Source organism: Aggregatilinea sp., assembly GCF_036822615.1.
In the GTDB taxonomy this organism is placed as follows: Bacteria; Chloroflexota; Anaerolineae; order Aggregatilineales; family Aggregatilineaceae; genus Aggregatilinea.
On record NZ_DAISHJ010000032.1, the window covers coordinates 1 to 43,787 of the forward strand.

Genomic DNA, 43,787 nt, shown 5'->3' on the forward strand with positions numbered 1-43,787 from the left:
ACCGGCCCGCGCATACGCCACTGCGCCGCGCGCCGCGCCGCCGCGATCAGCCACAGCGCGATCAGCGGCAGGCCGGAAAACAGCGCCCATTCCCAACTGTGCAGCCATAACCACGGCCAGTAGGGGCGCTCCAAATCGAGGTGATTGTCCATCGCCGCGCGCACGATGGTGAGCGGATTCGCGCCGCTGGCCGCGCCGTACAGCAGCCACGGCAGCACGAGTCCCAGCCCGACCCACAGCCCGGCGATCACCGGGCGCGTCCAGGGCGGGGCGTTCGGTTCGCGGTGCTCGTTGAGCAGATAATGCAGCAGCGTGTAGAAGCCCATCAGCCCTAACAGCGGCACGGTCGAGAGGTTGGCGAAGGTCAGCAGCCCGGCCAGCGCGCCCGATGTCACCAGCGCCACGGCAGGCACAGGCGGCGTGATGCTGCGATCCAGCCCGATCAGCAGCAGCCAGAACGCGCCCAGGCTCAGCAGGGGATAAACCGTGTTCCACGTTGGCGCGAACATCAGCAGCGCCGGGACCAGCGGCCACCACAGCGCCGCCCACCGCGCCGGGATCGCGTCCGTCAGCCGCCACGCGACGCCGTACAGCGGCAGCACGGCCAGCGCCGCCCACAGCGGCATCAGCATGCCGAACCACGCCGAGGCCCACTCGCCGGGGCTGTAGGCCAGCAGCGCGTAATTGTGGCACTGGTAGGGCATCAGGTCGTCGCGCAGCGGATCGGCCAGGGCGGGCACGTCGTCCAGCGCCGCGTCGAGGCCCGCGTACACCAGGGGCAGTCCCGGCGGGCTGAGCGCGACGTGATGGTTGCCCACTTCATCGAGCTGCTTCATCACGTCCGGCCAGTCGCGCAGCGCGTCCGTGTCCCACTCGACCACCGCGCCCGCCTGATGCTGCCCGGTGGTGAAGGGCGCTGCCGTCCGCGCGAACAGCTCGTACAGCACGTCGTCGTGCCGGACGTGGATCACCAGCAGCGGCAGCGCCGCCGCGCCGAGGATCGCCCAGCCCAGCACGGGCCATGCGCGCCGCGTGCGCCGCAGCAGCAGTCCCGCCCCCGCGACGTAGATCGCCGCCCCTGCGACCAGCGGCAGACTGTGCGCCACGTCTTCCGGCTCGTAGGGCCACTGCCAGCCGTAGCCGCCGCGCAGAAATGGAATCAGGTCGAGCGCCAGGATCAGCCCCAGCAGGAGCGCCCCTGTGGTGATGATCAGCGCGAGACGGGAGATCGGTCGGTGCATGGTGTGAATGCGCGTCCTCTTCTGCGTGCGAGAATCGCCCCAGTATACCGTGAATGGGCGGGCAGGGTTGCGGATTAGGGATTGGGGATAAGGAAAAAAGGATGGAAGCAGATAGGGGAAATCCCGCCGATCCTATGCACTCAGCCAGTGCTGATTTATCGCACCAACTATCTCTTCTACCGATGTGTCTGAAAAGAGTTCGATCGGGTACTGCCATGTGGGGCCTGAATAGAGAAACAGTTTGCATTCTTGTGGGACTAAGCTGCGATACCAGATGGCAAACTCCGCTACCACTGTCACGCCGCCCGTATCCAGGGAGATAGTTTGGCTATCGCCTAGAAGATTGCCGTTTATGAGCGAATTTTCTACCGATATTCTCCATTCTAAGAGAGAAGATCCAATGTTCGTTGTCCTTATTTCGATCTCTCCCCAGTTTTGAAGCAGGCTACGAGCGATCATATCCGGACTGATTTTTAAGTCTCTAGATTTACCCATCGAACCGATTAGGTAACCGTAACTCATTTGCTCCTGCCTATGTAGCCTGGGGATACCTGTCACTACCGCTTGGGCGAGGCTTGTCCCATTTTAGCCCATCTTATCGAAGGAGGGTTCTAACTGAAGCACGTGTAATCGGAGTTTGCTATGACAGCACGATCACGGGCGTACCGATCTCCGCCCAGTTGTAGAACCATTCCGCTTCCGGCGTGGGCAGGTTGACGCAGCCGTGACTCATCGGCTGGCCGAAGTCGTCGTGCCAGTACGTGCCGTGCAGCCCGTAGCTTTCGTAGAAGTACATCACGTACGGTACGCCGGGCAAATAGTAGCCGGGGCCGCGCATGGTCTGCGAGGCGACCTTCTGGTAGATCGCGTATTCCCCGGTGACGGTCGGCGTATCCGGCAGCCCGGTCGAGACGATCACGTCCCGCACGAGCTTGCCATCCTCATACGCATACACGTGCTGCTCGCTCAGCTTGACCACGATTTCTTTCCCGGCAGTCATCGGCTCTTGCAGATCCTCGTCGTAGGGCTGCGGCCCGCCGATGGGATACACGACGCGCTGCACCGGCACGATCAGGCTCTGGCCGACGCGCAGCCGATCGGGGTCGGCCAGCGCGTTGAGCGCGGCCAGTTCGGTCCAGGTGGTGCCGTACCGTCCGCCGATTTTGATCAGGTTCTCGCCGGGCTGCACGACGTGCCGCGCGCCGCCTGTCGTCAGCAGGTCCGGCGCGAGCACATAGGCGTCATCCAGCGCGGGGACTTTATCGCGATTGCTGCCCTCGATGTTGCGCCCCACCGCGCCATCCTCGGTCGTGATTTCGTCCGTGCCCACCGGCTCCGGCGTGCTGGCAGGCGGCAGTGTCGCGTCGCCCGTCAGGACGGCGGGATCGACGGCACAGGGCCGCGCCCCCGCGTTGAAGCCTTCGATGCCGGTCAGCGGCTCGATGTCGCCGGTGGTGATGTCCAGCATCACGATCGGCGTGCCGCCGTTTACGCTTCCGGTGGCCAGCAGATGCGTGCTGTCTACCCAGGACCACGCGATGTCCACGCCGTCGCCGACGCGCAGCGGCTGCGGCTCCGGCAGCTCGAAGTCGAGCAGATACAGGTCGGATGTGGCCGGATCGTTCAAATCGCTCCACGTGCTGTAGGCGATGCGCACGCCCAGCGGATCGAACACGGGCCAGATTTCGTTGCCGTCGCTGAAGTCGGCTGGCAGCACCGGGAATTCGCCCTCGGCCTCGCCGCTGACGATGGTCAGAAACACGTCCCAGGTGCCTTCCTGGTCGGTGGCAAACAGAAGCTGCTGCCCGTCCGGCCCCCACGCGGGCGACGTGTCGCGCCCCAGACCGGACGTAAGCTGGCGCGGATTGGTCCCGTCGGCGTTGACCAGCCAGATCGTCGGGATGCCCTCGTTGCGCGTCGAGACGAACGCGATCGTGCTGCCGTCGGGGCTGAAGGACGGCGCGAAGTTGATCCCCTCGGAGGCGGTGAGCTGCATCGGCGTATCGCTTCCGGCGCGCAGCGCGTAAAGCTGGTAATTGCCCGTCGCGTCGGACGCGTACACGATCGTGCTGCCGTCCGGCGAGCAGGTGGGTTCGCGCTCGCTCGCGCCGGTCACGGCCAGCGGATACTCGCCGCCGTCCGCCGCGTGCAAAATCACGTCATCCGTGCCGTCCCGGTTGGTGTAGTACACGAACGTCACCGGCGCGCCTGCGCCCACTTCCTCGGTGGCGATCTCCGCGATCACTTCCGGCACGGCGTCAGTCGCTTCCACGGTGGCGATCTCGACGGCTTCCGTGCTCGCCATTGCCACCTCGACCGGCTCCGTTTCGACCGGGGCCAGCGTGGGAACGTCGGTCGGCGCGATCGTCGGCGGATCGGTCGGCAGGCTCGTCGCGGTCGGCGGCGGATCGGTGGGCAGAGGCGTCAGCGTGGGCGCGAGGGTCGGCGCTTCCACGCTGGGGATCGCCGTCGCCTCGAACGTGACGGCGGGATCGTACGTGGGCACGAACGTCACGGGCGGCGCGCTGGCGGCCAGCATGGCGATATCAGCGACGGTGGGCGGCGGCGCGTCGTCACCCCCGCCGCAGGCCGTGAGGCTGGCCGTAACGAGCGCGGCCACGGCCAGCACCTTGAACACTTCGCGGGGTCGGACGTTCGCATGGACGGTCACGAGCACGCCTCCGTTGCGCCTGGGGAATGGGTAGGACTGTATTATGCCATTGTAGGGGCGGCGGCGCACTTTAACCACGGGCCACCTGTACTATCTTCAGGCGCGCCGCGCCTGCGCCCGGCGGAATTTTGCATATATTTCTAATTTGTAATTGATTTTTAAGGTAAATTACATCTAAATCCCCCTGCTTTCCAGTAAAGTCTTAGCATGTTGATCGCTTACCCGCCCTGAACACGGTTCGGACCGGCGGCGCGGGCGCAACGAACGAGTTGTAACAACCGACGATGGCACAAGGAGATGACGATGGAACTGCACGATGACGATAAGCCCATTGGCCGCGTACTCACGCGCCGGGAAACCTTGAAACTGCTGGGCGGAGCCGGGGCCGTGATGGTGACCGGGGCCGGATTGTTCCGGTTCGGCTTCGCGCAGGCCCAGTCCACCACGCCGACCGTCACGCCCGGCCCGACGCTCGATCCGGTGCTGGCGTGTGTCGCCAAGCCGGAGCTGACCGAAGGCCCGTACTTCGTGGACGAAATGCTCAACCGCTCCGATATCCGTGTCGATTCCATCAGCGGGCTCGTCAAAGAGGGTCTGCCGCTGCTGCTGACCTTCAGCATCTCGGACGTGACGGACGACATGTGCAAGCCGCTGGCCGGGGCGCAGGTGGACATCTGGCACTGTGACGCGGAGGGCGTGTACTCGGACGTGCAGAACGCCGTCGGCCAGAACTGGCTGCGCGGCTACCAGATCACCGACGAAAACGGGTACGCCACCTTCCAGACGATCTATCCCGGCTGGTATCCGGGCCGTGCGGTGCACATCCACTTCAAGATCCGCACCGATCCCGAGTCGGATCAGGGCTACGAGTTCACGTCGCAGTTGTTCTTCGACGATGACGTGTCCGCCGAGGTGTATACCCAGGCGCCCTACCAGGGCACGCAAAACGTGCTGAACGCGCAGGATGGCATCTACCAGCAGAGCGAAGGGCTGACCGTGCTCGATCTGGTGCAAACGGACGAGGGCTACTCGGCGGTGTTCGGCATCGGGCTGGACCTCAGCGCGCCCACGCAGTCGGAAACAGGCGGAGCAGGCGGCTCCGGCGGCGGTCGTGGATGAAGTCGGCGCGGGGAATGCGTTCTGCGGCGCACTGCTCGCCCGGCTGGACGACGGGATCGCAGAGGCGGCCTGCCACGCCAGCGCGGCGGCGTCCTACCTCGTCGAGCAGGTGGGCGTTCCGGCGGCGCTGCCCGATCCGGCGGATTATGCGCGGCGCATTGCGGAAATCCGCGCGGGAATGGAAATTTTGCGCCTGGAGTGAGGCGCGCAGATGGAGCGGTAAGCAGTGAGTGAGCACGCATTCGTCCCGCCCGACTTCGTCGGCGTGGGCGGGATCTTCGTGGACGACATCGTTTACGCGGACGGCACAACGCGTATGGCCGTGCTGGGCGGCGGCGTCAGCCACGCGGCGGCGGGCATGCGGATCTGGGGACAGCGCGCGGGCATCGTCGCGTGCGCCGGGCGCGATTTGCCGGACGCGGCCCGGCAGCGATTGGAACGCGACTTCGACACGCGCGGGCTGATCTGGCTGGACATCCCGCAGGCGCGGGCGTGGCAGTTGTTCGAGTGGGACGGGCAGCGGCGCGAGATCTACCGCGTGGACGAGCTGGCTCCGTTTGTGTACCGTCCCGCGCCGGGCGAGGTTCCGCCGGTTTTTCACGCCGCCCGCGCGGTCTACCTGCTGCGCGACATCGACTCGCTGGCGGACTGGCGCGCGCTGTATCCCCACGCCACGCTGCTGTGGGAGCCGCTGCAGCAGGTCATGCTGGCGGAGAACACCGCCGCATTCCGCGCCGCGCTGCCCCATACGGACATCGTTTCGCCCAACTGGATCGAGGCGGAAGCGATCTACGGCACGGACGACCCGGCGGCGCTGGTGTATGCGATGCTGGCGGACGGCGCGCGGATCGCGGCGCTGCGCATGGGCGAAGCGGGATCGCTGGTGGGGATGCAGGGCGATCCGGCGCTGCTGCGCGTGCCCGCTGTGCCCGTGCCGGACTTGATCGACCAAACGGGCGCGGGCAACACCTACTGCGGCGCGTTCCTGTCCGGGTGGCAGATCGCCCACGATCTGCGGCAGGCGGCGGCCTATGGCGCGGTCGCGGCGTCGTTGTGCCTGGAAGGCGTCGGGGTTGCCAATCCGCCGCCGGGCTTCGAGGCTGAACGCGACCGGCGGCTGGCCTGGGCGCTGGCGCGCATGGAGCCGATCCCCGTCACGGATCAGTGAACGATCTGGTACCAGAGATCGGTTCGCTCGCCCGCCTCGAAGATCCTGATTTTTTCGAGCGTAATGTGATCCGGCATTTGAAGATGCTCGAACAGGCGCAGCCCGCTGCCGAACAGCACAGGCATGATGCCGATGTGCAGCTCGTCGCACAGCCCGGCGTTGAGGCACTGCTGGTTGATACTCGCGCCGATCAGGATCACGTTGCGATTCCCGGCGGCGGCTTTGGCCTGCGCGATCGCGCGCTCGATGCCGTCCGTCACGAAGGTCACGGTCAGCGCGTCGTTTTCCTTCGGCTTCTTCGCCGGGACGTGGTGCGTGAGCACGAAGATCGGGGCCTGATATTCGTAGCTGTCCGCGAACGAGTCGGGATCGCCCATGTCGTACGAGCGGCGGCCCATCACGACCGCCCCGGTCGTGCGGATTTCTTCCTGAAGCATCTCGGTGTGAGCCAGGCTTTCCAGGTCGGGATATAAGCGACCGACATTTCCGTCGGGATCGCTCGCAAAGCCGTCCAGGGATAGGGTCATGCCGCCGATGACTTTCGCCATGTTGGTGCCTCCGCTGCTCGACGATGCCCAGAGTTTAGCACATGCGTTCGGCATAAAACAATGCAAAAGGGGCGATTCACGAATCGCCCCTACAGAATTCCCCGAACGTACGGAGACGTGTTACACGTCGCGCGTGACGGTGTGGATGCCGGTCGCCCCGGCGGGCATGGTCGAGTGGCGCTCCTCGACCTGCGGGGTGCCGTCGCCCTCGTAGCAGCGCACGGCGAAGGTATGCTCGCCCGCCTGGAACGGCCAGTCGTAGCGCCAGATGACCCACGTTGTTTCGCTGAGCGGCTGCCGCAGCCGCGCCTCGACCCACTCGCCGTCGTCCACGCTCACTTCGACCTTCGAGATGCCGCGCGCTCCGGCGTGCGCGATGCCGCCCACTGGCACGAATGTCTGGCCGTCCTGCTCATAGCTCATGTCCGCCGCCACCACGTCGATGACCGAGGTCGCGCGCATCCGGGCTTCCTTGTCCCAGCCGCGCGTCACCCAATAACCGTCCTCGTCGTGATCCATCACCTCGATCTCGGTGATCCACTTGGGCTGCTTCATGCCGTAGTGATCGGGGATGTAGACGCGCAGCGGGAAGCCGTGCTGGGTCAGCAGCGGGATGTGATCCCAGTCGTAGGCCAGCATCACGCGCTCGTCGTTGTTGACCACATCCAGCGCCACCGTCTCGTAAAAGCCGTCCTCCGCGCTGATGCGCAGGTGCGTCGCGCCGTCCTGAAGACCCGCGTCGGCCAGCACGTCGCGCAGGCTCGGCCCGGTCCACAGCGTGGTGCTGGTCAGGTCGCCCGCGACGGGATTGGAGATGCAGGCCAGCGTCACGTACTGGTCGCGCGCGCTGTAGGTGCTGCGCAGGTCGTCGATGCCGATCTCCATCGGGTTATCGACCATGCCGCCGATCTTCAGCCGCCACGAATCGCCGTCGATCTCCGGCGGGCGCACGTTGATGTCGATGCGGTAGTGATCTTCGAGCGGCGTATATTCGGGCCGCGTGCCGGGAGCCGGTTCGAGCGTCGCGTCGGCGTTGGGCAGATCGTCGGGCATGGCGGCGGCGCGGTTGCGCTCGATGCGCTGCTGGTATTCGCGGCTGTCCTGCCACTGGAGCGCATACGCAACGCCCGCGCCCAGCACGGTCAGCGTGGCGGTCGCCGTGCCCATGCGGACCAGGAACTGACGCCGGTTGAGCGAAATGGCCTCAAGCGCGGAGGGTTCGGCGACGGTTTCTTCCGCCGCGGCGGGCATCCGCGTCAGGCGCAGATAGGCCCACGTGATCGCGCCGCCCCAGACCAGGAACGCTGCCGTCAGCCACAACACGCGGACCTGATCCGGCGCGTCGGCGGTGGTGTTGACGTGCAGGCTGATCAGGATCATCGGCAGGCCCAGGATCGCGCCGCCGATCAGGCCGACCACGTACAGCACGTCCGTACGGCGGGCCCGATCCAGCCAGCGCAGCACGGCGAACAGGATCGTTCCGGCGACCACGCCGCCTACGAAGAACTGCACCAGGGCGATCAGCGTCTCGATGGTCTTGGCCGTGCTCGACGTTTCGCCCAGGTTGAGCGCCGTGATCACGTCCACGATGGTGTGAATAGCCCGGATGACGATGTCGCCGGGCAGCACGCGCCCGATCCAGTCGAAAAAGTCGTACGGCACGAAAGCGAGGCCCGCGAGCTGGTCCGCGAGGTAGAGCACGGCCATCAGTGGGGCGGTGATACAGACGGCGACGAGTGCGCTGGTGGTCAAGCCGGGCTTGCGCTGCATAGGGGTCCATCCTTTCCGGCGATAGGTGCGCGGTGAATATCTCTTATAGATATAACTACTATCGCGCAAAATTCTTAAGAAATCCTTTCGGCGGCCTGAACCACAGGTTAGAATTGGAGCGCTGAGGGAGGATCGATGAGCGACGATTGGGATCTGGATGCGGCGCTTGAGGGCGACGCGCCGTGGGAAGATGTCTATATGCAGATGATCGTCACCGTGCGTGACGACGCGTCGCTGTTGGCCGATCCCCGGCTGGCGCGGCGGCTGGCGGTGCTGATCGAGGACTGCAAGCCGGACGCGCCCGGTGGGGTCTGGGGCTTTTTGATCCTGCCGGATATGGTGCGGCTGATCGTCGGGCCGACGGATCTCGACCGGCTCGATACGTTCGTGGAGGCGTTCAAGGACGCGAGCGAGCGCGCCTTGCTCGACGTGATCCTGCGCACCGAGGGCGACGCGCTCGACGCGGTGCTGTTTTACAATCCCGTGTGGGGCGGCGCGATCTACCACGTCTGGCAGGCGGGCTATCATCGCCAGATTTTGCGCACCGAGTATCGCCTGAGCAACGCGTTGTTCGAGCTGGGCCAGGTCCCCGTGCAGCGCGGGCTGGCCGAGTCGCCCGATCGCTGGCCGTACCTGCGGATCGGCGGGTGAGGGCGCTCAGTCCCGGTCTTCTGTTGGATCGCCCTCGCGCAGCGCGTCGGCGGACAGGTTGTCGATGATCTTCTGCGCCTCGGTGATCAACGCCTCGTCGGGCGCGAGGGCCGCGCGCACGTAATCGGCAAACGCGAACCTGCCGTCCATGTCGATCAGCACGGTCCACAGCCGCTTGGCTTCGTCGGTGTTCCCCCGCGCGGAATGTGTCACGGCCAGCCCCATCAGCGCGTATTCGAACCCCGGCTTGCGCGCGTTCGCCGCCTGGAAGTCTTCCAACGCCCCGGCATAATCCTGCTGCACGAACCGGATCTCGCCGCGATTGTAGTAGTAATCCCCATCCTCAGGGCTGAGGCGGATCGCTTCGCTGTAATCGGCCAGCGCGCCGTCCATGTCGCCCGCCGCGCCGCGATTCACGCCCCGGTTGTTGTAGGCGTGCGCCAGCGCCGGATTCAGTTCGATGGCGCGGGAGTAATATTCGTTGGCAAGAGTGGGGTTGTTGTCGAGATCGGCGGCATAACCCTGGCTGAAATAGTCTTCGGCGGCCAGGTCCTCGCCCGAGGGGGCCGCCTGCTGCGCGACCACGTCGATCTTACGCTGCACGTGCGGCTCGTCCTGGGCGGGCGCGGGCACGAGCGCCCCGGTGAGCGGCTGCTTGAGGAAACGCGTGCGCAGCTTTTCCATCGCCGCGTCGAAGTAGTCGTGCGGCATATTCAGCGCGTTGTAGCGCGGCAGAGCGGCCAGCTTGCCGGTGAGATAGGCTTGCGTGCCGTTGTCGAACCGGAAATCGTTGACCAGCACGGGCACGATGTTGCGTCCCAGCCCCATCGCCGTCTCGATCTCGCGCCGCAGCCAGTCGCCCGGCTCCGCGCAGCGCTCGACCGTGCCGGGCGTGAGGATCAGCACGAAGTGCGCCCGCGCCGCGATCTGGTTGAGGATGATCGTGTCGAACGCGCCGCTGTCGATGCTTTCCACGTCCATGAACACGTCATAGCCGTGATCGCGCAGATCCATGAAGACCGCGCGGGCGATGAAGGACGCAACGGCGCGGCGGTAGCTGATGAATACGGTATTTTCGGCGTCTGGCATGAGGTCGTTTCTCCGTCCGGGAGCGGGCACGCGCTTATTATTGGTCCAAGCGCCGCCGCGCGCCACCGTACGGGGGTAACAGAAACGGGGCGGCGTGGGGTGGGTTGGCGAACCTGACGGGTTGTTGTGGGGGCAGTGATCGACTGTAATTCGGATGCAAAAAAGCAGGGCGGGTTACAAACCCGCCCCTACAAAACCCCGTTGGAAGCTGCCTGTCTCCCCTCTCCAACTTGATTGGAGAGGGGCCGGGGGTGAGGTTTCTACGGCAGCCGCACCCTACGCTCCATTGATTCGACGTTCGCGCCGATGCGGATCGCGCGGGATGCCGTTACTGCGCGTTGAGGATCGCGTCCTCGGCGGCTTGCAGCACCTCGTCTTCCGGCGAGAGCAGCCCCTCGCGCGTGAGCGGCACGCGGACATCCGGCACGACGCCCGTCCCTTCGATCAGCGTATCGCCGGTGCCGGGATTGACCGGACGCCCGGTCGGGATCTGCATCTGGAGGCCGCCGGGCAGCGTGTACTGGCCGTCGCTGACCTCGCCCGTGAAGCCGCCGCTGGGCGTGTGGCCGACGATGATCGCGCGGTCACTCTGGGACATGGCGTAGGCGAACATGTCGCCCGCGCTGCCGGTCATCTCGTTGACCAGCACGGCGACCGGGCCGTCATAGCCGGGGGTTTCGACCAGGGTTTCCACGAAGCCCCGGTAGGCGAAACCGCCTTCACCGTCCGCGTAATAAAAGTCCATGATGAGCTCGTAGTCGGGGAAGAAGTGACCCGCTTCGGCCATCGCCAGATTGACCAGCCCGCCGCCGTTATCGCGCACGTCGAGGATGATGCCCTTTGCGCCCTCATCTACCAGCGCCTGAAGCTGATCGGTGAACTGCGCGTTGGCCGTGCTGACTTCCTCCGCGAAGCCCTTCACGCTGATATAGCCGATGCCCGAGGGCAGCATCTCCGAATCGATGACCGGGCCGCTGAGACTGCCGCCAAACGCAGTCAGCAGCGACGACGCGTCGGGCACGCGGGTCAGCGTGGCGCTCTCGACCGTGCCGTCCTCGTTCTGCCACGAAAGCTGCACGGTGGAGCCGATCGCGCCCTGAAGCATGGTCGCCGCCTGGATGAAGCGCCGCCCGTGCAGGGTCGAGGCGCTGGTGATCAGCATCGGCGTCTCGTCCATGGCTTGCAGCGCGGGCACGCCATCGACTTTGACCAGCACGTCACCCGCTACGATCCCGGCGGTCGCCGCGGGCATATTTTTCAGCACATCCAGCACCACGACCTCGCCGTCATCGGTGACGGCCAGATGGTCGATCCCGACGCCGCCCAGCAGGAAGTTCTGCATAACCGGCAGAGACGCATAGCCGATGTGCGTGTCGGGGATCAGCTCGCCAAAGCGCGCGATTGCCAGATGGAAGTCCAGGTTATTGACCGCCACCTCGACCAGCGGCGTGATTTCCGCTTCGATGGCGTCGAAGTCGATGTTCTTTTCGTCGGTGAAGGGGTAGGTGATGCGCGTGCGCTCAAGCAGGCGCTGCCATGCTTCCATATAGCTGAGGGCGCTGTAATCGTTCAGCGCGCCGAGCGTTTCGAGCAGCGGCACGTCTACCGTTTCGTCCCGCAGCAGGGTGAACGGGTCCGTGTCAAGGTCGATCACGCTCCATCCGGCGGGCAGATCCATCAGCGGATCGTCGGCGGTGAACGCCGCGCCGTCCGCGCCCAGCCCGGCGGGGAACTGCTCGCCGTCCTGCGCGGCCCAGGCCAGCACGTGCCCGCCGACGACGTGATACGTCATGGGCTGGATGTTGGCCGAGGGGTTGAGCAGCGATTCGCCCCGGTTGACGTATTCGTCGCCCAGGAAGTCGATGTACATGCCCGTGACGAAGACCTGCACGCCCGGCGGCGTGCTGGCGTCGCCGTCGAAGTCCAGCAGCGTGCCCTGCGGATCGTCCGGCAGGGTGAGCGTATAACTGCCGGACGCGATGTCGCCCTCCACCGCGCCTAACGTCTGTGCGTCCGGCGGGGGGACGAAGTTGTAATCGTCCTGAATCTGCCCGGCGAAGTCGTACAGCACGACGCCGATCACCGCGCCGATGGTGGGGTAGATCGGATTGGTCGTCGTAAACGTGCCGGTGATCGTCTCCGGTCCGGCAGCGCCAAACGGCTGCAAGCCCTGCGCGGAGGAACTGGCTCCGGCGGGCAGCGCCATCGCTATCAGGATTACGAACGCAAGCAGGAGCGGAAGCGAGCGGCGGATCAAAGCGGTCATGGTATCCCTCACTTGGTGGCCGTGGCCTCGGCCAGCGAATGCACTGGCTAGCCCCAAAGATACACTAAACCGCCTCCGGTTCACAACGCGTGGAGGGATTATCTCGGCTTTCGGCGTGGAAGGAAGCGTGGAGAGGGGGGTATGCGCTTACATGGCGAGCGTCAGCATCAGCACGTCGTCGCTTGCGCCCAGGTCGTCGCCCACGCCAAGCCGCGCCCGCGTCTGCACGATCTTCAGCCCCGCGCTCAGCGCTGCCCGGAGCAGGGCGGGCTGGCGCATGTTGACCGGCAGCACCACCCCCGACTTGCGCAGGCTGCGCGCGTACCACTGGATTTCGCTGAGGTAGCGCGGCCAGTGGACGGCGGCGCGCGGCGTGCAGGCGGCGGCTTCGACCACGAGATAGAGGTGATAGCTCCCCTCGCGGCGCGATCCTGTGCGGAGTGACGCGAAGGCCGCCGGATGCCCGTCGTCCCACCAGATCAGGGTCTGGCCCGCGTCTTCATCCAGCAGCCATTGGGCCGCGGGCGCGGGATTGAGGCCCGGCACAATCTGCCCGGCGATGGCTTCCAGCGTGCTGCTGCCGCCCTGCCACAGATCGAACCGCACCGAGGTCGCCAGATCCGGGATGCCCTGGCACAACACGGTCAGGTCGCGGCCTTCGAGGCCCAGGCGGGTATATAGTCCCAGATTCTTGCCGCTGTCGGGCATTGTTTCCAGCGCGATCGTCGTGCATCCCGCTTCGCGCAGCAGGGCAATCCCGGCGGCGGTGACGGCATAGCCCAGGCCGAAACCCTGATTCTTGGGCGCGACGCCCAGCGTGCCCAGCCAGCCCAACGATCCCCATACGTGCGTGAAGCAGTACCCGGCGACTTTGCCCGGCGGCCATTCGATCACCACGCCGGAATAGGGCCGGTGCAGCGCCGCGTCCATGTTGGCGCTTGTGCGGTGGCGCAGCGGGTGACCCTCTTTGGTGTGGCGCAGGCGGTAGGTTTCGAACGCTTCCCAGTCCAGTTGTTCCAGCACGCCTCCTTCGTCAGGGGCCATCGTGCGGATCGTGTACGGCGGCGCGTCTGAGAATGGGAGGAGCGATTCGACGAGCATTCGACTGTCTCCTAAGCAGTGCGGCCTGCCTTCCCGGCCCAGTTTTCGGGAAGCAGTACCCTGTTTTTACGGTCGAAGGTTAAATTCACTATAAGGGCCGGACTCGCAGCTTGTCAACCGAGTCGGGCGTGCCTGTGCATTCACCCGTTGCGTGCTACAATCGAACGTCAGGGGGATGTGAATCGTGTGGCGCTCAACCTCATCTATACTCAAACGACTTGAAACCAATGTGAACGTGGGGCGGAAGATGGACGCAACAAACCAGGCTCAGACGATGCGCTACGAGCGCCTCGCGCTCTGGGCACAGGCTGAATGGCAGCAGCGATATGGAGACAGCGCCTACAAGCTGTTATGGACTTCGGAAAGCTGCGGCAACCAGCTCGCCCAGACCCGGATCAAACCCCGGCGGCGGCTGAAGGGCAGTGTCTACTACACCGGCGTCGAGCAGATCCCGTGCAGCGAGGTGATCTCGATCAGCGAATACGTCATGCCGGGGCGCAAGGTGGTGCTGGGCGAGACGGTCGGCGCGTTCCGCTTCAGCTTCAGCCACCCGTCGGGCGCGTTCGACGTGCTGTACGCCAGCTCCTATTACCGTGACGACGATCCGAACATCATCTCGATTGCGCTCGTCCCGCCCAACCGCCTGGACGCCTGGGTGAACTTCGAGTCGCTGTGCAATGAAGCCGTGCGCCGCCCGACCCGCCGCCAGGACGTGTATATCGTCGGCGGCACGAACGCCTACTTCAAGCCCACCGTCGATTGGGACGAGGTGATCCTGCCGCACGCGATCAAAGACGATCTGCGCTCGGACATGGAAGCGTTCTTCAAGGACGGCGTGAAGATCTACCAGGAATTGAACCTGGCCCCGTTCCGTAAGCTGCTGCTGGTCGGCCCGCCCGGCACGGGCAAAACGATGCTGTGCTCCGCGATGGCGAAGCTCGCGCTCCAGCGTAAGCGCGTGGTCGTTTACGTCTCCGGCGCGGACGACGACGGCGCGTCGTTCCACAAGATTCACCACGCGCTGAACGTCGTCGCCACGGCGGGCTATCCCGTGCTGCTGATCGTGGAAGAGATCGACGTATACCTGCGCAAAGACGACAAGGCGCGCATTTTGAACGTGCTCGACGGGCTGGAATCGCCCAACAACGAGCGCGGCGCGCTGCTGCTGGCGACGACGAATTATCCCGAAGTGATCGACGAGCGCATCGCCAAGCGCCCCGGACGCATGGACCGCATCATCAGCATTCCGCCCATTCAGGACGAGGCGCTGGCGTTCGAGATGCTGCATCACTATATGGGGCCGCAGTGGCACGACGAGCACGCGGCGGTGGTCCCGTTTTTGGTGGGGCAGACGGGCGCGTTCGTGCGCGAGATCGCGCTGCACGCGCGGATGCTGGCGGCGCACAACCGGCAGCGCACGGTCGATCTGGATACGCTTCAGCAGTCGGTCAACAGCCTGTCCACGCAGATGAATTCCGGGGAGGATCTCATGCCGCGCCGGTTGATCGGGTTCGAGGCGGGCAGCAATGGGTCCGGGCCGGTGGAATATCCCGACGATGTACCGGCCCCGGCACACCCTCCGGTGGGCGATGAGGGTGATTGAAGCGGTCACGCAATTTAGCGTGGGATGATATCGCCCGCGACGTGGGAACGCGCCTGCGGGCGTTTCTTTCTCTGGGGCAGGGCACGCGAGAGCGTCTCGTGGCATCCGTGTGCTGATTGGTAAAAAGCCCTATGACCTTTGGCACTGTGCGCAGAACCGGTCGATGTTTATAGTGTAAGACACTCGCGGGAGTTGAGGGCATGAGCGTAGAAGCGCAGCTAGAAGCCCTGTTGTCCGTAGCAATCGGAACCCTGCTGGCGGGTATCATCGGGTTCGATCGTGAATGGCGACACCGTCAGGCCGGTATTCGGACACATATGCTGGTGGGCCTGGGGTCCTCGCTGATCGTGAGCATGGCACATTTACAATATGGCTATGATTCTGCGGCGCGACTGGCCTCAGGCGTCATTTCGGGTATCGGCTTCCTGGGCGCAGGCGTGATCGTACAGCGCCGGGACCGCGTCCACGAACTGACGACCGCTGCCTCGATTTGGGTCGTGGCGATGATCGGAATCACGGCGGGGGCCAGGCTCTACGTGCTGGCGACCGGCGCAACGGCGATCGGCTGGTTTGTGCTCACCGTACTGCGCAGGCTGACCAAGCACCACGTCCCTCCGATGGAGGAGGACGGCCCGGAACCCGACGAAAGCGGGGCGCGCTAGTTGTCGTCTTCGGCGGGCAGATGCCGCTCGATGTGGTTCTTGACGGCAAAAACGGCGGCCTCGGCCCGGTTGGACACCTGGAGCTTGCTCAGGATATTGCCGACGTAGTTGCGCACCGTGCCTTCGCCCAAAAAGAGCTGGGCGGCAATTTCACGGTTGGTCAGACCTTCGACCATCAGCGCCAGGATGCGCATTTCCTGAGGCGTAAGCTCGGAAAAAGCGGACGCTTCCTTGACCTGGGCTGCCTGCCGGACTTCTTCGAGCAGCGCTTTGGTCATCGTCGGATCGATGAGCGCATCGCCCTTGCCGACTGTGCGAATCGCGTCTACCAGATCCGTACTGCCGACGCGCTTGAGCACATAACCGACTGCGCCCGCCCGTACGGCATCCATCACCAGCTCGTCTTCCGCGTAGGAAGTGAGCATGATGATTTTGATGTGAGGAAACTGATCGACGATTTGTTCGCAGGCTTCTATCCCGGACAGGCCACCGGGCATACGGATGTCCATGACGATGATGTCGGGCCGGTGGGTCGCCGCCTGACGAACGGCATCAATGCCACTTTCGGCTTCGCCGACCACGACAAAGTCGGGCTGCTGCTCAAGAAGCGCTTTCAGCCCGGCACGCACAACCGCATGATCATCGACGATAAGAATACGCAATGGGGTAGCTAGTTTTTCCGACATGGGCGTGATTGCAGCCAAATCCTAGCAGTGGCACGCACTGTGCCACAATCGATAAAACGGCGGCCCGATTATACCCGTTGGTAGCTGAAAAACCATATGATCGGTGATATGGCCGGTAGTTTGTGTGATATTTCGTTTTAAAAATCCCTGGAAATCCTAATCCAGATCGAGCCAGAGGGCAACTTGCTGCTATGAACTCTTCATCCTCTGAACACGCGGGGAAGCCGCAGATCGATATGTTGGATGCACTCAGCCGCGCGGCGGCTGCGGTCACGAGCGAACTCAGCCTGCCCAAGACGCTGCAGGCGATCACCGACATCGCACGGGAGCTGGTCGGCGCGCACTATGCCGCGCTGGGCGTGCCGAGCGACGACGGGATGCTCAAGTCGTTCACGACGTCGGGCATGGAGCCGGGCGCGGTGCGCGGCATCGAACACGAGCCGCGCGGGTTGGGGCTGCTGGGCGCGATCCTCGAATCGGACGTGCCGATCCGGCTGGATGATCTGCGCACCGATTCGCGCTCGGCGGGTTTTTGTGACCACCACCCGATGATGACCGCCTTTCTCGGCGTGCCGATCATCAGCCGGGGCGCGCGCGTGGGCAACCTGTACCTGACTGATCCGCTGGATGGCGAGCCGTTCAGCGAGGATGACGAGCGCCTGATCGTGCTGCTGGCGAAGCACGCGGCGGTGGCGATCGACAACGCGCGGCTTTCGGAGGAGCTTCAGCAGGTGGCGCTGAGCCACGAGCGCGATCGCATCGGCATGGAACTGCACGACGGCGTGATCCAGTCGGTGTATGCGGTCGGCATGAAGCTGGAGATCATGCGCGGCAAGTTCCCCATGACGCACGAGCAGGAAGTCCAATACCAGAGCATTATCGACGATCTGAACCAGATCATCGAGGACATTCGCGGCTACATCCGCAACCTGCGTGAAGCGCGCGAAGAACAGATCACCTTCCGGCAGCGGCTGGAAAACCTGACCCGCCACTTCCGCGATTTCGCCCGCGTGGACGTGATGCTCGACGTGCCGTCGTCACTGCGCACGCTCAACGAGCAGCAGCGCCATTCGCTGACGCAGATCGTGCGCGAGGCGCTCTCGAACGTGGCGCGGCACGCGCACGCCAGCGAGGTGCAGGTCAAGGTGCGCGAGGTGGGCAGCTATCTGGTGCTGACCGTCAAGGACAACGGCATCGGCTTCGACCCGGACACGCTCGAAAGTCCGGAGAGCTTCGGTCTGCGCAACATGGATCAGCGCGCGCGGCGTCTGGGCGGTTATCTGGTGATCGAGAGCCAGAAGGATGAAGGCACGCTGCTCACGGTGCAGATGCCGTTCAGGCCGTAACAGCACGGTAAACACACACGCCCGGCCCCGGTCGTCGTCGGCGCGGGTCGGGCGGAAGATTTCCCCGAATTGTAGGCAGAGCCCGATGACAGTTATTTAACCGTAGGGGAATGAGCTGTTGCAGTCGCAGGGATAGGTCAACCCTCAAAAGGCTGCCAGCGATGGAGAAGTGCAGATGCAGAGGCGGCTCAAGAACCGGTTGACGTACCTCTGGACATTTGAACTGGCTAACGCCCTTCTGATTTTCCCCGGAGCCTACTATTCCATTAGCCTCAATTACCGTCTGGGCTGGTTCAGTCTGGTGTCTCTGGGGGTGGTTTGCGCGATCCTGATCGTTGGGGCTGCGTTTTGGTTTCTCAAACGACGCGCGCTGGGTGGCGCGGACACCCTTTCACGACCGTCGGTGTGGCAGTTTTTCCGTGCCTGTAAGATTGGTTTTGGTGTAGTGCTGGTGGTGCTGCTCGTCCTGTTTGGGATACGGGTCTTCGGGCAGGGAACAGGTTCTCACGCCGATTTAGCGCTGGGTATCGCGCTGATGCTCCTCGCCGCCCTGGAATACATCAACTACTACTTCGTCCAGCTCAGCTATGACAATCGCGCCGATCTGCGCTATCTATTCGAGCATCGACGATTGAAGCGCGCTGTCATGGTTCGTGAACTAAAAATTTAGAGCGCGAGAGGTGCGCGGCTTTCCCGCCTGGGAAAGTCTCGCCTTTCCCGGCGGCGGCCCGCTGCGTTACAGAATGCGCCGGATGCGCAGCGCGAGGTGTACGGCCAGCCGCGTCTCGGGGTTATCCAGGTCCAGCCCGCTGATTTCCTTGATGCGCTCCATGCGGTACAGCAGCGTGTTGCGGTGGACGTGCAGGCGTTTGGCCGTGCGCGTCAGGTTGCCGTGCTCCTCGAAGAACGCTTCCAGCGTGATGATAAATTCCTGGTTGTGCGCGGTATCTTCGGCCAGCTCACCGAGCGTTTCATAGTAGAACTTGCGCAGTTCCGGCGATCCGGCCAGCAGCGACAGCAGCCGGTAGACGCCCATTTCCCAGAAGGCCAGCGGCGCGGTGAGCCGCCACTGCTGCGCGGTGCGATAGGCGGCGACGGCCTGCTGGAAGCTCTCGCGCCACGCGCGCAGCTCGCTCGAAGGCTGGCCCATGCCGACCGCGATATCGGCGTGATAGCGTTCGGAGACGCGGCCCTGCACGGCGAACGCCAGATCCCGCGCGACGCTTTCCTCCCCCTCGACGAACACGATCACTTCACTGCCGTAGGGCTGTACCAGCGCCCCGAAGCCGAGCGCGCTGGCCTGTTCGTTGCACAGCGCTTCGATCTGCCGCGCGGAGGGAATGTTTTCGCGCAGGCCGCCGATGTACAGCGTGGTGTATTCCTGTTCCGGCTGGTAGCCCAGGCGGGTCAGGCGCAGCAGCGCCTCGTTTTCGCTGATGATGCCGCCCAGAAACTGTTCCAGCACGTTGCCCTGCACGCGCTTCTGCGCTTCGCGGATGGCTTTTTCTTTCGCCATTTCCAGCGCGCAGACCGCTGCCCCATGCCGGGCCAGCGTGACGTCGAGCGCGTCGTAATTCTGGCTTTCGTCGAACAGCAGCGACAGGAAGCCGCGCCCCATCTTGCCCGCGACGATCGGCGCAACCAGCCGCCGCAGTCCGGGGACGGGCAGCGGAATGGCGACCGGGTCCGGGCTGGCCTGGGCCACTTCCATACGATCGCGGAACAGGGCGGGCAGCGGGTTGGCGTCGTAGAGCGCGTCTTCGATGGCGGTCCAGGCGGGTGTATGCGCCAGCGGCCCGGCGACCGACAGCGGGTGCAGGCGTTTGTCCTGCACGACGACCGTTTTGCCGACGACATCCGCCAGCGCCGACGTGAGCGCGGCCAGCCCGCGATTTTCGGTCGAAAGCTGCAAGAGCTGTTCGCGGACTTCCTGCCCGCGTTCTTCCGGCGAGGCCGGGCTGCCCATCAGTGTTTGGGCGATCTGGCGCTCGACGTTGCGCAGCAGCGTCGTTTCGGGCAGGTGGAGCAGGGGAATTCCGGCTTCTTCGGCCATCGCATGCGCCTGCGCGCCGATCTCGCCCACGACGCCGATGGCGGACACGTCCATTTCGGACAGGTCGCGCACCAGCGTGGGCAGTGTCAGCTTGTCGCTGAGCAGGTGCATGGCGTCCAGGGAGAGCAGCGCGATCTCGCCGCCGACGAGATCGGGGAAGGCGGGCGGGCGTGTGTTGAGCACGCTGACCCATTCGACAGGCCGGTGGATGCCCCGGTGTCCTGCGACGATGGTCGTGCCAACCGGCAGGGCCAGACGCAGTAGATCGGTGACGGTAATGCTAGAGTGCCCTGGCACCGATAACCTCATCTATGGCTTGCGTGGATCGAGCGTCGTTGTTGCTGCTGCACGGCCCTGCGCCACCGTGCAGGCGAACCACCGCAGCAGGTGAATGGGTGCGTGGTTCAATGCCCGGCATGAAGTGACGAGTGTGTTTAGAAACTTTCATCTCTGATCCCCACTTGTCCGGTGAGACCGGAGAGAGCCGTATGCGCACTGTGGTGGCCCGGACGGTCGGGCGTTGGTTCTAAACATCCTCTATCAATGATCAATAAATAGTCAGGTAGCGCTCAAGTTCCCACGGACTGACGACCAGCAGATAGTCCCGCCATTCGAGGCGCTTGGCTTCCAGGAAACGCTCGAACAGGTGCAGGCCCAACGCCTCCCGCGCCACGTCGCTGCTTTCGAACTCGTCGAGCGCTTCTTGCAGCGAGGTCGGCAGGGTGGTCAGGTGACGGCGGCGGTTCGAGACTTCGTAGAGTTCTTCTTCTGCGGCGGGCGGCAGTGCCAGCGTATCGCGGATGCCGCGCAGGCCCGCGTGCAGCAGCACGGTGAACGCCAGATAGGGGTTGCAGCTTGGGTCGGGGCAGCGGCTTTCGATGCGCGTCCCCAGCCGGTTGCTGTCGGACAGGCGCGGCACGCGCAGCAGCGCGCCCCGGTTGAGCTGCGCCCAGGTGACGTAAATGGGCGCTTCCAGGCCCGACATCAGGCGGCGGTAGCTGTTGACCAGCGGCGTCAGCACCGCGCAGATTTCGCGGGCGTGCGTAAGCTGCCCGGCGAGAAATGCCTGTCCTTCGTTCGACAACCCGTATTCTTCGTGCGGATCGGAGAACCGGTTTTCGTCCCCGTCCAGGCTGCGCATCCACTGGTGAACGTGCATGCCGCTGCCCGGCGCGTCCGAAAGCGGTTTGGGCATAAACGTGGCAAAACGCCCTTCCTGCCGGGCGATGGCCCGCACCGCCATGCGCGCGGTGAGGATCGCGTCCGCCATGCGCAGCGCATCCATCGGCGCGAAGTCCAGCTCGTGCTGGCCGCTGCCGACTTCGTGGTGGCTCGATTCGACCACGATGCCCATTTCACGCAGGGCGTCGGTGATGCGCTTGCGAATCACACGCGCCACGCCGTCGGATGCGTCGAAGTAGCTGGCGTGATCGTCCTGCTCCAGCGGACCCTGCTCGGGCGGGGCGGAGAAGAGGTAAAACTCCAGCTCCGGCGCGACCACATAGTTAAGCCCCATTTCGGCGGCTTGTTCCATGGCGCGGCGCAGCGCCCCGCGCGGATCGCCCGCAAACGGCTGGCCGTTGGGGGTATAGACGTCGCACAACACGCGCGCCGTCCGCCCGATCTCCGGGTGCTGCCCTTCCCACGGGATCACCGCGAAGGTGGACAGATCCGGCATCAGGTACATGTCCGACTCTGCGATTCGCGCGAACCCTTCGACCGCCGATCCGTCAAACCACACCCCGTCCGCCAACGCGTCGGCCAGGTGATCGGCGTCAATCGTCACGGTTTTGACCATGCCCGCGACGTCGGTGAATTGGAGATCAATGGAGCGAATGTTCTGGTTCGAAATCCGCTTAAATACATCGTCGGCGTGGTGCGCCTGTTGGGAAGAAGTATCCGGCATGCTGTCTACTCAGGGAATGATGGACTGCGAAGCTGAACTCAATTATATCAATCCTCCTGATAAGGTAAACGTTATTTGTTTAAAAGGACCACATTGAGGGGCTTTGACGCCGGACAAAATGATCCCAAAAATTTGTGAAGATCTTCAGTTAACCTCAATTCTTGCTTGACTTTAATTTTACGGTGTGCAATAGTGATGATGTGTTGTAAGGACGCGCCCATTGTTGCACATCACGAGGGATGAGGGGGGACCTCAGGGAAAACCACTCCCAATCTGTCCCCCGCTCTCTGGCTTAACCGCCTCAATGGCGACCGAAAAATAATAGGCGGCAGCGCGCTTGAGGTGTTGTAAGTCATTAAGGCTTATGGCACCTGCTGCGGTACATGCCCGCGCTTGCGTGATTGGCTCGACCGGCCACGTGGAGATGAAAGACTGACCATGTTACACAAGCTGAGTATCCGTGCCCAACTTCTTATCATCATCTTCCTCGCTCTGTTTTTTGTAACGGCCAGCATTACCGTGGCTAACATCGTTCAGGTGCGGTCCGCCCTGATCGACGCCCAGCGCACCCGTGGCCAATCCCTGACCGGTAGTGTTTACCTGACGGTCCAACTTGCGGACCGCGACACGCCCAGCTTTGCTGAAATCCCCGACATGCTCGCCCGTCTCCAGACGTTCGTGCGCCAAAACGACGACATGGAATTCGTCGCCGTCGTGTCGCCGCGCGGTCTGGTGCTTGCGCATTCCGATACGCAGTACATCGGGCAAACGGTGGACGAGCTGGCCGACCTTCCGCTGGATGAAACGGTGCGAGGAGATGTTCCCGGCTTCAACACCGCTTACCTTACGACAGTACAGTTCGAAAGCCCCATTGAGCGCCTGCCCGGCGCATTTGACGTTGTCATCGGGTCTTCGGCGGCGCCGGTAGATGATGAGCTTATCGGCACCGTTCTGGTTTCGGCGGGCATCGGTTTGGCCACCCTGGTCCTCATCAGTATTGCGTCCCTGTTCTTCGTGCAGGCAGCAATTACCGTCCCCGTTCGCCGTCTTGAAGTCGGCGCGCGTATGTTCGGTCGTGGTGACTTCGACTACCGCGTGACGCCCGAAGGCAGCCTGGAACTCCGCGAACTGGGCACACGCTTCAACCAGATGGCCGATGACCTGAAGCGCTACCGCCAGGAAGTTCAAGACGCCAGCGAACTGCTGGAAGTCCGCCTGGAAGAGCGTACCCGCGCGCTGAGCACGGTGAACGACGTGTCGGTGCAGATTGCGACCCTGCTGAATGTGTCCGACCTTCTGCAGTCGGTGTCCGACCTTGTGAAAGAGAACTTCGGACTGTACCACGCGCACGTTTATCTGCTCGACACCCACAACGAAAACCTCGTCCTGGCGGCAGGCGCGGGCGAAGTCGGCCAGCAGATGGTGCGACGCGGCCACCGTATCCCGCTCAAGGCTGCTCAGAGTATCGTGGCCCGCGCAGCCCGTACCCGGCAAATCATGCTTCAGAACGACGTGCGTTCTACGCCGGACTTCCTGCCGAACCCGCTGCTGCCCGAAACGCGTGCTGAGGCCGCGGTCGCGCTGGTTGCGCGCGACGAGCTGCTGGGCGTGCTGGACATCCAGAGCGATCGCGCCGGTAACTTCGACCCCGTTGCGACGCCGCCCTTGCTGTCAACGCTCGCGCAGCAGATTTCGATCGCGCTGAGCAACGCCCGTCTGTTCACCGAGGTCGAGCGCGCAGGACGTCACGAGCACGCGCTGGCCGCCATCAGCGACCAGATCCAGGGTGCGCTGAACATGGACGAAGTGCTCGAAATCGCTGCCCGCGAACTGGGTAAAGCCCTTCGCGTGCCCCACACTGCTATCGAACTGCAACTGGCTCCTGAGCCGGATGCAGGTGCGATGAACAATTAAAAATCGATCTCGTACACACGAAATCAAAAAAGCGTTCGTGATTTAGAATGGAGCGTTCCAACATGCCATCACACAAGAACTTTCGTCCTCTGTCGGTAGTCCTGGCGCTGGCTCTTATCGCCGCGCTGGCACTGTCCGCATGTGGCGGTGATGACGACAAAGATAAAACGTCAGCCGAACCGACCGCCGAGAAGTCTGGATACACGATCGGCCTCTCTCTGGCCGAGTACAACACCTTCTTCACCATCCTGCGCGACAGCGCTCAGACTGCTGCCGACCTTCAGGACGTGACGCTGCTCGCGGCCAACGCCGAAAACAGCGCGGATACGCAGGCTGAAACGATCCAGGGCTGGATTGACCAGGGTGTAGACCTGCTGCTGATCAACCCCGTCGAAGCGGACGCAATCGTCAGCTCGATTGAAGCCGCCAACGAGGCGGGCATTCCCGTGTTTACCATCGACCGCACCGCTTCGGGCGGCGAGGTTGCGTCGCACATCGCCTCCGACAACGTGGCAGGCGGCAAGATGGCGGGTGAGTTCCTGGCCGAAGCGATCGGCAAGAGCGGCAACGTCGTGGAGCTGCAAGGCATCCTGACCACGTCTGCGGCGCAGGATCGCGGTAAGGGCTTCAACGAAGCCATGGCGACCTATCCTGACATCACGATCATCGCGCAGGAACCGGCGGGCTTCAATCGTGAAGAAGGTAAGTCGGTCTTCGCGCAGATTCTTGCGGATAACCCTGAAATTGATGCGGTCTTCGCGCACAACGATGAGATGATCCTCGGCGCGCTGGAAGCGGCGCAAGAAGCCGGGCGCGCGTCGGATATCGTGTTCGTCGGGTTTGACGCCGTTGATGACGCGATTGACGCCGTAGAGGCTGGCGATATGGCCGCGACCGTCGCGCAGCAGCCTGCCGAAATGGGCCGTATCGGCATCGAGTCGGCGGTGGACTACCTGGACGGCAAGGAAGTTCCTGCTTCAATCCCGGTGGATCTCTCAATCATCACACAATAGCCAAGTCTGCTCGTTCGCGGTCTGTTGGAGGGCGGCGATGGGATTGCAATTATCTGTTCGGCAGCGTATCACGCTGGGCTTCATCTTCTTGATTATCCTTGTGCTGGTTGGCGGTGGTACGGGTCTGGTTTATACCCGGTCGGTGTCCACCACGGTCAATGCGTCACAAAGCGGCCTTGATCACCTGCAAGCGGTGAACGAACTTCAGGTGAGCTGGCTGACCGTCGTGGCGACGATCGACAACATGCTGTTGACACGCCAAACCAGTCTAATCGACCTGCGTCTATCTCAGGAGATGAGCCAGTTTGAAACACTGCTCGCTGATATCCAGACGGCGCCCCTGGTCGACCAGGATCAGAATCGTTCTGAAAGTAACCGGCTCGTAAGTGACCTGTCCACGTTGGGCGCAAACATGAGCCAAATCGTGGATACCCTGACGGGACAGGTCAGCCAAAGCCAGTGGGCCCGCGCGCAGATTTCGCGCCACACGGACCTGGCTTCGGTGCAGCGCCAGTTTGACGACCGTTTGAACTCCCTTCAGACGCTCATCGACACGGACGTGAAACAAACCGTTGATGACACGCTCGACACGCAGCGCGTGACACAGACCTTGTGGATCGCCATCGCTGCGATGTCGCTGTTGTTGGGTGTGCCGCTCTCATACTTGGTCATCACCAGCGTGACGCGCCCGGTCGCCCACCTGCTCTCCGTCGTGCAGGGCATCCAGGCCGGTGACCTGTCTCACCGCGCTCAGATCGCAGGCCGTACTGAGTTCGCAAGACTGGGAACCACCTTCAACTTCATGGCTGAACAGCTTGAAGGCATCGTCGGTTCGCTGGAAAGTCAGGTGGCCGAGCGTACGCAGGACCTTTTCCGTACGCTGCAGGTCGGTCAGTTTGCGACGCAAACACTACGTGAGGAAGACCTTCTGCGCAGCACCACGGACTACATCCGCGAGCAGTTCGACCTGTACTATACGCAGGTGTACGTCGTAGACGATGCCCAGCGCTTCGCGGTCTTGCGCTCCGGTACGGGTGAGGTGGGTCAGCAGCTTATGTCTCGCCGCCACCGCCTCGACTTGAACGCCCGGTCTATCGTGGCGCGCGCCGTGCGCAGCCAGAAGCCTGTGCTGGTGACCGACACGGCGACCAGTGACATCCACCTGCCCAACCCCTTGCTGCCCGAAACGCGGTCGGAAGTCGCCGTGCCGCTCGTCATCGGTAGTCAGGTGCTGGGCGTGCTCGACATGCAGGCCACCCACGCCGGAACGTTCAACCCCGAAAACCTGCCTGTGTTCGAATCGATGGCAAGCCAACTGGCCGCGGCGCTCCGAAGTGCGCGCGCCTATGAAGTCGCTCAGGAAGCGGTTGAACGCGCAGACGCCGTTAACCGTCGACTGACGCGTGAAAACTGGGAATCGTACCTGGGCCGCGTCGCGGAGCAGGGCGGAACTCAGGTGTACTACAACCTTCAGGGTGTCGCGGACGAGCCTGTCCCGGCGGCTGTGAGCGAGCGCGCGCTGGCCGAGCCGATCGTGGTGCGAGGCGAGTCGGTCGGTAAGATCATGATCGCGGAAAATGGCCCGCGCGAATGGTCGGACGACGACATGGAGCTGGTCCAGGGGGTTGCCGACCGCGTGGCGCAGGCGCTCGAGCAGTTCCGCGCGTTCGACGAAACACAGAACGCACTGATCGAACGTATCGAGCGTGAAAACCTGCTGCGTACCGTTATCAACACGACGCCTGACTGGATTTTTGCGAAGGACCGGAGCTACCGCTATGTGCTCGTGAACGAAGCCTTCGCGCGGTTCTATGGCAACCGGTCGCCTGAAGAAATGATCGGCAAGACGGACTACGACCTCGGCACGCCCGTCGAGCTAATTGAAGGCGATCCTGAGCAGAACATCCGTGGTTTCCGTACCGATGACATCGAAGTGGTCGAGGGCGGCGAGACGATCCACAACCCGCACGACGTGGTGGGTGTCGCGGATGGCTCGACCCACATCTTTGACACGACGAAGCTGCCCCTGCGCGACAACACGGGCGCAATCATCGGTGTGCTTGGTGTTTCCCGAGACGTTACCGAGCGCGAACGTACTTCTCGCCGTCAGGCCGCCGCGTTCGAGCTGGGCCAGCAGCTTGCCCTGCTGCTGCACCCGGACGCTCTGCTGTCCGAAACGGTGAACCGGCTCGCGTCCGCGTTCGAATACTACCATGTTCACATCTATATGTATGACCAGTCCAGAAATACCCTGGTCGTACGTGAAGGTCTGGGCGCAGCCGGTGCGCAGTTGAAGCGTGCTCGCCACCAAATCCCGGTCGCCGCTCCTCGAAGCCTCGTGGCCCGCGCCGCCCGCTCGCTGGAAGCCGTCGTTGTGAACGACGTACGCGCGAACCCGGACCACCTGCCCAACCCGCTGCTCCCGTTCACACGTTCCGAGGTGGCCGTGCCGCTCTTCCTGGGCAAGGAACTCATCGGTGTGTTGGACATCCAGCAGAACAAGTCCGACTACTTCGACGAAAGCGAAGTTCAAACCCTGGGTATCGTCGCCAGCCAGCTTTCGGTGGCGCTGTCCAACGCCCGTCTGTTCGCTGAAACCGAACTTGAGGCTGACCGCCGTGCCAGTCTGTACGAACTGGGCCGCCGTCTCGCCGAATCGCTGGAACCGGCGGACATCGCGCAGGCTGCGGTGGACGGTCTGGCCGAACTGATCGATATGCCCGAAATCAGCCTGTGGCACTATGAACCGGACCAGGATCAGATCCGGATGTTGGGGGTGTACGGGTCCCTCAGCGATCAGCTGCGCGATACGACCGTAGCGCTTGCTACCAGCCCTGAAATCGACGGCGTTATCCGCACGGGCAACACGTACTTCGAGCAGGACGCCACGACGGCGCAGTTGCAGGAGATGGGCGTCAAGTCGTGGATGATCGTGCCAATCCAGGTTGCAGATCAGGTCATCGGTGTGTTCGGCCTCAGCGAAACGCGCGTCTCGCGTACGTTCACCGATGAGGAAACACGGCTCATCCAGAGCGTTACGGCGCAGGTTGCTATCGCGCTGCAAAACGCGTACCTCTACCTCGAACAGGTTGAGGTGGCAGAGCAGCTCCGTGACGTTGACCGCCTCAAGAGTGAATTCCTGGCCAACATGAGCCATGAGCTGCGTACCCCGCTTAACTCGATCATCGGTTACGCGGAAGTGCTGCTCGACGGGATCGACGGCGACCTGACTGAAGATATGCAGGAAGACGTTGAAACCATCCACGGTAGTGGTCGCCACCTGCTGAACCTGATCAACGACGTGCTCGACCTGGCGAAGATCGAAGCCGGTCAGATGGATATCCGCGTCGAGCCGGTCAGCCTGATGAGCGTCACCGAAGAAGTCTTCTCGACCTCCCGCGTGTTGGTGGCGGGCAAGCCGGTCGATCTGGTGGCCGATTTTGCGGACAACCTGCCCGGCGTCTCGGCTGACCCGCTGCGTTTGCGTCAGGTCATCAGCAATCTGGTGACCAACGCAATCAAGTTCACCGAGCAGGGCAGCGTCACGATCAGCGCTGGACCGTTCGAGGACGATCCGTCGATGCTCAAGGTGTCGGTTATCGACACCGGTATCGGCATCAGCGAAGAACACCTGCCGCTGGTCTTCGAGCGCTTCCGCCAGGTGGACCAGTCTGCAACCCGCCGCGTCGGTGGTACGGGCCTCGGTCTGGCGATCACCCGGCAGCTCGTGCAGATGCACGGCGGCGATATCTGGGCCGAAAGCGAAGTGGGTGTTGGATCGCGCTTCAGCTTCACCGTGCCGGTCGCGGTAGTGCCCGAAGTTCAGAGCTAGCGCCGCAGATACGCGCATTGGAAACGAGTGGGGCCGGTTGGCAGGCGCACACTGCCCGGCAGACCGGTCCCAACTTTGCCCGGCTCTTGAAGAGCCGGTGGGAATGCAGGTACGATAAAAGATAAGCGTGGTCGTGCAACTGATGTACGGCCCGGCTGATAAAGGACCGGAATAGTATGTCCTCGCTGCTTAACGCCGTCGTTTGCACGGACTGCGGACATAGAATGTCGTCCGAGCCGATGCCTGAAACCTGCGAAATTTGCGGGTCACGATGGTTGGACGCGGAGTATGATTACGAACGTGCGGCGGCACAATGGCGCGCCGGGATGGGGAACCGCCCCGCCTCGATGTGGCGCTACGACGAGCTGCTGCCGCTGGTCGAACCGGATGCTGTCGTCACGATGGGCGAGGGCTGGTCGCCGCTGCTGCGCGCTAAAAACCTGGGGCGCGAGCTGGACCACGGTGCGATTTTCATCAAAGACGAGCGTCAGTCACCCACGGGCAGTTTCAAAGACCGCCAGGGCGCGCTGACGATCTCGGCGCTGAATCAGGCCGGGGTGCGCGAGTGCGTGCTGGCCTCGACGGGCAACAAGGCGGCGGCGTACGCAGCCTTCTGCGCGCGGGCGGGCATTCGCCTCTGGATTTTCCTGACGAGCACGGTTCCCAACGAGAAACTGCGCGAACTCGCCCTGTACGGGGCCGAGGTGGTCAAGGTCACCGGCACGTACGATCAGGCGAAGAAGATTGCGATGGACTTCGCCGCGCGGCGCTCGCTCTACTACGATCCCGGTGCGGATTCGGTGCTGGGTCGTGAGGCGTTCAAGACCGTCGCATTCGAGATCGCGGAGCAGCTTGCCCAGCAGCTTCCGGTCGAAGATGGCCGCTGGCGCGCGCCGGACTGGTACATCCAGGCGGTGAGCGGCGGCATCGGCCCGCTGGGCGTGTGGAAGGGCTTCCACGAATTGGTCCGTATGGGCCTCATCGACCGCGTGCCCAAGCTGGCGCTGATCCAGTCCGAAGGCTGCTCGCCCATGGCGGCGGCGTGGGCCGCGCACCAGCCGAAGGCTGAGCCGGTCGTGCCGCATACGCGCATCAGCGTGCTGGCGACGGGCGATCCCGGCAAGGCGTATACGCGCCTGTTCGGGGTGTGCTCCGACACCGGCGGCACCATGATCGCGGTGGACGATGGCGCGGCCTTCCGCGCGATGCGCCGTCTGGCGCGCGTCGAGGGCTACAGCATGGAACCTGCCGCGTCGGTGGCGTTCGCAGGGCTGGAGGCGCTGGTCGCTGACGGCACGATCAAGCCGGATGACGTGGTCGTGGTGAACTGCTCCGGCCATACCTTCCCGGCGGAAAAGCACATTCTCGAAGACCAGTACGTGCTGGACCTGGAGTTCGGCGCGGTCGGCGGCGAGCCGTCGCACATTCAGCTTGAAGACGGCCTCGGTGCGGCGCTGGAACGCCTGGACGAACAGGTCACCACCATCGTCGTCATCGACGACAACGCGCAGGACAGCCGCCTGATCCGCCGTTTGCTTCAGGCCCAGAAGAATTACCGCGTATTCGAGGTCAACAGCCCGCGTGACGGCTTCGATCTCGTCCGCCAGCGCAAACCGGACCTGATCGTGCTCGACCTGACCATGCCCGATCTGGACGGTTTTACCCTGCTGGAAGCGTTCAAGGCGGACAAAGAGACATCACACATCCCGGTGGTGGTGGTGTCGGCCAAGACGCTGACCCCCGCCGACCGTAACCGGCTGGAAGGGCGCGCCGAATCGCTGTGGCAGAAGGGCGCGTTCAACACGCGCGAACTGGTGCAGCACGTCGTGTATACGCTTGGCGGCGAAATGGAAGGCGAGACGGATCCGCTCAGCGCGGCGACGCAGGGCCAGATGGCAGCAGCCCCCAAGCCCTCGCCGGAAGTGCTGCCCCAGAACGCAGCGGGCGACACCGAACAGCGAGACATCGTGGTCGTGGACGACGATCCGCGCGATGCGCGCCTGGTGCGCCGCCTGCTCGAAGCAACCGGACGCTACCGCGTGCACGAAGCGCATGACGGTCAGAGCGGCTGGCGCATGATCCGCGAGAAGCTGCCCGATCTGATCGTGCTCGACTTGATGCTGCCGGACATGTCCGGTGAGGATCTTCTGGAGCAGATCAAGCGCGATCCGGCGCTGGCGGATATCCCCGTGGTGGTCATGACCGCCAAGGATCTCCAGGCTGCCGAGCGCGACCGGTTGCTGGGCAAGATTATCTCACTGTTCCAAAAGGCGAATCTCGATCGCGCGGCGCTGATTCAGCGCGTGGATGCGACCCTGCGCGACGAGTCGCGCTGAGCCTGAGGATAGTTGAAGACGGTTCTACACCCGTGGGCGTGTAGGTGCGCCCCAACGCCCACGGATGTTACACATCGGCGTTAGCTTTGTGGGGAGCAAAGCATGGCTTCAAAACGGATCTTGTATGTCGAAGACAATTTTCAGAACAAGCGCCTGGTACGCAAGATTCTGGCGTCACGAGGCTACGAGGTGCTTGAGGCGGACGACGGTCTGACCGGCGTCGAGATGGCATCCCGCGAGCGCCCCGACCTGATTCTGATGGATATCAGCCTGCCGGGTATCGACGGCGTTGAAGCCACGCGTCGGATCAAAACCTATGCCGAGACGTCGGGCATTCCCATCGTCGCGCTGACGGCAAACGCCATGCGCGGCGACCGCGAGCGGTTCCTGGCGGCGGGATGCGACGACTATCTGCCCAAGCCGATCAGCACCGTGGATCTGCTGAGCATGGTCGGGAAATTCCTGGACGTCGTGCCAGGAAATTAACCGCGTGATCTGACGTCACCCGGTTCATTTCAGGCGCCCTCTATGCGTTCGCGCGGCGAAAGATGCTCCTCCGTCCCTTGCCAGAGGGGCGGAGCGAGGGTGAAGGTCTTGGACACGCGCGAACCGGGCCGGTAAGGCACCCCCGCCTGTCACTGTTTTACTGCGTGCACACCCCTGTTGTCACCTCTATGCCCGGCTGGTAGTCATCAGCCGGGCGTCAGGCGTACTCCATAAATTCGTGCTAAGATAAGTCCATCTCAAATAGGATCGCCCGGTTTTATTGATGTTGGCGCTTCTGTCCGGCGGCGTAAGTCGCACGGTGCAATATGAGTACCTGAAAAAGAGGGGCGGAGTCATCATGAATCGTGCATTATCGCGTTGGCTTTTGATTTGTGCACTGGCCGTGATGGTGGTTGGCGGGCTCGGGTATGGCGCGCGCACCAGCCATGCCGCCCCGGCAACGTGGTACGTTCAGATCTACAGCACGCCGGACTGGACTGGGGCCGCTAGCGAAGATCCGGCGGTGGCCGGGGTGATCGATTACACCTGGGCTGACGGGGTGGCTCCGACCATCGGGGCGGCATCCAGTGTTAACACGGACGGTTTCTCGATCCGCTTTACCGGGTCGGATACGTTTGCGACGGCGGGCGTTTACCAGTTCACCCTGGCTGGCGACGAGCGCCCGCAGCTCATCATCGACGGCATTACCTACATCAGCACGTCGGACTGGGCGAGCGATGCGCTGAGCAGCGTATCGAAAAACGTGCCGCTCACCGCGGGCAGCCATACGATCGTCGTGCAGATGAAGGACACTGCCGGTAACGCGACGATCCAATTGACCTATCCTTCGGGGCCGCTGCCGCCGACCAATACGCCCGTTCCGCCGACCAACACGACGATCCCGCCGACCCTGACGCCGACGCCCGGCGCGGTCTACGTGCCGTCCACGAACGCGTGGTACGCCGAGTTCTTCAACAACCTGGATATGTCCGGCACGGCGGCGTACGCGGGGTACTACCCGGCCAGCGGCCTGAACCTGAGCTGGGGACAGGGCAGCCCGAATGCGGCGGTCCAGGTCGATAACTTCTCGGCCCGGTTTACCCGCACGATCAATATCCCCGCCGATATGCCCGCCGGGACGTACAAATTCTACGCCCGCGCGGACGACGCATTCCGGTTTTACATCAATAACAACGCCGGGGCGGACTACCTGCTGTTCGACTTCTGGGGCTATAAGCGCGACCAGATGTTTACGGCGGACTTCCCGCTGTCGAACGGCTCGTACACGTTCCGCTTCGAGTACCAGGAGCTGTCGTCGGACGCCAGCCTGTTCCTGACGTGGTCGCCGCCCAACGCGCAAAGCCCGGTGCTCAACCCGGACGGCAGCGGATCGGGCGCCACCGCGACGAAGGCGCCGGGCGCGGCAACGTCCACAGCGGTCCCCGGCGGGCCCACTTCGACTGTCGTGCCAACCGGCACGAGCGGCACGGTGAACGTCGCCATTCTGAACTTCCGCGCCTCGCCGTCCCTGTCGGCGCAGATCCTGCAAAAGCTCAGCAGCGGCTTCACGTATGGCATCCAGGGCAAAACGCCCGATTCCACGTGGTTGTACATCAACGTGAACGGGACCCTGGGTTGGGTGATGGCCCAATACCTGACCATTACGGGCGATCTCAACGTCGTGCCGACCATCCCGTACGAGTCGGCGGGCATTTCGCCCACGGCGACGCCCTCGCCCATCCCGGCGATCGAGCTCCCGCAAACCGACGTGCAGGGCCTGACGCTGGCGAATCTGTACATCCGCAGCGATCCGCTGCGCCGCGCGCCGACGGTGGGCCTGATCCCGTGGAACACCACGATTCAGGTGTACGGGAAGGACGCGGGGCACTCGTGGTACCTGATCGCGTATAACGGCGTGGTGGGCTGGTCCTACGCGCCGCTGATCCGCCTGACTCAAGGCGCGTTCAACGATCTGCCGTACCTGGACGGGTCGGTCCCGGTGTATGCGCCCGTCCCGACGCAGGGCATCATCGCGCAGGCGTTCGGCAACATGCGCATCCGCAGCGGCCCCGGCCTGACGTACACGACCATCAGCCGCGCCCAGTGGGGCACGCGCGTCGAGGTGCTGGGCATCAGCGCCAACCGCCAGTGGCTGAAGATCCGCCACGGGGACGTGGTAGGCTGGTCGTCCGCGCCGTGGTATCGCATCGTGCAGGGCAGCCTGTCCGACGTGCCGACCGTGGCGCAGTAGGGCGGCTGGAATTTCCATGATTTTTGCCGTCCCCCTCTTCAGCGTGTTGGAGAGGGGGATTTTTTGATTCCGCGCTGCCGCTGCAACGTGCTGCCGCACGGGTGAATACGCTAATATTTGATTAGTTTTGCACTATTAGGACTCTTGTCGTATCGAATTCTGGTGGGGCCACAGGATATACTCTTTACAACGAGGGTCGAATGAGCGCGTAAATATGTCACTTTCCGAGGGGATTTACACCACTCAGCAGCTTGCTAACGCCGCCGAAGCGTTTGTGAGCGCCCTGGACAAGCTGTTCCCCGAAACACTTTTTGAGCAGTTTTTCCACCCCGATACGATCCGGTCCGCGTACTGGCGGGCGCTGGAAGAAGCGCTTGACGGATACGCCACGCCCGAACGTACGGCGCTGGTGAACGAGCTGATGACGGGGCAGGTCCTGGCGACGCCGCGCGTGGTGGGCGAACTGCTGAAGCTGTTCAGGCCGGGCGACGGGCCGGACTACGCGATCGTGACGGACGCGTGGCGCGGTGTGCTACCCGATGGTGCCCGCGCGGGCACGCCCGACGAAGCGCGCGCGCTGTTCGGCGCGATTGCGGGCGCACTGCGCAGATCCCCCGATCTGCATCTGGTGCTTCAACAGTTGGGCCGCGCGACGTATTCCGCGCCCAGCACGATCCTGGTGGCGCTGGACGAAGACCTGAACCGCTTGCTGGATGCGGCGGTGCTGGCCGGGCCGGGCGCGGTGTCGCGCCAGATCCGGCATTTGCTGGCGTTGGGAGCGGAACACCGGGCGCTGCCGCCCGAAGACGTGGCGACGATGCTGCTGGCCCTGGCGAACGTGGCCGCCTACCTGCCGCCCGGCGCGATCCGGTTGATCTGGGAGCGCGTGCTGCGGCTCGACGATCCGGCGCTGCGCATTCAGGTGATCGCGCGGCTGGCGCCTTACGTGCATTCCTCGGCCTATACGCCCGATCTGCTGGCGCTGGTGGAAGATGCCATTGCGCGCAGCGTGCCGCCGATCGCGCCCGTTGACCGGGTAGACGCGCTGCTGACGCTGGCTCCGTATCTGGCCGCCACGCAGGATCAAACGATGGCCGGGCTTCAGCAGCGGGCGCTGGATGGCGCGCGTGCGATCGGCGATCCGGCCTCGCGGGTGCGGGCGCTGGCCGCGCTGATCGAAAAACTGCCCGCCGAGCTTCAGCGCGAGGCGGTCGCGCTGGCGTTCGATACAGCGTCCAACGACATTTCGAACGAGCTGGCGCGGGCCACGGCGCTGAGCGATCTGCCGCCGCATCTGCCGCCGGATTCGCAGGCGCGGCTGCTGAACATGGCCTACCAGATCGAGTCGCCGGAGGCGTGCGCGCTGCTGCTGGGCCGCATGATCCCGTTCCTGCCGGGCGGGCTTCAGCGTCAGGCATTGGCGGGCGCGCTGCGCGCCATCGAGCAGATTTCCGGGGACGATGCGCGCGCCCGGTCGCTGATCGCGCTGGCCCCGTCGATCGACGCCGTCGGACTGCTGCAAGATTTTCCCGACGGCTTACAGCAGGCGATCACAGTTATTTTTTCGATCGACCGCGAGGACGCCCGCGCCCAGGCGTTTGCGGCGCTCGCGCCGTACCTGTCGCCGGAACTGCTGTCCGAGGCGCTGGAAGCGGTCAAGAGCATCGCGGATGATGCCGACCGGGAAGTGACGCTCAGCCGCCTCGCGCCGCATCTGCCCGCCGAGCTGAACATTGCGACGATCGCCGTCGCGCACGAACTGGGTTCTTCGGACGCACGCGCTGCCGCGCTGCTCGCCATCGCGCCCTATCTGTCTGCGGCGGCGCGGGCGCAGGTGTTGGCCGAAGCGCTGGCGGCGGCGCTGGCGATCGAACGCTGGTACGACCGCGTGGTCGCGCTGACCGATCTCGCGCCGCATCTGCCCGACGATCTACAGCGGCGCGCGCTGCAAGAGGCCATGATCGCCGCGCGCTCCCTGCGAGACGAGGACGAACGCCGCCGCGCGCTGATCGTACTCGTGCCGCATCTGCCCGACGATCTGCTGGCCGATGCGCTGGCCGACGCGTATACCCTGCTCGATCCGCTCCAACGCGTGCCGGTGCTGGGGGCGCTGCTGTCTCGCCTGCCCGCCGAGCCGTCGCTGAACGTGGCGCAGGAAGTGCTCGACACGGCGCGGAACATTACCGCCGCCGCGGACAAGGCCACGCTGTTGGCGACGATGGCGCCCGTGCTGCCCGACGAGCTTCTGCCGCTGGCGACTGCCGTGGCGCGCAGCGTCGATACGCCCTATGAGCGTATGCACGTCTTGACGGCGCTGCTCCCGCGCGATCCGGGTGGGCTGCACGACGACGCCCTGACCGCCGCGCGCGCCGTGCCCGACCAGTCGCAGCGGGCGAATGCGCTGCAAGAACTGGTGGCGCATACGTCCTTCCCGGCGCGGCAGCAGATTCTGGAAGAAGCGCTGGCGGCGGCGCTGGATGTGTCCGACGAGTACGACCGGGCGAGCGCGCTCGCCAGTCTGGCCCCGTACATCGACACCTACGCCGATACGCAGGACCGCCAGCGGGACGCGCTGGAACTCGCGCTGAACGCATGCCTGGAAGTGACGTCCCCGCGCGAGCGTGCGCTGCTGTTGGGGCGGCTCGCGCAGCAGTGGTCGCACCTGCTGACGACGACCGGTTCCTATTCGCTCTGGCGGCGGCTGATGACGTTCCTGCGCAAAGAACCTTACGCGGAGCGGGTGACCGATCTGGCCGCCCTCGCGCCGATCGTGGAGCAGATGGGCGCGGCCAGCGCGACGGAAGATATTGCGTACATGCTGCTGCAACTGATGGTCGAAGGATGAGAAGCAGCGGTTAACCGTTAGCCATTGACGCAAAAGCGCGCTCCGGCGGGTTTCCCCACGGAGCGCGCACATTTTCCGCTTTGGCTGAAGCTCGACCACTGTCGGTTGAGCGCTGTTCGCCGCGCTCACTCCAGCGGATACGTCCAGAAGATCGCCACTTCGCCGCGCTCGACGTCGGTGTTGGTGTAATACGTGCTGCGGACCCCGTCCAGGCGGCAGCCCATGCGCGCGTAGAACCGGCACGCGGGCACGTTGTTCGTCTGCGTTTCGAGCACCAGCGCCCGGTAGCCCATGCGCCGCGCCCAGTTCGCGCCGCGCTCGAATAAATCGCGGCCCAGCCCCTTCCCACGCACTTCCTGATCGAGCATCAGGTTCCAGATGAACGCGGTGCTGTTCCACTCCTGCGGCAGCATATCCAGAATGCCCATCAGGCGACGGCCCCGCTCCGCGACGAGATGCAGGCCATCCCCGCGCAAGAGCCGCTCGCGGACGTTGGCGCGTTCGGTCGCGTCGAAGTCGTAGTCGTGCCCCTTGTCGAACGGCACGAGCAGCTTACGCTCCACCAGCCGCCAGCCTGCTTCGATCCCGCTGCCCGACGTTTCGACGTCCAGCACGGTGTCGCTGACGAACCCGGGGCGGATTTCCACCAAACGCGGAATATCATCTTCGGTCATACGGCGGATCTGGCACGCGTGAGCCAATGGACTCCTCCAGGCGAGGCAACAAGTTCACGAGAATTTTACGTTCCCGGCCTCAGATTTCAAGGATCGGTTACATCTCGCGCCTATGCTAACTACACAACGCGCGCTTGCTGGCGCGCCGGTTGTTCCGCGAAGGTGACCGGTGTAAAACAGAGTTGTCTTCCGGTTCGATCGTTCATACGAGAAACAAGAGGGGGACACGATGCGATTTATCTCACTGCTGCTTGTGCTCGTCCTGGCCGGGCTGGCCATCACGGGATTCGCGGCGACGTCGAGCGCCGCGCCGGACGACAGCTTCCTGCCGCAGCGCACGCGCGTACCGGGTGGATTCCCAACGCCCGCGATGTCGAACCAGCGCCCGACCCTCAACACGGCGCAGCTCGAAGCGACCGCCTATGCTGCCGCGACGCAGGCCAGCGCCTACCAGGGGAACGCGGCCAACGCGCAGGCGACCGCCCAGGCCGTCTTGACTCAGATTCCCACGCTGAGCGCCAACTCGGACGCGGCAGCGGCGACCCTCGAAGCCTACGCGACGCAGATGAATGTGAATCCGACCCAGGCCGCCGCGACCCTGGACGCGGTGTTGGCGGCGCTGCCGGACGATCTCAGCGCCGAGGATCTGGCCGCGCTCGAAGCGACGCTGGAAATGTGGCTGTCGATGGGCAGCGTGGATGTATCCGTCAGCGGGAATACGCTGATCGCCGCCATCACCTACAGCGAAACGGGGATCAACGCGCTGCTCGACGCGGCGCTTCAGGCTGACAGCAGTGTGGCGAGTGAGGTGAATGTCGATCTGATCCCCGGTGGCATGATCGCGGATCTCAACGGTTACACGCTCTCGGACGGCATCGCCGGAAATCTGCGCTTTACGGTGATGCTCAGCGCCGTGGATGGGCGCATCCAGGTCGATCTGGTCGCGGCGTCCGTGAACGGTGCACCGGTTCCGCCCGCCCTGCTGGATCAGGTCGAGGGACTGCTCGTGGACAGCGTGTCGGACGCGGTATCCACGCAGATCGGCGTGTCGCTGGGCGTGGGCACGTACAGCGTCGATGCGCTGACCATCACGGACACGACGCTGACCGCCGTCATCAGCATTCCGGTGGAGACACCCTAGCCAGCATCAAGGCGCGGAACAGAGTATAGTAGGGGCGTGCAACGGCACGCCTTTTTTGTTGGCATCCTTCGTCCGATTTGAGGAGCACCTATGGCACAGGCTCTCCGTCTGCGGCTTCCCGGTTGGCGCGCCCGGTTGATCTTCGCCGCGCTGCTGCTGGTGTTTTCCGAGTTGATCGTCTGGCAGACGCCAACCCATTTTTCGGTTCTGGAATGGGCGGGCATCGCGCTGGTCTACGTGGCGCTGGCCGCCGCCGCCTTCGACCTGATCGAACGCGTACACGCCAACGACCTGTTCAGCCTGCTGCTGATCGCGGGCCTCTACGGGCTGGCGAACGCGACGCTCATCAGCCACATCACCACGCGCGACCTGCCGATCAGCCTGCTGGTGCGGCCACTCGCGGCGCAGCCTCTGGCGTTCCTGGGGGCGCTGGCCGCGTTTCACCTGCTGCTGAGCGGTCGACCGACGGGGCCGCTGCACGCCGGATCGGCGCTGGTGGCCGGGCTGTTGTGGGGGATCTGGGTGCGCTGGCTACCGGTCGTCTCCGACGAGCCGGTCCCGGCGGTGAGCGTGGGCACGGCGCTGGCCGTCACCGGGATCGGGCTGGTGCTGGTGGCGGCGATCGCGCTGCTGGTCCGGCCTGCCGCGCCGATCTCGCCGCGCGGGTGGCGGCTGACGCTGCTCGAATGGCTGATCGTGGCGGCGGTGCTGGTGATCGCCATGGTGATCGGCGTGTCGGAAGGGGAGATCGAGCGGCAGGGGATCGGGGTGATCGGCATCCTGGTCACGTTCATGGGCATGATCCTGTACGTGACGCTGCCGGTTCGCCGTCCGTCCTCGTGGCTGGCGACGCTCACGCCGCGCGCGCCGAATATCCCCGCGTGGCTGCTGCTCGTCGTCCCGTTTTTGCTGGCGGGCTGGGCCGGATTCAGCTTGCCGGGCAGCGGCGACTCCTCGGCGCAGAGCGACATTCTATTCGGCGTGCTGACGGGGATCGGGCTGGTGTGGCTGCCCGGCGTGTCGATTGTGGTCGGGGTGCGCTCGTTCGTGCAGATCGCGCGCGAGGGCGGATAACTACAACTCGCCCAGACGCTTGAGTTCCTCGGTGCATTCCGGGCAGTAGCCGGTGAAGCACGCGCACGCGCTGATCACGCTCACGCCGCGCCGCTGGACGAGCTGGCGCGCCATGCGGTTGAGCAGATCGGCGCGGATCAAGACGCGCTTGCCGCAGCGCACACAGGTGAGGTAGTGCTGTTCTTCGCCTTCGGTCATGCGGAAGACTTCGCGGCGGTGTTCCGGCTCGATGTAGCGGTGATCGACCAGCCCGACTTCCGCGAACAGGCTCAGCGTGCGGTAGACGGTCGCCAGACTGACGCTGCTGTCCTGGTCGTGTGCGAGATCGTAGATTTCCTCGGCATCGAGGTACACGGGCTGGCCCGCGAGCACCTGGAGCAGTAGGGTGCGCTGGGGCGTCACTTTAAAGCCGCGTTCGTGCAGCAGGGCTTCGGCTTCGTCGATGAGGTATGGCATGGGACTGCCCCTCGTTGTGATGGACGATAGGGGAATTATACCACGTCGGGATTGGCCGGCGTGCGGAAAACGGACCTCACCCCCGGCCCTTCTCCAATGCGATTGGAGAGGGGAAACAAGCGAAATTCTCGATGATTTTGTAGGGGCGTATTGCAATACGCCCCTACGCAGCGTTTCCGTATCTTGTCGGTTCTCTGGCTTTCTGTGCCGCGCTTTCTTTCCCCGAAAGAAAGCGCCCGCCTTTGCCCTTACGCCGGGATCAGCGCCTTCAGCGCGTCCAGCGACGCAGGGATGGTGTGCATCGTGTTGGCGAAGGTCGAGGTGAGGCCATCGAGCGTGCCGCTGTGATACTTCAGCACCGCGTCCGGGTCTTTGAGCACGTGCCCGGTCAGCACGCCGACGACTTCATCGCCGGGCGCGATCACGCCCTCGTCCACCAGCCGCCGCACGCCCGCCACGGAGGCCGCCGAGGCCGGTTCGCAGCCGATGCCCGCCGCGTCTACCTGCGCCTTCGCGTCCATGATCGCCTGATCGCTGACCTCGGTTACCACGCCGTCGGTCCATTCCAGCGTGCGCCACGCCTTGGCGAAGCTGGCCGGGTTGCCGATGCGGATCGCAGTGGCGATGGTCTGCGCTTTGACGGGCGTCAGGGTGGCGCTGCCGTCCACAAAGCTGCGGTAGAGCGGGTTCGCGCCCTCGGCCTGCACGATAGCAAGGCGCGGCATGCGGTCGATCAGGCCGAGCGTCTTCATCTCCATCAGCGCTTTGCCGAACGCCGACGAATTGCCCAGGTTGCCGCCCGGCACGACGATCCAGTCCGGCACGCGCCAGCCGCGCTGGTGCAGCATCTCGATGATGATCGTCTTCTGCCCTTCCAGCCGGAACGGGTTGATCGAGTTCAGCAGGTAGACGGGCAGCGACTCGGCGGCGGCGCGCACGATCGCCAGCGTATCGTCAAAGTCGCCGTGCACCTGCACGTTGGTCGCGCCATAGGCCACGCTCTGCGCGATTTTGCCCAGCGACACGTAGCCTTCGGGGAACAGCACCAGCGCCTGAAGCCCGCTGATCGATGCGTAGGACGCCATCGACGCGGACGTGTTGCCGGTCGAGGCGCAGATCACACTGCGCGCGCCGACGCGCCGTGCCTGCGTCACGCCGCCGGACATGCCGCGATCCTTGAAGCTGCCGGTCGGGTTTTCGCCCTCGTGCTTCAACTGAAGCTTGCGCACACCTGCGTAGTCGCCCAGGCGCGGCGTCGCGTCGTACAGCGTGGTGTTGCCCTCGCCGCGCGTGACGTAAGTCTCGGCGGGCAGATCTGGCAGCACCAGCTCGCGGTAGCGCCACACGCCGGAGCGGTCGAGGCGGTCCCAGCTTCCGAGCCGCTGGTCGAACAGCTCGTGCGAGACGGCCCCGCGCAGCGCGTCCAGGTCGTGCTCTACGTCGAGCAGGCCGCCGCACGCCGGACAGGTCACGAACGCTTGATCGGAAGGGTAACTTTTGCCGCAGTCGATACAGCGCAAGACGGTTTGCATGAGGGACTTCCTTTGCGTGATTTCCTGTTTGAACTCGCGCGGCGGATCATACCGTATTTGAGGGCTGACGTCCTTGTACGGAAAGTGCAATCGCCTGCCGTCCCTTGAGCGGAGAATTGGTTCGTTCCGCCCCGGAGCAGCGCCGTTTTCGGGCGAAACGGACAGCCAGCATGAACGCCCGGTTAATAAATGCAGCGTTTTTGAGAGAAACCGGTATAGTCACGCGTATAATCTGGCACAAGTAGGTTCGATCTAGACGCCCAACGAGGTTGACGATGACCAGACCCCACCGCTTTTTCCGCTTCCTGACACCGCTGCTGCTGGCGGCGCTCGTGCTGCCGCTGTCCGTACCATTCGCGCATGCGGACGGCGACGAGAACACGCTGCGCCAGCTCGAAGAAACCGTGATCCCCCCGCGCGACCGGGTAGATCTGGCCGAGCGGCTGCTCGGCGTGACGGATATTCCCGAACCGCCCACCTCCGCGCCGGAACTCAAGGTCGGGGACGTGCTGCCGTTCTGGGCCGATAACCTGGACGCGGATTACCAGTTCCAAATCGACGCGCGGCTGGTGTACGCCACCGAGCACATTTACATGTTCTTCGAGGAAGGCTACGAGCCGGATATGGCCGCCGTGAAGCGTTCGGCGGACACGTTCGAGGAGACGATCCGCCCGAAGGTGAACGAGGTGTTCGGCTCCGAGTGGTTCCCCGGCATCGACGGCGATCCGCACCTGTATATTCTGCACGCGCGCAACCTGGGCAACTGGGTCGCGGCATATTATGGCAGCGAGAGCGAATACCCGACCGAAGCGGTCGCGGGGTCCAACGAGCACGAGATGTTTTTCGTCAATCTCGACGCGATGGATTGGGCCATCGGCACGCCGTACTACGAGGGCGTGCTCGCGCACGAGTTCCAGCACATGGTGCACTGGAACGTGGACGCCAACGAAGATACGTGGCTAAACGAGGGCCTGTCGGAGCTGGCGGCGATGATCGCGGGTTACGGCGCGAGCGATTTCACGCCGGACTTCCTGGAGTCGCCGAACATGCAGCTCAATACGTGGCCGGAAGATGACGACCGCGGCCTGCATTACGGCGGCGCATTCGCATTTTTGGCCTATTTCTACGAGCGCTACGGCGAAGAAGCGACCACTACCCTGGTCAGCGACGCGAAGAACGGGCTGGAAAGCGTGGACGAGACGCTGGCCGCCATCGGCGCGACCGATCCGACCACGGGCGAGCCGGTGACGCTGGTCGATCTGTTCGGGGATTGGCTGGCGACGAATCTGATCCAGGATCGCAGCGTGGGCGACGGGCGTTATGCCTATACCTTCAGCGAAATGATGGATCTGCCCAAAGCCAGCATCACCGAGACATTGGCGCTCAGCGATGTGTGGTTCGAAGCGTCCGCGCCGCAGTGGGGCCCGGATTACCTCGCGCTGCCTGATACCGGCGCAGACACGGTTCACTTCGCGTTCGACGGCAGCGAGGTCGCGTCGCTGGTCCCGGCGGAAGCGCACAGCGGCGAGATGATGTGGTGGTCCAACCGCGCCGACGAGAGCGACAGCCGTCTGACGCGCGCCTTCGACCTGACGAATGTGGACAGCGCCACGCTGAATTACTGGACGTGGTACTGGATCGAAGAAGGCTGGGACTTCGGCTACGTGATGGTGTCCACCGACGACGGCGCGACCTGGACGCCGCTCGACACGTCGCTGACTACGCGCGACGATCCGCACGGCAACAGCTACGGCCCCGGCTACACCGGCCAGAGCGGGGATTGGGTGCAGGAATCCCTGGACCTGACGCCCTACGCCGGGCAGCAGATCCTGGTGCGGTTCGAGTACATCACCGACGACGCCGTGACGCAGCCGGGCCTGATCATCGACGATGTGAGCGTGCCGGAATTGAACTACAGCGAGGACTTCGAGAACGGTGACGGCGGCTGGACCAGCGAGGGCTGGATTCTGATGAACAACCGCCTGCCGCAGACGTTCCTGGTGGAAGTAGTTGCGCCGGGCAGCGATACGCCGGTCACGCGGCTGCTGGGACCGGAAGACGGCACGCAGGGCGAATGGGACATTCCCCTCGCGCCGGACGGCCAGACGGTGATCGTGATCGCCGGGCTGGCCCCGGTCACGACCGAGCCTGCGGGCTACAGCTATACGCTGACGGCAGTGGAGTAGGACGCAGCTTTCGTAGGGGCAATTGCCCCTACGGGGACTATGCCGTTCCGGTGGGGCGTATCGCAATACACCCCAGGAGATCGGGCGGTTTGCGAGCCGACCTCACCCCCGGCCCCTTGTATGATAGAAAGCAAGGAAGAAGAGTGAAGGGAGTCCGCCCAGGGAGA

Annotated in this window: 32 protein-coding genes; 18 read left to right on the forward strand and 14 right to left on the reverse strand. The window is 64.1% G+C overall.

Annotated elements, in window-relative coordinates; genetic code table 11:
• The 3 genes from V7116_RS11665 to V7116_RS11675 all read right to left on the reverse strand — a co-directional run.
• Positions 1-1,241, reverse strand: a 1,241-nt coding sequence (locus tag V7116_RS11665; RefSeq protein WP_324392103.1) for a hypothetical protein, incomplete at its 3' end; no start/stop codon positions are given.
• Positions 1,242-1,373: 132 nt separating this feature from the next.
• Positions 1,374-1,763, reverse strand: coding sequence for a hypothetical protein (locus V7116_RS11670; RefSeq protein WP_324392104.1), 390 nt, complete (start codon positions 1,761-1,763; stop codon positions 1,374-1,376).
• Positions 1,764-1,881: 118 nt separating this feature from the next.
• Positions 1,882-3,912: a L,D-transpeptidase family protein gene (locus V7116_RS11675; protein WP_324392105.1), complete on the reverse strand. Its 2,031-nt coding sequence runs from the start codon at positions 3,910-3,912 to the stop codon at positions 1,882-1,884.
• Positions 3,913-4,215: 303 nt separating this feature from the next.
• On the opposite strand from V7116_RS11675, the gene V7116_RS11680 reads away from it, so the two are divergent.
• From V7116_RS11680 to V7116_RS11690, 3 genes are read left to right on the forward strand one after another with little or no spacing between them, the layout of a single operon-like run.
• Positions 4,216-5,031 carry an intradiol ring-cleavage dioxygenase gene (locus V7116_RS11680; protein ID WP_324392106.1) on the forward strand — a complete coding sequence of 272 codons (816 nt, stop codon included), beginning with the start codon at positions 4,216-4,218 and terminating at the stop codon, positions 5,029-5,031.
• Positions 5,024-5,233: a hypothetical protein gene (locus V7116_RS11685; protein ID WP_324392107.1), complete on the forward strand. Its 210-nt coding sequence runs from the start codon at positions 5,024-5,026 to the stop codon at positions 5,231-5,233. Before V7116_RS11680 ends, V7116_RS11685 begins: the two co-directional genes overlap by 8 nt.
• A gap of 24 nt (positions 5,234-5,257) precedes the next feature.
• Positions 5,258-6,199, forward strand: a complete 942-nt coding sequence (locus tag V7116_RS11690) for a PfkB family carbohydrate kinase (RefSeq protein WP_324392108.1) — start codon at positions 5,258-5,260, stop codon at positions 6,197-6,199.
• Here the strand turns inward: V7116_RS11690 and V7116_RS11695 are convergent.
• Positions 6,193-6,747 (reverse strand): dihydrofolate reductase family protein, encoded by a 555-nt coding sequence (locus V7116_RS11695; protein WP_324392109.1) that lies wholly within the window; start codon positions 6,745-6,747, stop codon positions 6,193-6,195. The genes V7116_RS11690 and V7116_RS11695 overlap by 7 nt on opposite strands.
• A 120-nt stretch (positions 6,748-6,867) precedes the next feature.
• A complete protein-coding gene (locus V7116_RS11700) occupies positions 6,868-8,517 on the reverse strand; it encodes a molybdopterin-dependent oxidoreductase (RefSeq protein WP_324392110.1) in 1,650 nt (549 codons plus the stop codon).
• 135 nt (positions 8,518-8,652) lie between these two features.
• Here V7116_RS11700 and V7116_RS11705 point away from each other — a divergent pair, with 135 nt between their 5' ends.
• Entirely contained in the window at positions 8,653-9,168 is a 516-nt protein-coding gene (locus V7116_RS11705; protein WP_324392111.1) for a hypothetical protein, read from the forward strand.
• A gap of 6 nt (positions 9,169-9,174) precedes the next feature.
• Here the strand turns inward: V7116_RS11705 and V7116_RS11710 are convergent, their stop codons facing one another.
• The 3 genes from V7116_RS11710 to V7116_RS11720 all read right to left on the reverse strand — a co-directional run bounded on the left by V7116_RS11710 (position 9,175) and on the right by V7116_RS11720 (position 13,624).
• Positions 9,175-10,257, reverse strand: coding sequence for a toll/interleukin-1 receptor domain-containing protein (locus V7116_RS11710; RefSeq protein ID WP_324392112.1), 1,083 nt, complete (start codon positions 10,255-10,257; stop codon positions 9,175-9,177).
• 328 nt (positions 10,258-10,585) lie between these two features.
• Entirely contained in the window at positions 10,586-12,523 is a 1,938-nt protein-coding gene (locus V7116_RS11715; RefSeq protein WP_324392113.1) for a S41 family peptidase, read from the reverse strand.
• Between the two features lie 147 nt (positions 12,524-12,670).
• Positions 12,671-13,624 (reverse strand): GNAT family N-acetyltransferase, encoded by a 954-nt coding sequence (locus tag V7116_RS11720; RefSeq protein WP_324392114.1) that lies wholly within the window; start codon positions 13,622-13,624, stop codon positions 12,671-12,673.
• A 247-nt stretch (positions 13,625-13,871) separates the two neighbouring features.
• On the opposite strand from V7116_RS11720, the gene V7116_RS11725 reads away from it, so the two are divergent.
• Together V7116_RS11725 and V7116_RS11730 are read left to right on the forward strand one after the other, a co-directional pair.
• Positions 13,872-15,227 (forward strand): ATP-binding protein, encoded by a 1,356-nt coding sequence (locus V7116_RS11725; protein WP_324392115.1) that lies wholly within the window; start codon positions 13,872-13,874, stop codon positions 15,225-15,227.
• Positions 15,228-15,427: 200 nt separating this feature from the next.
• Entirely contained in the window at positions 15,428-15,889 is a 462-nt protein-coding gene (locus tag V7116_RS11730) for an MgtC/SapB family protein (protein WP_324392116.1), read from the forward strand.
• Here V7116_RS11730 and V7116_RS11735 read toward each other — a convergent pair.
• Complete coding sequence (locus V7116_RS11735; RefSeq protein ID WP_324392117.1) at positions 15,886-16,551, reverse strand: response regulator transcription factor; 666 nt, start codon at positions 16,549-16,551, stop codon at positions 15,886-15,888. The genes V7116_RS11730 and V7116_RS11735 overlap by 4 nt on opposite strands.
• A 260-nt stretch (positions 16,552-16,811) precedes the next feature.
• On the opposite strand from V7116_RS11735, the gene V7116_RS11740 reads away from it, so the two are divergent.
• Positions 16,812-17,921 carry a GAF domain-containing sensor histidine kinase gene (locus V7116_RS11740; protein ID WP_324392118.1) on the forward strand — a complete coding sequence of 370 codons (1,110 nt, stop codon included), beginning with the start codon at positions 16,812-16,814 and terminating at the stop codon, positions 17,919-17,921.
• A gap of 175 nt (positions 17,922-18,096) precedes the next feature.
• The gene (locus tag V7116_RS11745) at positions 18,097-18,591 is read left to right on the forward strand and encodes a hypothetical protein (RefSeq protein ID WP_324392119.1); all 495 of its coding nucleotides are present in this window, start codon (positions 18,097-18,099) and stop codon (positions 18,589-18,591) included.
• Positions 18,592-18,657: 66 nt separating this feature from the next.
• Here the strand turns inward: V7116_RS11745 and V7116_RS11750 are convergent, their stop codons facing one another.
• Positions 18,658-20,271 (reverse strand): PucR family transcriptional regulator, encoded by a 1,614-nt coding sequence (locus tag V7116_RS11750; protein ID WP_324392120.1) that lies wholly within the window; start codon positions 20,269-20,271, stop codon positions 18,658-18,660.
• Positions 20,272-20,521: 250 nt separating this feature from the next.
• Positions 20,522-21,880 carry a glutamine synthetase family protein gene (locus V7116_RS11755; RefSeq protein ID WP_324392121.1) on the reverse strand — a complete coding sequence of 453 codons (1,359 nt, stop codon included), beginning with the start codon at positions 21,878-21,880 and terminating at the stop codon, positions 20,522-20,524.
• Positions 21,881-22,318: 438 nt separating this feature from the next.
• Between V7116_RS11755 and V7116_RS11760 the strand changes: the two genes are divergently transcribed.
• The 7 genes from V7116_RS11760 to V7116_RS11790 all read left to right on the forward strand — a co-directional run bounded on the left by V7116_RS11760 (position 22,319) and on the right by V7116_RS11790 (position 36,557).
• The gene (locus V7116_RS11760) at positions 22,319-23,794 is read left to right on the forward strand and encodes a GAF domain-containing protein (RefSeq protein WP_324392122.1); all 1,476 of its coding nucleotides are present in this window, start codon (positions 22,319-22,321) and stop codon (positions 23,792-23,794) included.
• Between the two features lie 62 nt (positions 23,795-23,856).
• Positions 23,857-24,807, forward strand: a complete 951-nt coding sequence (locus tag V7116_RS11765) for a substrate-binding domain-containing protein (RefSeq protein WP_324392123.1) — start codon at positions 23,857-23,859, stop codon at positions 24,805-24,807.
• 37 nt (positions 24,808-24,844) lie between these two features.
• The gene (locus V7116_RS11770) at positions 24,845-28,639 is read left to right on the forward strand and encodes a GAF domain-containing protein (protein ID WP_324392124.1); all 3,795 of its coding nucleotides are present in this window, start codon (positions 24,845-24,847) and stop codon (positions 28,637-28,639) included.
• A gap of 176 nt (positions 28,640-28,815) precedes the next feature.
• Positions 28,816-30,975 carry a pyridoxal-phosphate dependent enzyme gene (locus V7116_RS11775; protein ID WP_324392125.1) on the forward strand — a complete coding sequence of 720 codons (2,160 nt, stop codon included), beginning with the start codon at positions 28,816-28,818 and terminating at the stop codon, positions 30,973-30,975.
• 102 nt (positions 30,976-31,077) lie between these two features.
• Positions 31,078-31,461, forward strand: coding sequence for a response regulator (locus V7116_RS11780; protein WP_324392126.1), 384 nt, complete (start codon positions 31,078-31,080; stop codon positions 31,459-31,461).
• 358 nt (positions 31,462-31,819) lie between these two features.
• Positions 31,820-33,712 (forward strand): SH3 domain-containing protein, encoded by a 1,893-nt coding sequence (locus tag V7116_RS11785; RefSeq protein ID WP_324392127.1) that lies wholly within the window; start codon positions 31,820-31,822, stop codon positions 33,710-33,712.
• A gap of 214 nt (positions 33,713-33,926) precedes the next feature.
• Positions 33,927-36,557 (forward strand): hypothetical protein, encoded by a 2,631-nt coding sequence (locus V7116_RS11790; protein ID WP_324392128.1) that lies wholly within the window; start codon positions 33,927-33,929, stop codon positions 36,555-36,557.
• 125 nt (positions 36,558-36,682) lie between these two features.
• Here V7116_RS11790 and V7116_RS11795 read toward each other — a convergent pair whose 3' ends face one another.
• A complete protein-coding gene (locus V7116_RS11795; protein WP_324392129.1) occupies positions 36,683-37,231 on the reverse strand; it encodes a GNAT family N-acetyltransferase in 549 nt (182 codons plus the stop codon).
• A gap of 229 nt (positions 37,232-37,460) precedes the next feature.
• Between V7116_RS11795 and V7116_RS11800 the strand changes: the two genes are divergently transcribed.
• Positions 37,461-38,372: a hypothetical protein gene (locus tag V7116_RS11800; protein ID WP_324392130.1), complete on the forward strand. Its 912-nt coding sequence runs from the start codon at positions 37,461-37,463 to the stop codon at positions 38,370-38,372.
• A gap of 90 nt (positions 38,373-38,462) precedes the next feature.
• Positions 38,463-39,446, forward strand: a complete 984-nt coding sequence (locus V7116_RS11805) for a hypothetical protein (RefSeq protein ID WP_324392131.1) — start codon at positions 38,463-38,465, stop codon at positions 39,444-39,446.
• Here the strand turns inward: V7116_RS11805 and V7116_RS11810 are convergent, their stop codons facing one another.
• Entirely contained in the window at positions 39,447-39,902 is a 456-nt protein-coding gene (locus V7116_RS11810; RefSeq protein ID WP_162909596.1) for a Fur family transcriptional regulator, read from the reverse strand.
• 248 nt (positions 39,903-40,150) lie between these two features.
• Complete coding sequence (gene thrC, locus V7116_RS11815) at positions 40,151-41,434, reverse strand: threonine synthase (RefSeq protein WP_324392132.1); 1,284 nt, start codon at positions 41,432-41,434, stop codon at positions 40,151-40,153.
• A 275-nt stretch (positions 41,435-41,709) separates the two neighbouring features.
• On the opposite strand from thrC, the gene V7116_RS11820 reads away from it, so the two are divergent.
• Positions 41,710-43,620, forward strand: a complete 1,911-nt coding sequence (locus V7116_RS11820) for a choice-of-anchor J domain-containing protein (RefSeq protein WP_324392133.1) — start codon at positions 41,710-41,712, stop codon at positions 43,618-43,620.
• Positions 43,621-43,787: the final 167 nt, after the last annotated feature.

Bases quoted from the DNA above. Each gene is read 5' to 3' on its own strand.
- V7116_RS11730 (WP_324392116.1), top strand. From the start codon at position 15,428: ATGAGCGTAGAAGCGCAGCTAGAAGCCCTGTTGTCCGTAGCAATCGGA.
- V7116_RS11755 (WP_324392121.1), bottom strand. From the start codon at position 21,880: ATGCCGGATACTTCTTCCCAACAGGCGCACCACGCCGACGATGTATTT.
- V7116_RS11725 (WP_324392115.1), top strand. From the start codon at position 13,872: ATGGACGCAACAAACCAGGCTCAGACGATGCGCTACGAGCGCCTCGCG.
- V7116_RS11805 (WP_324392131.1), top strand. From the start codon at position 38,463: ATGGCACAGGCTCTCCGTCTGCGGCTTCCCGGTTGGCGCGCCCGGTTG.
- V7116_RS11715 (WP_324392113.1), bottom strand. From the start codon at position 12,523: ATGACCGCTTTGATCCGCCGCTCGCTTCCGCTCCTGCTTGCGTTCGTA.
- V7116_RS11695 (WP_324392109.1), bottom strand. From the start codon at position 6,747: ATGGCGAAAGTCATCGGCGGCATGACCCTATCCCTGGACGGCTTTGCG.
- thrC (WP_324392132.1), bottom strand. From the start codon at position 41,434: ATGCAAACCGTCTTGCGCTGTATCGACTGCGGCAAAAGTTACCCTTCC.
- V7116_RS11775 (WP_324392125.1), top strand. From the start codon at position 28,816: ATGTCCTCGCTGCTTAACGCCGTCGTTTGCACGGACTGCGGACATAGA.
- V7116_RS11820 (WP_324392133.1), top strand. From the start codon at position 41,710: ATGACCAGACCCCACCGCTTTTTCCGCTTCCTGACACCGCTGCTGCTG.
- V7116_RS11720 (WP_324392114.1), bottom strand. From the start codon at position 13,624: ATGCTCGTCGAATCGCTCCTCCCATTCTCAGACGCGCCGCCGTACACG.
- V7116_RS11810 (WP_162909596.1), bottom strand. From the start codon at position 39,902: ATGCCATACCTCATCGACGAAGCCGAAGCCCTGCTGCACGAACGCGGC.
- V7116_RS11770 (WP_324392124.1), top strand. From the start codon at position 24,845: ATGGGATTGCAATTATCTGTTCGGCAGCGTATCACGCTGGGCTTCATC.
- V7116_RS11740 (WP_324392118.1), top strand. From the start codon at position 16,812: ATGTTGGATGCACTCAGCCGCGCGGCGGCTGCGGTCACGAGCGAACTC.
- V7116_RS11680 (WP_324392106.1), top strand. From the start codon at position 4,216: ATGGAACTGCACGATGACGATAAGCCCATTGGCCGCGTACTCACGCGC.
- V7116_RS11745 (WP_324392119.1), top strand. From the start codon at position 18,097: ATGCAGAGGCGGCTCAAGAACCGGTTGACGTACCTCTGGACATTTGAA.
- V7116_RS11765 (WP_324392123.1), top strand. From the start codon at position 23,857: ATGCCATCACACAAGAACTTTCGTCCTCTGTCGGTAGTCCTGGCGCTG.
- V7116_RS11790 (WP_324392128.1), top strand. From the start codon at position 33,927: ATGTCACTTTCCGAGGGGATTTACACCACTCAGCAGCTTGCTAACGCC.
- V7116_RS11710 (WP_324392112.1), bottom strand. From the start codon at position 10,257: ATGCCAGACGCCGAAAATACCGTATTCATCAGCTACCGCCGCGCCGTT.
- V7116_RS11700 (WP_324392110.1), bottom strand. From the start codon at position 8,517: ATGCAGCGCAAGCCCGGCTTGACCACCAGCGCACTCGTCGCCGTCTGT.
- V7116_RS11780 (WP_324392126.1), top strand. From the start codon at position 31,078: ATGGCTTCAAAACGGATCTTGTATGTCGAAGACAATTTTCAGAACAAG.
- V7116_RS11800 (WP_324392130.1), top strand. From the start codon at position 37,461: ATGCGATTTATCTCACTGCTGCTTGTGCTCGTCCTGGCCGGGCTGGCC.
- V7116_RS11670 (WP_324392104.1), bottom strand. From the start codon at position 1,763: ATGAGTTACGGTTACCTAATCGGTTCGATGGGTAAATCTAGAGACTTA.
- V7116_RS11705 (WP_324392111.1), top strand. From the start codon at position 8,653: ATGAGCGACGATTGGGATCTGGATGCGGCGCTTGAGGGCGACGCGCCG.
- V7116_RS11785 (WP_324392127.1), top strand. From the start codon at position 31,820: ATGAATCGTGCATTATCGCGTTGGCTTTTGATTTGTGCACTGGCCGTG.
- V7116_RS11795 (WP_324392129.1), bottom strand. From the start codon at position 37,231: ATGACCGAAGATGATATTCCGCGTTTGGTGGAAATCCGCCCCGGGTTC.
- V7116_RS11760 (WP_324392122.1), top strand. From the start codon at position 22,319: ATGTTACACAAGCTGAGTATCCGTGCCCAACTTCTTATCATCATCTTC.